Raw genomic sequence first — 55,053 nt, 5'->3', positions numbered from 1 at the left:
AGTGTTTCAAAAATCGCATAGCGCCATGGCAAGGACCGATCGCCCCGCGCAGCCAGGCGGGGCGATTGTGAGAAAATTCACATGTCGGTCAGTCGCCGATATGGACCCAGCGGGAGGGGTGCATGTTCAGGGCGTTGTCGTGCCAGCCGTCGAGTGCCGGGTCGACCAGGTTGCGCGAGGTATAGACGTAGATCGGTGTCAGCGGGTAGTCGGCCAGACCGATGCGCTCGGCGTGTTCCATCAACGCTTCGCGCTCGTCGGCGTCCTGGGTGACGTCGGACTCGGCCATCAGGGCGTCGTACTGGTCGTTCTGATAGTCGCCGTAGTTGTTGCTTTCGGCCGAGAGCAACTGCAGGAAGTTCTGGGCGTCGTCGTAGCTGGAGATCCAGGCCGCGCGGGCGACCTGGAAGTCGCCGGCCATCAGGTCCTCGTAGTGCACGCTGGCTTCGGTGTGGCGGAGTTCGGCCTCGACCCCCAGCGGTTTCCACATCGCGGCGATCGCCACGGCGATCTGACGGTGCTCGTCGCCGCTGTTGTAGCGCAGCGTGAGGTGCAGGGGATGATCGGGGTCGTAGCCGGCCTCCTTCATCAACTGCCGGGCGCGCGCCTGACGCTCGTCGATGGGCTGCTGCAGGCCGGGCTGCGGCTGCGGCTGGTAGTGGTCGGTACCGGTCGGCACCAGGGCGTAGGCGGGCTCCACGGCTCCCTCGAGCAACTGGTCGGCGATCACCTCGCGGCGGATCGCCAGGCTCAGGGCCTCACGGATGCGCGGGTCGGCCACCGGAGAGTCGTCGGCGAGATTGAAGACGTAATAGTAGGTGCCCAGCGAGGGCGCCAGGTGGGTGGCTTCGGGCAGGTTCTCCTCGAGCCAGGGGTAGCGCGCCGCCGGGTAGTCGCGCAGGATGTCGAGCTCGCCGGCGCGGAAGCGCTGGATGCCGGCCTGCTTGTCCTCCATGGGGTGGAAGTCGACGCCGTCCAGAGTGACCGCGTCGGCGTCGTGGTAGCGGGGGTTCTTGACGGTCTCGAGGGTGCTATTGGACACCCAGTCGACCGGCTTGAAGGCGCCGTTGACGACGATGTTGGCCGGTTTGCTCCAGGCATCGCCGTAGCGCTCGACGGCGTGCTCGGGCAGCGGGTAGCCGAACGGCAGCACCAGGGTCTTGAAGAAGTAGGCGGCGGGCTCTGCCAGCGTCAGGCGCAACGTCCGGCCGTCGTCCAGCGACTCGGCACCCAGGGCGTCGAGCGGCTTGTCCCCGCTGTTGATGGCGCGGGCATTGACCAGCGGATAGAGGCGGTGGGCGTAGTTCGAGGCGGTCGCCGGGTCGAGCTGATGGCGAAAGGCGAACACGAAATCGTCGGCGGTGACCGGCTCGCCGTCGGACCACTCGGCGTCGCGCAGGTGAAAGGTATAGACGGTGCCGTCGTCGGAGATCTCCCAGTCGCTGGCCATGCCCGGAATCATCCGGCCGTCGGCGTCGATCGCCACCAGGCCCTCGAAGATATCGCGCAGCACGTCTTCCTCCCAGACGCCGCCGGTGACCCGGGCCGGGCTCAGCGAGCTGGGCGAGCCGGAGATGCCGATGTTGAGTGTCTGGGCCTGGAGCGAGAGCGAGGTCATACTGGCCGCGACGGCGAGCGCGGTGGCAAGACGAGTCGGTGACATGGATGCGGTTTCCTTGGATGAGCGTCGATGCCCTCAACCTTAGCGTATCCGCGAAGGCGACACAGGCCCTGTCGCGAGGCGGGTCGTCGCCAGGCGCGTCGGGGGCGCGTCTGGGCTGCGTTATTCCCCTTTGCCGGCCGACGCGCCACGCCGCGGGGACCCGCCGTCTCCGCGGGGCAGGATGACGCCTCACGGCGGTTTGGCTACAATGTCGGCCCTTGATCGCCGCGCCCGGCGTGGCCGGCGACGTCTTCACGCGGCTTTCGCACGTCGAGAAGGATCACCATGCAAGAGATCAATCCGATCAACCATCTCATCAAGGACCTGTCCGAGCGGACAGACGTCCTGAGGGGGTATCTTTGACTATGCCGAGAAGAAGGATCGGCTAGAAGAGGTCACCCGCGAGCTCGAGAACCCCGACGTCTGGAATGATCCCGACTACGCCCAGAAGCTCGGCAAGGAGCGGGCCAGTCTCGAGCAGATCGTCGCCACCATCGACGAGCTCGACAAGGGGCTCGCCGACAATCGCGAGCTGCTCGAGCTGGCGGTGATGGAAGAGGACGACGCCACCGTCGACGAGGTCAACCGGGAGCTCGGTCAGCTCGAGACGGCGCTGGAGAAGCTCGAGTTCCGGCGCATGTTCTCCGGCGAGATGGACGAGAACAACGCCTATCTCGACATCCAGGCCGGTTCCGGCGGTACCGAGGCCCAGGACTGGGCCAACATGCTGCTGCGCATGTACCTGCGCTGGGCCGAGCATCACGGCTTCAAGGCCGAGATCACCGAGCTGTCCGGCGGTGAGGTGGCGGGCATCAAGTCGGCGACCATTCACGTGCAGGGCGAGTACGCCTTCGGCTGGCTGCGCACCGAGACCGGTGTGCACCGACTGGTGCGCAAGAGTCCGTTCGATTCCGGCGGGCGTCGTCACACCTCGTTCGCCTCGGTGTTCCTGTCGCCGGAGATCGACGACAGCTTCGAGGTCGAGATCAATCCGGCCGACCTGCGCGTCGACACCTACCGTTCCAGCGGCGCCGGCGGCCAGCACGTCAACACCACCGATTCCGCGGTGCGCATCACCCACGAGCCGTCGGGCATCGTGGTGTCGTGTCAGAGTCAGCGCAGTCAGCACGCCAACCGCGACTTCGCCATGAAGCAGCTCAAGGCGAAGCTGTGGGAACTGGAGATGCAGAAGCGCAACGCCGCCAAGCAGGAGGCGGAGGAGAGCAAGGCCGACATCGGCTGGGGTAGCCAGATCCGCTCCTACGTGCTCGACGACCAGCGCATCAAGGACCTGCGGACCGGGGTGCAGACCAGCAACTGCGAGAAGGTGCTGGACGGGGATCTGGATCAGTTCATTGTAGCCAGCCTCAAACAAGGCCTTTGAGCGACGCTATTGCGCTCGACGAGGCGGTGTTGCGGCGCTGCTCATCATGCTCATGGACAACCGCGTCCACTGCGCTGATTCGCATCGCCGCGCCTTGCCTCGTCGTCGCTCATGACGCGTCTCGACCTGGGTGGCACCTTCATCGCGCCACAATCGATAGCGACCTTCCATAGACAGGCATAACCATGGCGAACCAGGACAACCAAGCGGCCGTCGAGGGCCAGGACGAGAACCGCCTGATCGCGGAGCGGCGCGCCAAGCTGGCGGCGCGCCGCGAGCAGGCCGCCGAGCGCGGCACGAGTGTCTTCCCCAACGATTTCCGGCGCGACAGCGCCGCCGCCGAGCTGCAGGCGGAACTGGGCGAGAAGGACAAGGAGGCACTCGAGGCGCTGGATCGCCAGGCCGCGGTGGCCGGGCGGATCATGCGCAAGCGCGGGCCCTTCATCGTCATCCAGGACGTCTCCGGGCAGATCCAGCTCTACGTCGACAAGAAAGGGCTGCCGGCCGAGGTGCTCGACGACGTCAAGGGCTGGGACATCGGCGACATCGTCGCCGGGCGCGGCCCGGTCCACAAGTCCGGCAAGGGCGACCTGTACGTCAAGATGGACGATGCCCGGCTGCTGACCAAGAGCCTGCGGCCGCTGCCCGACAAGTTCCATGGCCTCACCGACCAGGAATCGCGCTATCGCCAGCGCTACGTCGACCTGATCATGAACGCCGACTCGCGGCGGGTGTTCGAGACCCGCGCCCGGGTGATCAGCGCCATGCGCCGGTTCTTCGAGGATCACGGCTTCATGGAGGTCGAGACGCCGATGCTGCAGCCGATCCCTGGCGGCGCCACGGCCCGGCCGTTCATCACCCACCACAATGCGCTGGACATCGACATGTACCTGCGCATCGCCCCCGAGCTCTATCTCAAGCGGCTGGTGGTGGGCGGCTTCGAGCGGGTCTTCGAGATCAACCGCAACTTCCGCAACGAGGGGCTGTCGACGCGGCACAACCCCGAGTTCACCATGATCGAGTTCTACCAGGCCTACGCGGACTACCATGACCTGATGGACCTCACCGAGGCCATGCTGCGCGAGGTCACCCAGCGCGTGCTCGGCACCACCACCGTGACCAACACCGTGCGCGATGCCGAGGGCGAGGTGCTGGAGAGCGTCGAGTACGATTTCGGCCAGCGGTTGCGCCGGCTGAGCGTGTTCGACGCCATTCTCGAGTACAACCCCGAGATCCGCGCCGAGGCACTGGCCGACGAGTCCGCCGCCCGCCAGATCGCCGAACGCCTGGACATCGACGTCAAGGATGGCTGGGGGCTGGGCAAGGTGCAGATCGAGATCTTCGAGAAGACCGTCGAACACCGTCTTCAGGAGCCGACCTTCATCACCGACTACCCGACCGAGGTCAGCCCGCTGGCACGGCGCAAGGATAGCGATCCCTTCGTCACCGACCGCTTCGAGTTCTTCGTCGGCGGGCGCGAGATCGCCAACGGCTTCTCGGAGCTCAACGACGCCGAGGATCAGGCCGAGCGTTTCGCCGCCCAGGCCGCCGAGAAGGACGCCGGCGATCTCGAGGCGATGTATTACGATGCCGACTACATTCGTGCGCTCGAGCACGGCCTGCCGCCCACCGCGGGCGAGGGCATCGGCATCGACCGGCTGGTGATGCTGCTCACCGACAGCGCCTCGATCCGCGACGTGCTGCTGTTCCCGGCCATGCGCCCCGCCGCGGACTGAAGGCGCGGCGCGGGGATTCGCTTTGCTCATGTACAACCTCGTACATTCCGCCAGCGACTCCCCGTGCGCCCTGGCGCTAGCTCGCCGCCTTCTGCGATGTCCGGCGGGTCGCTCGCTCCCGCCCGAGGCGGCTCGCTCGGGAAGTATTGGTAAGGGGCGCGCCGAACGCCCATAATGATCGGCGTTTTACTGGCGCGGCACATCCGTCGCGGCACCTTCGAGGAGAGTCCCGATGAAACTGCTCAACCGCTCCGCGCTGAGCGTCAAGCCCACCCAGGCGTTCGTGGACTGGGTCAACTCGCTGGAGCCGACCGTCGGCGAGGACGACCTGACGCTCGACGATGTCGACCGCGAGAGCACGGTGTACCTGATTCCCGAGATGGATACCCCGGAAGCGCTCCAGGCCTACGTGCGCGAGCGCTACATGGACATCCTCGAGAACGAGCTGCGGGCCTGGGAGGAAGACACGCGGCAGTGGCCGCAGACCCTGGACTGGCCGCTCTTCGAGCGCTTTCTCAACGTCGAGCACAGCTATCTGGCTTTGGATCTCGAGGACGAGGAGCCGATCGAGATCTCCGACATCGACGACGAACTGCTGATGGAAACCGACGAGGACTGATGCATCGGTGAGTGGTTCGCGACACCCCCACGCCTTTCTACCCCCTTCGTGCGCTGACGGTCGTCGGATTCGCCCGGCGTGCTGATGCGCCGCCTGTTCGAGACCCGGCCCGGCGATGACGGGTTGCCCGGCCCTCAGCGGCGCTGGGCGCTGCTGGTCATGGTGCTGGGCACGCTGATGGCGGTCTTCGACGGCGGCATCGTCAACATCGCCCTGCCCACGCTGGCCCGCGAGCTCGACATCAGCGGCTCCCGCGCGGTGTGGATCACCAATGTCTACCAGCTGGTCAGCGCCTCGTCGCTGCTGGCCTTCGCCGCCCTGAGCCGGCTCGTCGGGCGTCACCGGCTGTACATCGGCGGGCTGGCGGTGTTCACCCTGGCCTCGCTGGCCTGCGCGCTGTCGCGGGATTTCGCCTGGCTGGTGGGGTCGCGCGTGGTGCAGGGGCTGGGCGCGGCGGCGATGCTCTCCATCGGTCCGTCGATGTACCGGGTGATCTTCCCCGCGCGGCTGCTCGGCTCGGCGATCGGCGTCGGTGCTCTGGTGGTGGCGTTCGGCATCGCCTTCGGTCCGTCGCTGGGTGGCGGTATCCTCTATCTGGCCAGTTGGCCCTGGTTGTTCGCCATCAACGTGCCGATCGGCATTGCCGCCTTCCTGCTGGCGCTCAAGGCGTTGCCGCGGGAGGCCGCCGAAGCGGGGCGCTTCGACTGGCCCGGGGCGCTGCTGTCGGCGGCGATGGTGTCGAGCTTCGTGTTCGCCCTCGACAAGCTGGGCCATGGCGGTCTGCGCCTCGGTGCCCTGGCGCCGCTGGCGTTGAGTGTGGTCTGCCTGGTCGCCTTCGTCTGGCGCCAGCGGCGGGCCGTCACCCCGTTGGTGCCGCTGGTGATGTTCCGCGAGGTGCGCTTCAGCGTGGCGGCGATGATCTCGATGCTGGCGTTCATCGCCCAGGGGGCCTCGTTCGTCGGCCTGCCGTTTTTGTTCCAGACCGTGATGGGGCTCAGCCCGATCGCCTCGGCGGTCCTCTTCACCCCCTGGCCGCTGGCGCTGATGGTTACCGGGCCCTTCGCCGGGCGCCTGGCGGATCGCTTCAACCCCACGGCGATCTCCTCGCTGGGGCTGGCGCTGTTCCTGCTGGGGATGCTGTCGCTGGCGCTGCTGGGCGAGGCCGCCGCGACCGGCGACATCGTCTGGCGGGTGGCGCTGTGCGGCATCGGCTACGGCATCTTCCAGGCCCCCAACAACCGCGAGATGATCGGCAGCGTGCCGATGGCCTACAGCGCCAACGCCTCGGGTGTGCTGGCCTCGGTGCGCACCTTCGGTCAGGCGGTGGGTACCGCGCTGGTGGGGCTGGTCCTGGCGCTGTCGTTCGGCTCCCTGACCCTGGCGCTGTGGCTGGGGGTGGCCAGCGTCGCCCTGGGCCTGGGGCTGAGTCTATGGCGGATTCCGCTGGCACGCCGTAACTGATACGTCCGGTCGTCGCTTATCGCCGGTGGGCGCGAGACGTTACAATGATCGCCATCGATTCAGGAGGAATCTCCATGAGTGTTCAGGCACGCATCGAAGACAAGCTACGCGAACTCGAACCCGTGCATCTGGTCGTCGAGAACGAGAGTCACATGCACCATGTGCCACCCGATTCCGAGACGCACTTCAAGGTGACGCTGGTGTCGTCGCGTTTCGAGGGGCTGATGCCGGTGAAGCGCCATCAGCAGATCTATGCCGCGCTGGCCGAGGAGCTTTCCGGCCCCGTCCACGCCCTGGCGCTGCATCTCTACACGCCGGCGGAGTGGGAGGCCCGCGGCAACGCGCGTCCCGATTCGCCCAACTGCCGAGGTGGCGGTGGCCGCTGACGCCGGCTCGCGCGCGCTGGGCGAACCGCAGCGCGCCCAGTACCTCGAGGCCATGGGGCTGACGCCCTGGGTCAGCCGCTACCGGCTGCCCAACGCCCTGGAAACCCCCGAGTGCGACTGGCAAGCCCCGGCGGCCGAGCCGCAGACGCCGCCCGCCCAGCGCCTGCATGCCCTGCTCGACGCGCCGGCGACGCCGGCTTCCGACCCGGCCCCCGCCGAAACGGCGCCGCCGCGGCCTGCCCGGGCGCCGGTCAAGCGCGCCCGGGCCCTGCTCGGCGAGACCCCGGCCGACGACACCTCGCACGCCCCCGACACCCGGGAAGCGCCCGTCGCCACGGCGGCGCCTTCCGCCGAGCCCTCGCGGCAGGAGCCGCTGCGCTTCACCCTGCAGGTCGCCGCGCTCGATGGCCGCTGGCTGGTCGTGCAGCCGGGCGAGGCCGCGCCCGACGGCCAGGCACTGACGCTTTTCGCCAACCTGTTGCGGGCCGGCGGCATCGAACTGGCCGGCCCCCCCGACTTTCAGCACTTCCGCTGGCCACTGATGCCGGACATTCCCGCCGAAGCGCCACTGGAGGAGGCCCGCAATGGCCTGCGTGCCTTCATCGAGGGCCGTCGCCGGCGTGGCTGGAACCCTGAGCGGGTGCTGCTGTTCGGCGCCGACGAGACGCTCGCGCGGGTGCTCGACCTGGCGGACGATCGCAGCGGCCTGCTGGGCCTTCCGATCTGGCAGAGCGTGTCGCTGGCCGAGCTGAGCCGCTCGGCCAGCGCCAAGCGCGATCTCTGGCCACAGCTCGCCGAGTGGCGAGACGCCTGGCATCACCCCGGCGCCGAGCCGGCGAGTGACGCATGAGCGACGCCCTGAGACGCCTGACGCCCGACGACCTGGCGGCACTGGTCGCGTTGGAAAGCGCTGGGCAACCCCACCCGTGGCGCGAGGCGACGCTCGCCGCGGCGCTAGCGGATCCCGGCTACGAACTCTGGGGGGTGGTGGACGACGCGCAGACGCTGATCGGGTATGCGGCCCTCTCCCGCCTGCCGTTCGATGCCGAACTCCAGGCGATCACCGTCGCCCCGGCGGCGCGCCGTCGCGGTATCGCCAGCAGGTTGCTCGAGCGTGTGCTCGCGCGGGCCGCGGGCTGGGGCAGCGAACGGCTGTTGCTCGAGGTGCGCGAATCCAACCTGGCGGCGCGGAGCCTGTACGCGGCACTGGGCTTTGGGGTCGATGGGCGTCGCCGTGGCTATTACCCGCTGCCGGACGGCGGTAGCGAGGCGGCGGTGCTGATGTCGCGTGCGCTCTCACCCACCGCGGGCTGAGGCAGGCGTCGGCAGGGGCAGGGAGGTCGAGCGCCGCGGCGGGCGACGCTCGCAAGACGGGAAAACGCGGGCCGGGGCGGATCAGGAAAGGCTGGCGGTCTCGTTGCTCTCGAGTTCGCGGAACTTTTCCAGCAGGGCGCTCAGGCGCCGCTCCCACTCGTCGTGCTCCTGCTTGAGGCGGGCGTTCTCCTCGCGCAGTTCCTCGGCTTCCATCTTGAGCATCTCGAGCGACTCGACGGCGTTGGTGACCTTCTGTTCGAGCTGGTTGAAAAGTTCGCTGCTCATGCGTTTCTCCTGGTCGCTGCTTGCAGTGTCTGGGGCCTTGACAGGGGCCAGCGTACGCCGTGGCACGAGGCTCAGCAAGCGTCGCCCGGCGGCGACGCCAGGCGGTGATAGAGCCGGCCGCGGGTGTCGCCGGCGCGTACCTCGCGGTGCAGCGACCAGGCCCCCGGCAGGTTCGGTTCGAGCTCGCTCTCGTGCTCGACGTAGACCCAGGCCCCGGCGGCCAGCCAGCCGCCGCTTTCCAGGGCCGCACAGGTCGGTTCCAGATACCCCTGGCGAAACGGCGGGTCGAGGAAGACCAGCTCGAAGGGGGTCGCCGGGCCGGCGAGATAGGCTTGCGTGTCGCCGCCCACCACGCGGGCCTCGACCCCCAGCGTGACCACGTTGGCTTCCAGGGCGCGGGCCACCGCCGGCTGCGCCTCGACGAACACCGCCTGCGCCGCACCGCGTGACAGGGCCTCGAGACCCAGCGCACCGGTACCGGCGTAGAGATCCAGCACGCGCCGCCCGGCGAGCTCGAAGGCCAGCCAGTTGAACAGCGTTTCGCGGACGCGGTCGGGGGTGGGGCGTAACCCGGGACTGTCGGGCACGCTCAACAGGCGACGCTTGAAGCGCCCGCCGATGATGCGCAGCTTGCCGCCGCGCGGCGACGTGGCCCGGTCGGTGCGCCGCGGCGCGGGCTTGCGGGAACGATGACGACTCATGGTCGGCGGATTGTACGCGCGCCGTGTCCACAGTGGTAGCGGGCGGTGTTAGGATACCGGCATCGTTTTCCTTCCCGGTCAAGACTGCCCATGTTCGGTTTTTTCAAGCGCAAGAAGACACAGCAGGACCCCGCGGCGCGTGACGACGCGCGGGAGGCCTCGGTCGACGAGACCGAGGTCGAGGAGGCCGCCGAACGCGGCGAGTCCGACGCGGCCGAGGCGCCGGTTCACGAGGTCGACCCGCAGCGTGAGCCGGCGGCCGCCTATTCCCCTGACACGCTCGAGCAGACCGCGGCCCGTGAGGCCCTCGACGGTGATGTCGCCACCGGCGAGGCGCGCAGCGCACTCGACGAGACGCCGGCCGTCGCGCCTGGCGACCCGGCGGCGCCGGATGACGCCGAGGCCCCCGGGCGCGAAACCGAAACCGAAACCGTCGAGTCCGTCGAGGTCAGCGAACCCGCGCAGGCCAACGACGACGACGCGCCCGAGGCCGATCATGCCACCGCCGGTCGCGACAAGCCGCGCGGCGAGAAGAAGGGCTGGCTGGCGCGCATCCGTGCCGGGCTCGGCAAGACCCGCGCCAATCTCACCGAGGGCCTCGCCGATCTATTTCTGGGCAAGAAGCAGATCGACGACGACCTGATGGAGGACCTCGAGACCCAGTTGCTGATGGCCGACGTGGGCATCGAGGCCACCACCGAGATCATCGACAACCTCACCGAGCGCGTCTCGCGCAAGGAACTCAAGGACCCGCAGGCGCTGTTCCAGGCGTTGCAGGAGGAGTTGACCACCCTGCTCGCGCCGGTGACCACGCCGCTCGCCCTGCCGCCCAAGGGCGAAGGGCCGTTCGTGATCCTGATGGTCGGCGTCAACGGCGTGGGCAAGACCACCACCATCGGCAAGCTGACCCAGCGTTTCCAGAACGAGGGGCGCAGCGTGATGCTCGCCGCCGGCGACACCTTCCGCGCCGCGGCGGTGGAACAGCTCAAGGTATGGGGCGAGCGCAACCGGGTGCCGGTGATCGCCCAGCACACCGGCGCCGACAGCGCCTCGGTGATCTACGATGCCCTGGCCGCCGCCAAGGCGCGCGGCGTCGACGTGCTGATCGCCGATACCGCCGGACGGCTGCACAACAAGAGCCATCTGATGGAGGAGCTCAAGAAGGTCCAGCGGGTGATGGCCAAGCTCGATGCGCAGGCCCCGCACGAAGTGATGCTGGTGCTCGATGCCGGCACCGGCCAGAACGCGCTGTCCCAGGCGCAGACCTTCAACGAGGCGATCCCGGTCACCGGCATTACCCTGACCAAGCTCGACGGCACCGCCAAGGGCGGGATCATCTTCGCGCTGGCCAAGCAGCTGGCGACGCCGATCCGCTTCATCGGCGTCGGCGAGACGCTCGACGATCTGCGGCCCTTCGCCGCCGAGGACTTCGTGACGGCGCTGTTCGATCGCGACGCGTCGGCGGAATCGTGAGCGCATGATCGCCTTCGAGCACGTCGGCAAACGCTACGGCGGACGTTTCGAGGCGCTGGCCGACATCGACTTCCGGGTCGAGCGCGGCGAGATGCTGTTTCTCACCGGCCACTCCGGCGCCGGCAAGAGTTCGCTGCTGCGCCTGATCATGCGCCTGGAGCGGCCGTCGCGGGGGCGGCTGCTGATCGCCGGCTACGACATCGACCGGTTGCACATCAGCCAGGTGCCCTATTACCGCCGCCAGATCGGCGTGGTCTTCCAGGACCACCAGTTGCTCTTCGATCGCGACGTCTTCGCCAACGTCGCCCTGCCGCTGGAGATCCAGGGCTTCGAGCCCCGCGAGGCCGCTCGCCGGGTGCGCGCCGCGCTCGACAAGGTGGGCCTGCTCCATCGCGAGCGGGCGCTGCCCGTCGAGCTTTCCAGCGGCGAGCAGCAGCGCGTGGGGATCGCCCGGGCGGTGGTCAACAAGCCGCCGCTGCTGCTCGCCGACGAGCCCACCGGCAACCTCGATCCGCAGTTGTCCGCCGACATCATGCGGCTGTTCGAGGAGTTCAACCGCATCGGCACCACGGTGATGATCGCCAGTCACGACCTGGCGCTGATCGCGCGATTGCGCCATCGGGTGCTGCGCTTGCGCGAGGGGCGGCTGGTCAGCGACGAACAGGTCAGCGACGGAGGAGCGCCATGAGCCCGCCACCCACGCCCCAGGGGGCGCGGCGCCGCGGGGCACGCAGCCAGCGTACCGGGCTCGACAGCCGCGCGCGTGCCTGGTTGCGTCATCACCGCGCCATGCTCGGCGACAGTGCCCGGCGCCTGCTTCGCCAGCCGGTCGCCAGCCTGCTGACGATGCTCGCCATCGGCATCGCGCTGATCCTGCCCACCGGCCTGTGGCTGGCGCTGTCCGGCGCCAGCGGGGTGGGCCAGCGGCTGCAGGAGAGCGCCACGCTGACGGTCTATCTGGCGCCCGCGGTGAGCGAACGCCAGGCCATGACGATCGCCGATACCCTGCGCCAGCATCCCGAGGTCGCCGGCGCGCGGCTGATCACCGCCGCCGAGGGCATGGCGGAATTCCAGCAGGCGCTGGGGCTCGACGATGCCCTGGCCGAACTCGACGACAACCCCCTGCCGGCCAGCGTGGTGATCACGCCGACCGATACCGCGCCGGCGGCGGTGCGCGATCTCGGCGAGCAACTCGACGCTGTCGACGGCGTCGACGAGGTGCGCGTCGATCTGGCCTGGCTGGAGCGTCTGCGGCGTCTGGCGGAACTCGGCCGGCGCCTGACGCTGGCGCTGGGCGTGCTGTTCGGTCTGGGAGCGCTGCTGGTGGTCGGCAACACCATTCGCCTGTCGGTGGAGAGCCGGCGTCGCGAGATCGAGGTGGTGACGCTGATCGGCGCGACCCATGCCTTCGTGCGGCGCCCCTTCCTCTACAGCGGTGCCTGGTACGGGCTGGGCGGCGGGGTGGTGGCCTGGCTGCTGCTGGCCGTCGGCGGACAGTGGCTGGCCGGGCCGATACGCGCCCTGGCGGCGAGCTACGGGGCCCAGTTCAGTCTGCCCCATCTGGGGGTCGGGGGCTCGGCAGTGCTGCTGGTTTCGAGTACACTATTGGGCTGGCTGGGCGGTTGGGTTGCCGTGCACCGGCATCTCGCCGAAACCCGTCCGCGCTAGCGCTAGATCAACAAGATGCTTCCCCGGCCGCGAGAGGCTTGCACGAAAGTTGAACTTCTCTCTACGCTTAGTGTCCGAGGTACGGGACAAGACGGTTAGGTCACTAACCGATTCCGGGAGAGCCCGGGAGGCTCCCCTTTCAAGGGCAACATGGAGACATCCTGCATGAGCACCAGTCTTCAGCCTATTGGCCATCTGTCACCCGGCCATGACCTGAACGGCTACATTCAGGCAGTCAACGGGATTCCGGTCCTGACCGCCGACGAAGAGCGCGAACTCGCCTTCCGTCTGCACGACGAGAACGATCTCGAGGCGGCGCGTCGTCTGGTCATGGCCCATCTGCGTTTCGTGGTCCACATCGCCCGCAGCTATTCCGGTTACGGGCTGCCGCAGGCCGACCTCATCCAGGAGGGTAACGTCGGCCTGATGAAGGCGGTCAAGCGCTTCGACCCCAACCAGGGCGTGCGCCTGGTGTCGTTTGCCGTGCACTGGATCAAGGCCGAGATTCACGAATACGTGCTGCGCAACTGGCGGATCGTCAAGGTCGCCACCACCAAGGCCCAGCGCAAGCTGTTCTTCAACCTGCGCAGCGCCAAGAAGCGCCTCGCCTGGCTGAACACCGACGAGGTCGATGCCATCGCCAAGGACCTCGACGTCAAGCCCGAGGTGGTGCGCGAGATGGAAGGGCGACTGTCCGCCTTCGATGCCGGCTTCGACGCCTCGCCCAGCGAGGAAGAGGACCAGGGCTATCAGGCGCCGGCCCACTATCTCGACGATGCCAGCTACGATCCGGCGACCCAGCTCGAGGACAGCGACTGGGAGGCGGATTCCACCCGTCGCCTCCAGGATGCGCTGGCCAGCCTCGACGAACGCTCCCAGGACATCCTCCAGCGCCGCTGGCTGGCCGAGAGCAAGGCCACCCTGCACGAGCTGGCCGATGTCTACGGTGTCTCCGCCGAGCGGATTCGCCAGCTCGAGAAGAACGCCATGAAGAAGATCCGTCAGCAGCTCGGCGAGTCGCTGGTCGCCTGACCCCGACGCGTCCCGATTCTCCGGTTGCCCGACGACGAATGCCCGGCCATGAGCCGGGCATTTTCGTGGGCGTGCGGTTCGCTCAGGCCCGGCTGGCCTGGGGCACGGGGATCATCAGCTCGTGCGACAGCCGCTGCCAGTGCTCTTCCCAGTTGTCGGTGGGGCGGCGCCGGAAGTCGCTGCGCACGTACTGACCGATGCGTCCCTCGGCGTAGGCCAGCAGCAGGTTGGCGGCCGAGGAGACCGGCAGCGTCGGGCGCAGCCCCTCGTGGAGCTCGGCCTCGCGCAATACCTGCTTGAGCTGGGTCTCGAGACGCTCGAAGAGCTGCCCCATGCGCACGCGCAGCCGCGCGGTCTCGCCGGTCAGGGCGTCGCCGTTGAGCAGCCGGCACAGACCGGGGTTCTTTTCCGCGAAGCCCAGCAGCAGCATCAGGATGTGCCGACAGCGGGGCAGCGCCTCGGGCGTTTCGTCGAGTATCCGGCGGATGCGCTCGAACAGCGAGGCCTCGATGAACTCGATGAGACCTTCGAACATGCGCGCCTTGCTGGGGAAGTGGCGATACAGCGCCGCCTCGGAGACACCGACCTGACGGGCCAGCGACGCCGTGGTGATGCGCTTGCCACTGTCCTCCTCGAGCATCAGCGCCAGCGCCTGGAGGATCTGCTCCCGGCGACTTTGCTTGGTGGTTGCCTGCGTCATGAGTTCTTCTAATAGTTTGGTTTTTTGCCAATCGTACTGGCGGGCCTGCTCCGGGGCAAACCGGAGTCAGGCTTTTTACGCATTAATCTAATCATTGGCGGATCGGCGACGCCGATCGGCGCGACGCTCAGGTCTCGGGCGGGGCCAGGTTGGAGATCAGCGTGCCGACCCCCGCATTGGTGAAGATCTCGAGCAGCGTGGCGTGGGGGACGCGGCCGTCGATGATGTGCGAGCTGACCACGCCGCCCTTGACGGCTTCCAGCGCGCAGCGAATCTTGGGCAGCATGCCGCCGTGGATGGTGCCGTCGGCGATCAGGGCGTCGACCTGCTGGGTGGTCAGGCCGGTGAGCACCTCGCCGTCGGCGTTCATCAACCCGGCGACGTTGGTCAGCAGCATCAGTTTTTCGGCCTGGAGCGCCTCGGCGACCTTGCCGGCCACCAGATCGGCGTTGATGTTGTAGCTGCGCCCCTCGCCATCGACGCCGATCGGCGCGATCACCGGGATGAAATCCCGGGCGGTGAGCATCTCGATCAGGTCGGTGGAGATGTGCTCGACCTCGCCGACGTGACCGATGTCGATGATCTCGGTGGCGGTCATCTCCGGCGTGCGGTGCTCGACCTTGAGCTGCCGGGCGCGGATCTGGCCGCCGTCCTTGCCGGTCAGGCCGATCGCCTTGCCGCCGCACTGGTTGATCAGGTTGACGATGCCCTTGTTGACCAGCCCGCCGAGAACCATCTCGACGACGTCCATGGTCGCGGCATCGGTGACGCGCATGCCGCCGACGAAGCGCGACTCGATCTTGAGCTTGTCGAGCAGTTCGCCGATCTGCGGCCCGCCACCGTGCACCACCACCGGATTGATGCCGACCTCCTTCATCAGCACCATGTCGCGGGCGAAGGAGTCGACCAGGGTGTCCTCGGTCATGGCGTTGCCGCCGTACTTGACCACCACGGTCTTGCCGGAGAAGCGCTGGATATAGGGCAGCGCCTCGGAGAGCACCTCGACCACGAGGCGGGGGTCGCGGGATTGTTCGCTCATTGGCGATCGGTCTCCTCAGTCTGAAACGGGGCGCCGGCCCGAAAGCCGGCGACCGGTGAGCGCCTAGAAAGGCAGTTCGGCGTCGGGGGCGACCTGCTTCAGGGCATCGCGGAAGCGCCCCTGGACGCGTTCGAGGGCCTCCTGGGTCTTGCCCTCGAAGCGCAGTACCAGCACCGGGGTGGTGTTGGAGGCGCGGCACAGGCCCCAGCCGTCGGGGTAGTCGACGCGGATGCCGTCGAGGGTGGTCTTGACGCCCTCGTCGCCGAAGTCGCCCTCGCGGGCCAGCTTGTCGACGATGGCGAACTTGTTGTCGTCGGTGACCTTGACGTTGAGTTCGGGGGTGCCGAGATCCTGCGGGAAGCGCGCGAAGAAGGTATCGGCGTCGTCCTGCTGCTTGGCGAGGATCTCCAGCAGCCGCGCGGCACCGTAGAGGCCGTCGTCGAAACCGTACCAACGCTCCTTGAAGAAGATATGGCCGCTCATCTCGCCGGCCAGCTGGGCGCCGGTCTCCTTCATGCGCGCCTTGATCAGCGAATGGCCGGTGCGCCACATCTCCGGCTCGCCGCCGGCGTCGTCGATCACCTTGGCGAGATTGCCGGTGCACTTGACGTCGAAGATCACCTTGGCGCCCGGGTTGCGCTCGAGCATGTCCTCGGCGAAGGCCATCATCAGCCGGTCGGGATAGATCACCTCGCCCTTGGGCGTGACCACGCCGAGACGGTCGCCGTCGCCATCGAAGGCCAGGCCGATGTCGGCGTGGGTTTCCTTGACGGTGCGGATCACGTCCTGGAGGTTCTCGAGCTTGCCCGGGTCGGGATGGTGATTGGGGAAGTCGCCGTCGATCTCGTCGAACAGCGTCACGGTCTCGGCGCCGAGGCGCTCGATGAGCTTGGGTCCCAGCTCGCCGGCCACGCCGTTGCCGCAGTCGACCACTGCCTTGATCGGCCCTTCGAGGGTCACGTCGCCGACGATACGATCCAGGTAGGCATCGCGAACGTCCTGTTCGCTGACCTGGCCGTCGCCCGTGGCGAAATCGTCGTCGGCGATGCGCTGGTAGAGCGCGGTGATCGCATCGCCGGACAGCGTCTCGCCGCCCAGCACGATCTTGAAGCCGTTGTAGTCGGGGGGGTTGTGGCTGCCGGTGACCACCACCCCGGAACGGGTGCCCTCGAGGGTGTTGGTGGCGAAGTAGAGCACCGGGGTGGGCACCATGCCGATGTCGATCACGTCGCGGCCGGCGGCGGTCAGCCCCTTCATCAGCGCGGCCTGCAGGCGCGGCCCGGAATGCCGCCCGTCGCGGGCGACGATCACCGTGGATTCGCCGCGCGCGGCGGCCTCGCTGCCGATCGCCCGGCCGATCAGTTCGACACTGGCCTCGGTGAGGGTGTCGTCGACGGTGCCGCGGATATCGTAGGCGCGGAAGATGGACGGGGTTATCTCGCTCATGGGTCCCTCCTTGGTCATGGGATGAAGCGGTGGGGGTGGCTATCTGGCTACCTAACCACCCAGTCTAGTCGGGCAGTGCCGGCGACACTGCGACGTGTCAGTGCCGGCCCGAGTGGCCGAAGCCGCCTTCGCCGCGCTGACTGGCGGCGAAATCGTCGACGACGTCGACGTCGGCCTGCACCACGGGAACGAGCACGAACTGGGCCAGACGCTCGCCGGGTTCGAGGACGAAGGGCTCGCGACCGCGGTTCCAGACCGAGATCATCAGCTCGCCCTGGTAGTCGGAATCGATCAGTCCGACCAGATTGCCCAGCACGATGCCGTGCTTGTGGCCCAGGCCCGAGCGCGGCAGCACCATGCCGGCGAGCCCCGGGTCGGCGATGTGCACGGCCAGGCCGGTGCGCACCAGCTCGCTGTCGCCGGGGGCCAGCGTCAGCGGTTCGTCGAGCAGCGCGCGCAGGTCCATGCCGGCGCTGCCGGTGGTGGCATAGTGCGGCAGCGGATGGGCGTGGACGCGTTCGTCGAGAATCTTCACGGCCAGCTTGGGCCGGGTGGCGTCGATCGCCGGGGGCGAGGTGTCGTTCATCGGGAGTCCTGTCGGGACGGATCGGGAGAGGTGGAAGATTGGGTGGCGCGGGCGCGAAAGCGCACCAGCACCTGTTCGATCACCGCCGCGGCGAGATCCTGCTTGGTTTGCGCCGGCAGCTCCAGGCGGCCCGGCTCGCGAGCGTCATTGCGCCACAGCACCAGCGCGGCGTTGCGATCCGAGCCGAAGCCCAGTCCGGCGCGCGAGACATCGTTGGCGACGATCATGTCGAGGTTCTTGCGTGCGAGCTTGTCGCGGGCATAGGCCTCCAGATCCCGGGTCTCGGCGGCGAAGCCGACCACGAAGGGCCGCGTGGCCTCGGCGGCGATGGTGGCGATGATGTCGGGATTCTCGACCAGCGTCAGGGTCGGCGCGTCTTGGTTGTCGACCTTCTTGATCTTGTGCTCGGCGGCACGCGCGACCCGGTAGTCGGAGACCGCCGCGCAGCCGATGAAGACATCGCTGTCGACGACGGCCTCGCGGGCGGCGGCGAGCATCTCCTCGGCCGAGACGACATCGATGCGCTCGACGCCGGGCGGGGTTGGCAACGATACCGGCCCGCTGATCAGGCGTACCCGCGCGCCGCGCGCCGCGGCGGCGGCGGCCAGGGCATAGCCCATCTTGCCCGAACTGTGGTTCGAGAGATAACGCACCGGATCGATCGCCTCGCGGGTCGGGCCGGCGGTGATCGTCAGGGTCAGCCCGGCCGCGTCGGCACCGCCGGATACCGGGTCGGGGGGCGCGGCATCGGGCGCCGTGACAGGCGCGGCATCGGGCGCCATGCCAGGCGCGTCGTCGGGCGCCGCCAGGAGCCGTTCGACGATCGCTTCGGGCTCGAGCATGCGCCCGGCGCCGACATCGCCACAGGCCTGGTCGCCGCTGTCGGGGCCCAGCAGCCGCCAGCCGTAGCCTTCGAGGCGGCGGGCGTTGTCGCGGGTCGCCGGGTGCGCCCACATTGCCTGGTTCATCGCCGGCGCCATCAGGCATTCGGCGCCGGTGGCCAGACACAGGGTGGTGAGCAGGTCGTCGGCGTGGCCATGGGCGAGACGGGCCATCAGATCGGCGGTGGCCGGGGCGATCAGCACCAGCTCGGCCCAGCGGGCCAGCTCGATGTGGCCCATGCCGGCTTCCGCCTCGGGATCGAGCAGCGAGGTGCGCACCGCCTCACCGGTCAGCGCCTGGAAGGTCATCGGCGCGATGAAGGCCTGGGCGCCCTCGGTCATCACCACCCGAACGTCGGCGCCCGCCTTCTTGAGCAGGCGGGCGAGCACGGCGCTCTTGTAGGCGGCGATACCGGCGCTGACGCCGAGCAGGATGCGTTTTCCGGACAAGGAGACGCGGCGGGACATGGCCATTCACCCCGGGGAAATAATCGCCAACTCTACCATTTTGCGTCGTGTTTTGGGTAACCGCGGCGTCAGCCCAGACGGCGTACCGCCGCCTCCACGCCGCGCAGCTCGGCGAGCCCCTTGAGCCGGCCGATCAGCGGATAACCGGGGCGGGTCTCGCGGCTCAGGTCGTCGAGCAGATGGTGGCCGTGGTCGGGGCGCAGGGGTAGCCGCGGCCCACCGTCGCGTTCGCGGCGTCGCTCCTCGTCGACCAGCGCCTTGACCACGCCGACCATGTCCACGTCGCCGTCGAGATGGGCCGCCTCGTGGAAGCTCCGGGGATCGGCCTCGCGCTGGGTGGCGCGCAGGTGCGCGAAATAGATGCGTTCGGCGAAGCGCTCGCCCATCGCCACCAGGTCGGTCGCCGCGCTGACCCCGTAGGAGCCGGTGCAGAAGGTCAGCCCGTTGGCCGGGCTGGGCGCGGCATCGAGGAGCCACTGGACGTCGTCGGGCGTCGAGACCACCCGCGGCAGGCCCAGCAGCGGCCGGGGCGGGTCATCGGGGTGGATTGCCAGGCGGATGCCGACCTCCTCGGCCACCGGCACCACGGCCCGCAGGAAGGCGCCCAGATTGGTGCGCAGGCGCTCGGCGTTGATCTCGGCGTAGCCGGCGATGACCTCGCGAAACCGCGCCAGGGTATAGTGTTCCTCGGCCCCGGGCAGCCCGGCGATGACGGTGTCGATCAGCCGCTGGCGAGCACCGTCGTCGAGGGTGTCGAGATAGCGCCGGGCGGTATCGCGCTCGGTGGCGTCGTAGTCGGCCTCGGCGCCGGGGCGTTCGAGCAGATAGAGGTCGAAGGCGGCGAAGGCGGTCTGATCGAAGCGCAGCGCCGTGCCACCGGTGGGCAGCGGCCAGGCGAGGTCGGTGCGTGTCCAGTCGAGCACCGGCATGAAGTTGTAGCAGACCACGTCGATGCCGCAGGCCGCGAGGTTGCGCAGCGTCTGCTGGTAGTTGGCGATGTAGGTATCCCAGGCACCGCTGGCCTTCTTGATGGCCTCGTGAACCGGCACGCTCTCGACCACCGACCAGGTCAGGCCCGCGTCCTCGATCAGGCGCTTTCTCTCGGCGATCGCCTCGCGCGGCCAGGTCTCGCCGTTGGGGATCTCGTGCAGCGCGGTGACGATGCCGGTGGCCCCGGTCTGGCGGATGTCGTCGAGGGTGATCGGATCGTCGGGCCCGAACCAGCGCCAGGTGTGTTCCATGATCGTCTCCTATCGTGTCGGGGCGTCGAGAGCGGCCAGGGCCGCCTCGGCGCCGCGCTCGGTCAGCGTGCGGTAGGCGTCGAGCACCGCGCCGGAAAAGCGCGCGTCATCGGCCAGCTCGCGCGGGAAGATGGCGTCGAGAGCGAGGAAGGCCGCGACCAGCGCGGCCGGTTCACTGTGTTCGGCGTGCAGCGTGGCGAAGGTCCCGGCCAGCGGGTCGTCGACCGGATGGCTTGCGCCCGCCAGGTCGCTGCCCGCGGTGTAACGGATCCACGCCGCCACGCCGAGCGCCGTGCAGGTGATGTCGCCGCCGGCATCGAGCCGGGTCCGGGCGCCGGCGAGCCAGCGCTGGGGCAGCTTCTGCGAGCCGTCCATGGCGATCTGTTGCAGCCGATGGCGCAGGCTGTCGTTGGCGAAGCGCGCGAGCAGGCTCGCCGCGTAGGCGTCGAGGTCGGTGCCCGCCGGCATGGTCAGCGTCGGCGCAGCCTCGTTACCCATGTAGCGGTCGAGGAGGGCGACGAATTCGCGCCGGGCCACGGCGTCGCTGACGGTCTCGATGCCCGCCAGCGCACCCAGGTAGGCGAGCAGCGAGTGACTGCCGTTGAGCATGCGTAGTTTCATGGTCTCGAAGGGAGCGACATCGGCGACCATCTGCACGCCGTCGTGCTCCCAGTCGGGGCGGCCCTGGGGAAAATCGTCCTCGATCACCCACTGGCTGAAGGCCTCGCAGACTACTGCCGCCGGATCGTCGACACCCAAGGTTTCGAGGCGCGCGAAATCGTCGTCGGTCATCGCCGGGACGATGCGATCGACCATGCTGCAGGGAAAGGCGACGGACTCGGCGATCCACTCGGCGAGTTGGTCGTCACGCTGGCGCGCCAGCTCGATCACCGCGCGGCGAACGCGCTTGCCGTTATCCGGCATGTTGTCGCAGCTGAGCACCGTGAAGGGCGGGGTGCCGGCGGCATGGCGCCGGGCCAGCGCCTCGACGAGCATGCCCGGCGCGCTGTGCGGCGCATCGGGCGCGGCGATGTCGTGGGCGATCGTCGGGGCCTCGACGAGCAGGCGGCCGTCGGCGGGACTCAGGTGGTAGCCCTTCTCGGTGACGGTCAGGGTGACGATGCGCACGCCCGGCTCGCTCATGCGCGTCAGCAGCGTCTCGAGGTCGTCGCCGTCGGGGCCGGCGTAGAGCGTCTCGCCGATCGCGGCGACCTCGCGCAGCGTGACGTGCTCGCGGTCGGTGTACTCGGCGACGTGGTAGCGCTGGTCGCGCTGGCGCATCAGCTCGACGAGCCGGCGGTTGGAGCGGATGTTGGCGCTGACGATGCCCCAGTCGCCGCCGCCGTGGCGGGTCAGGTTGCGCTCGACGTAGATCGCCTGGTGGGCGCGATGAAAGGCGCCCAGACCGAGGTGGACGATGCCTGTTCCGGAGCATGAATGGCGGCTGTCTACCACATGGGTTTCCATAGGTTGGCTCTGTCGCGACGTGGTCACCAGTGCCAGAGCGTGCCGTCTTCCAGACGGTTGACCGGCAGGCTGGCGCGTTCGTAGGGGTACTTGGCGGCGAGTTCCTCGTCGATGTCGACGCCGTGCCCCGGGGATTCGCCGACCAGGAAGTGGCCGTCCTCGAAGCGGTAGTCGTGGGTGAACACCGCGTCGGTCTCGTCGGTGTGCGGCATGTGCTCCTGAATGCCGAAGTTGGGCACCCAGGTATCGAAGTGGATCGCCGCGCCCAGGCATACTGGGGAGAGATCCGTCGGCCCGTGGAAGCCGGTGCGCACGTGATACAGCGACGCCAGATCGGCGACGCGACGCATCGCGGTAATGCCGCCGCCGTGGGTGAGCGGCATGCGGATGTAGTCGATCCACTGGTTCTGGATCATCTCGCGGCAGTCGTGGATCGAGTTGAACACCTCGCCGATCGCGAGTGGGGTGGTAGTGTGCTCGCGGATCAGCCGCAGGCTCTCCTGGTTCTCGGCCGGCACGCAGTCCTCCAGCCAGAACAGGTGGTAAGGCTCGACCGCCTTGCCCAGCCGCGCCGCCTCGATCGGTGTCAAGCGGTGGTGGACGTCGTGCAGCACGTGAAGGTCGTCGCCGAAGCGCTCGCGCACCGCGGCGAACAGCCTGGGCACGTGGTTGAGGTACTTCTCGGTGCTCCAGACGTGCTCGGCGGGCAGCGCCGAGTCGGCCGGCTCGTAGCGCTCGCCGGGCTTCTTGGCGACCCCGTAGATGGTCTCGATGCCTGGTACCCCGGCCTGGACGCGTACCGCCCGATAGCCGAGTTCGACATGACGGGCGACCTCCGCGAGACAGTCGTCGATCGTCTGGCCGGTGCAGTGGGCGTAGGTCATCACCCGCTCGCGGCTCCTGCCGCCGAGCAGTTGATAGAGCGGCATGCCTGCGGCCTTGGCCTTGATGTCCCACAATGCCATGTCGACGGCGGCGATGGCGGTCATGGTCACCGGGCCGCGCCGCCAGTAGGCGCCGCGGTAGAGGTATTGCCAGGTGTCCTCGATGCGGCTGGCGTCGCGGCCGATCAACGCCGGTACGACGTGCTCGTCGAGGTAGGCGGCCACCGCCATCTCGCGGCCGTTCAGGGTGGCATCGCCGATGCCGTAGGTGCCGGAATCGGTGACGATCTTGAGCGTCACGAAGTTGCGCCCGGGGCAGGTGACGATGGTGTAGGCGTCGCGGATTTCCATGAAATATCCAATGGTTTGTGAGCGAAGCGGTGTGTTCCGTTGAAGCTCAGCGTGTGAAGAGATAACGCTGGACGTTGTCGTAGCAAACCGCTCGCACGAGCTCGCCGATACGATCCAGGTCGTTGGGTAACTCACCGCTTGTCATTTGCCGCCCAAGCAAATTGCAGAAGATGCGCCGGAAGTAGTCGTGACGCGAGAAGGACAACAAACTGCGCGAATCGGTGAGCATGCCGACGAAGTGACGCAACAGGCTGAACTGCATCTGGGTGGTCAATTGGCGCTCGATGCCGTCGCGCTGGTCGTTGAACCACCAAGCGGCCCCGAACTGCACCTTGCCGGGAATACCGTCGCTCTGGAAACTGCCGGCCAGGCTGGCGAGCATCTCGTTGTCGCGCGGATTGAGGTTGTACATCACCGTGCGCGGTAGGTTGCGGTTACGGTCGAGTGTATCGAGCAACGCTGCCAGGGGTTCGCCATAAGTGGCGTCGCCGATGGCATCGAAACCGCTGTTGGCGCCGATCTCGTCCAGTCCGCGCTGACTAACGCTGCGTGCCGCACCCAGGTGCAGTTGCATTACCCAGCCACGGCGGGCGTACTCACGGCCCAGCCAAAGTAGTACGGCGGTGGTGTAACCGGCGCATTCCTCGGCGTCGAGACGTTGCCCGGCACGTCGGCGCTCGAGTAGCCGATCGAGAGTGGCTGTCGACGGCGGGACCACGAACGCGGGCTTTTCCAGACTGTGATCCGAGAGGCAGCAGCCGGCCGCGGCAAAGTGCTCGAGGCGCTGATGGAGTGCTGCCAGCAAATCATCGAAGCGATGAATCATTATTCCGCTGGCTGCGGAAAGCTTGTCGAGATAGTCGAGGAACCCATCCTGCTCGATCTTGAGCACGTTGTCGGGGCGGAAAGTGGGAAGCATCTGTACATTGGCGTCGCTTGCTGCATGGCGGCGATGCAGGTCGAGGCTGTCGCAAGGGTCGTCGGTGGTACAAATGGTGCGCACATCAAAACTATCGAGTATGCCTTGTGCATGCAGTTCGGGGTGCGCCAGACGCTCTTGGCTTCGTGTCCATATCTCCTCGGCGGTAGCAGGAGACAAAAGGGTGTTCTCGATACCCAGCGGGTGGCGCAGCTCTAGGTGCGTCCAGTGGTATAGCGGGTTCCCTAGACAATCGGGAACGGTTTCGGCCCAGGCCTGGAAGCGCTCACGAGAAGATACGTCGCCGGTGATTCGTCGTTCATCGATGCCGGCGCAGCGCATCGCGCGCCATTTATAGTGGTCGCCTTTGAGCCAGAGTTCGGTCAAGTCGTCAAAGCGCCGATTGCTAGCGATCTCCTCGGGGCTGAGGTGCGAATGGTAGTCGCAGATCGGCATGGTTGCGGCATGCTCGTGATAGAGCCGCCGCGAGACCTCGCTCTCCAGCAGGAAGTTGGGCCCCATGAAGTCGATCTTGTCGTTGAAGCGGGTCATGGCGTCATCCCATCAGATAGTTGGGCAGGAAAAGCACGATATTGGGGAAGAATATGATGCCCAGCACCACGACGAAGACGGCCAGGGCGAAGGGCAGCAACTCGCGACTGTAGGTGGTGAAGGGGCAGCGCAGGATACCGCACACGGTGTACATCGAGATGCCTACCGGGGGCGTCATGCCTCCGAAGGTCACCAGCGTCATCATCAGCAGACCGAAGTGTACTGGGTCGATGCCGGCAGCCTTGACCACGGGCACTAGGATCGGTGCCAGCAGCATCACTACTACGGTGGCTTCTAGCAGCATGCCTAGCAGCACCAGCAGAACGGCCAGGGTGAGCAACAGTGTGGTCTTGTCGGCGAACAGCCCGAGGGTGAACTGCGCGAGCGTCTGCGGCACGCGCTCGAAGGAGACCACGTAGCCGATGATGCCCGAGAACATGATGATCAGCATGATCATGCCGATGTCGCGCACGCTGGCGCGCATCGCCTCGAGCACCTCAGTCAGGCCCATCTCGCGGTGGATGAAGCAGCCGACGATCAGCGCGTAGACCACCGCGAACGCACCGGCCTCTGAGGGTGTGAACAGGCCGTAGCGAATCCCCACCAGCAGCCACAGCGGGAAGAGCAGCGCCCAGATGCTGCTGCGTGCCGCACTGAGCACTTCGCCGAGCCTGGGCAGGTTGTCGCGCACCGGGGTGTAGCCGCGGCGTTTGGCGACCAACCAGGTGGTGATCATCAGCGACACCATCAACAGCATCCCCGGTACCACGCCGGCGATGAACAGCCGGCCGATCGAGACCTCGCCGAGGTAGCCGTAGAGAATCAGGCCGATGCTGGGGGGGATGGTCGCGGTGATCAGGCCGCCGATCGCTAGCACTGCGCCGGAGAAGCCCGGCGTATACCCTTCCTGAACCATGCCCTTGCCGAGAACCCGGGCCTGCATGGCGGCGTCGGCCACTGCCGATCCGGACACGCCACCCATCAGGGTGCTGAGCACCAGGCTGGCCTGGGCCAGGCCGCCGCTCATCCAGCCGGCCAAGAGAGTCGACAGACGCAGCAGGCGTGGCGTGATGCCGCTGGCGTTCATCAGGTGGCCGATGAAGATGAACAACGGTACGGCGAGCAAGGGAAACGACTGCGAGGCCGAGACGATGCGCTGCACGCCGATGTTGGTCGGCAGAAAGGTATCCGGCAACAGGAAGAAACTGAAACCGGCAATACCGATGGCGAAGGCGACCGGCATGCCGATGGCCATCAGCAGCAGTCCCAGGCAAAGCAGCAGGGCAGTGGTCATAGCGTTTCCTCCACGGCGTCGCCGCTTTCGAACAAGCCGTCGAGACCCCGGGCGACCAGTGCGCGCAGTAGCGATATCAGCATCAGGATCGCGCCGACGGGCAGCGCCAGGGTGACATAGCCGTAACTCAGCCCAGCAATACCTAGCGGTCGTTGCCAGTTCGACAGTGCCAGCGGGAAACCGTAATAAGCCAGTAAGACGAGCAGCCCAATCATCAATGTGAGAGATAGGGCAGTCAGCACTCTATTGAGACGTCGTGGTAGGCGTTCGGTCAGTGCATCAATACGCACCTGACCACCATGTCGCAGGGTAATGTCGGCTCCCAGCACGGCCGTCCAGATGAACAGGAACTGGGACAGTTCTGCACCGCCGGCGAAAGGGTGCCCGATCGCCCGCATCGAGGCGCTGGCGAAGATGGCCAGCGACGTGCAGCCCAGCAACAGGATGGCGAGAGACTCCTCCAGCGTGTCGAACCAGCGCCACATATGCATAATCCTTGAGCCGATGACTCGTCGAAGAAGAACGTGGGCGGGGCGGCAAGGCCGACCCGCCGAGGAAGTTACTGCGCGCCTTGGAGCAACTGATCACGGTACTGGTCGTAGCCGAGTTCCTCGTAGACGGCCTTGACACGCTCGCGGAATGGTTGTGTGTCGATGTCGTTGAAAGTGACACCTTCGCTCTCCATCTTTTGGCGCACGTCGTCGAGGGCGTCGACCGTCGCTTTGCTGGCCTCGTCACCGGCCTTCTCGAGTTCTTCGTCGAGAATGGTGCGCAGCTCCTCGGGCAGCGACTGATACCACTGGTCCGAGGTGGCGATGCCGGTCATCAGTTGGATGTGATGCGTCAGCGCCACGTTGCTGATCACTTCCTGCAGGCGCTGGCCATCGGCCGCGGTCAGTTGGGCCTCGGCACCGTCGATCGAGCCGAGTTGCAGCGCCGAATAGACTTCCGACCAGGGTAGTGGGGTAGGTGTGGCACCCATCGCCTCGATGGTCTTCAGCCAGATCGGCGAATTGATGGTGCGGATACGCACTCCCTCGAGATCTGCCGGCTTGTTGATCGGTTTCTGGGTCAGCATCTCGCGCGAGCCCTGGAACCAGTTGTAGTCGAGCAGGCGGAGGCCGCTGTTGGCGGCCAATTCGTCGACCCACTTCTGATAAAGCGTCGACTGGGTGATTGTCTTGTACTGGTTGTAGTCATCGACCAGATAGGGGGCGCTCAGGATGCCGAGTTCCGGCTGGTACTCGGAGAGTCGGCCAGCATCGATGAGGATGCCGATGTTGGCCCCGCTGCGGATCTGTTCGACGACATCCTCGCCGGAGCCCAGTTGGCTGTTGGGAAAGACGTTGACGGTAAGCTCGCCGTCGCTGCGCTTCTCGATACGCTGTTTGGCGTGCTCCATTGCCTGGACCATGGGGTCCTGGCTGCTGAGCGCAGATGACAAGTTGAGTTCATAGTCGGCCAGCGCGAACTGGCTAGTAAAAGCTAGGGCCAGTGCCGGTAATAGGGGCACGAATTTCATGGAAGCCTCCTGGCGTGTCTGTTGTGGTTGTTTAAGGGAGCCGCAGGATGCGGCCATGGGGAACGTTCACAGGCTATTTCCCGAAAGCGCCAGTCATCGGCGATTGGGTGCGGCGGCCTCGAACAGTTCGGGAAAGCGCTCGACCAGTGTCGGTAGCGAACTGAGGATCTCGCGCAAGTGTTCCGTCACGGCACGTTCGGCGGCGTCGGCGTCACGCGCGACGATGGCGTCGAGGATGCGGGTGTGCTGGTCGATCAGCTTGGTGATGGGGGTGGCGTCCGGCACGCTCAGGTAGCGCACCCGGTCGAGTTGTGCCTTGACCTCCTGGGTCACCCGCCAGGCGGCATCGTGGCCGGTGCCCAGCGCCAGGGTGCGGTGGAAGGCTTCGTCGAGCCGGTAGAAGCGGTCGTGATCCTGGGGCTCGACGCAGCGCTGCTGACGCGCGATGAGCTCGTGCAGTTCGTCGTGGACTGCCGAATCGAGTCCCTGGTCGGCGGCGTCGCGGGCCACGGCGATCTCGATCGCCTCGCGCACGAAGCGGGCCTCCATGACGGCCGCCTGCGAGATGGGCACGACGTAGGTGCCGCGCTGCGGGCGCACCTCCACGAGCCCGGCCTCCGAGAGCCGGATGAAGGCCTCGCGAACCGGCTGGCGGCTGACCGCGAAGGTCTCGGCGATCTCCTTCTCCGACAGCGCCTGACCCGGGGCCAGCGTCATGCGGATGATCGACTGGCGCAGGACCGCATGGAGGCGCTGGCGAACGTTGCCCTCGGGCTGTTCCTCCCAGAGTGCGATCAGCGATGGCGTCATGTTAAACCCCTGCCTCGATTCGTTGTATGACTAGTATGGTAGTCGGGTCAGAACAGCTTGCGATGCAACTTTGGTCGAGCGACCGGGTTGCCGGGGTGACCGGGCGGGCGTGTATTCAGGTTCGCTGATAGACTGAGCTACGAGCTACGAGCTACGAGCTACGAGCTACGAGCTACGAGCTACGAGCTACGAGCTACGAGCTACGAGCTACGAGCTACGAGCTACGAGCTACGAGCTACGAGCCGCCGTGATCGCCAATGCCAACCAAGGGTCTGTCCATGTCATTGCCACTGCTTCGCCCGTCGCGTCACCTGTCCCGCTCCCGGCAACTGGCCGGCCTGGCCCTGACGGGCCTGCTGCTGACCGGTTGCGCCAGCCAGTCGGCCACACCGACGTCGAACCCGGCCTACTCCCAGCGCGATCTCAATGAGCAACTGGTGATGGCCACCGCCTGGATGCAGAGCGCCGCGGAATATCGGGCGCTCAGCTATCAGGCCTTCAACGTCGCCCGCGACCGGCTCGATGCGATCCTCGACGAGGACGACGGCAATCGTCCGCTGGCGGTGGTGGTGGACTGTGACGAGACGGTGATCGACAACAGTGCCTTCGAGGCCTACCTGGTGGGACGCGATGCCGCCTACGACAGCGAACGCTGGCATCGCTGGATGGAAGACCGCCAGGCCAAGGCGATGCCCGGCGCGCTCGACTTCCTGACCTATGCCGACGAGCAGGGCGTCGATATCTACTACATCACTAACCGCGACGCCGACGCCCTCGAGGCGACCCGCGACAACCTCGAGGCGCTGGGCTTTCCCCAGGCGGACGACGATCACCTGATGCTGCGCACCGACACCTCCGACAAGCAGCCGCGCCGTGACGCGGTCCTCGCCGATCATCGCGTGGCGCTCTACATGGGCGACAACCTGTCCGATTTCGAAAGCCAGTTCGACAGCGACGACCCCGCCGAGCGCCGCGCTCTGGCCACAGCGCGCCAGGCCCGCTTCGGACGGCACTTCATCCTGCTGCCCAACCCCGCCTACGGCGCCTGGGAAGGCGCGATCTACGGCGGCGACTGGGGCCTGTCTCCCGCGCAGAAGGACAAGGCGCGCAAGGCGGCGCTCGAGCCCTGGCAGCCCACCGGGACGCCCTGAAGCGGCGCGGCCGGGATGGGGATTCGCGACTGGCCCGAGGGCGAGCGCCCCCGCGAGAAGCTGCTGGGGCTGGGGCCGCAGGCGCTCAGCGACGCCGAGCTGCTGGCGATCTTCCTGCGGGTCGGCGTCAAGGGGCGTTCGGCCGTGGATCTGGCACGTGATCTGCTGGGCGCCTTCGGCGGCCTGCGGCCGCTGCTCGAGGCCGACCGCGAGCGCTTCTGTGCCGAGCACGGCCTGGGCGAGGCCAAGTACGTCCAGTTGCAGGCGGTGCTCGAGCTCTCGCGGCGCCATCTTGCCAGTCAGCTCGAGCGCGGCGGCGCCTTGACCTCGCCGTCGCTGGTGCGGGCCTATCTCGCCTCGCAGTTGCGCCATCTCGGCCACGAGGAGTTCGCCGCGCTGTTTCTGGATACCCAGCACCGGGTGATTCGCTTCGAGTCGCTGTTCCGCGGTACGCTGGACGGCGCCTCGGTCTACCCGCGCGAGGTCGCCCGGCGCGCCCTGGAACTGGGGGCCGGCGCGATCATCTTCGCGCACAACCATCCGTCCGGCGTGGCCGAGCCCAGCGACGCCGACCGCCGCATCACCGAGCGACTCAAGGAGGCGCTGGCGCTGTTCGAGATCCGCGTGCTCGACCATTTCGTGGTCGGCGACGGCGAGGTGGTGTCGTTCGCCGAACGGGGCTGGTTGTAGGCCCGAAAAGTGGCTGCGCTCGGTCATGCGGCGTTAAAAATCAGCTCAAAATGCTCATTTACAGCTCGTAAACTCCGCTTTTTCGCTGATTTTTGCCTTGCCTGACCTTCGCTCGCCGACTTTTCGAGAGGCTCTGGTCATGTAGGGTGGCCTATCCGGCTCTTGGCGCATGATTTGCCGTGGCGCCTCCTGCGAATGTAGCTTGCCGCAACGGACGGCTTCTGGTATAAAGTACGCCCTTTGACTTCCTTGGGTTAATTAAGGGGCGGAAGGCGGTTACCTGCCATTCTCTCTTCCCGGTTTGCCCGACAGGTTTTGAACAACTCGCCCAGCGGTTGGAGGCTCTCATGTCCAAAGTATGTCAGGTTACCGGCAAGCGTCCGGTGACTGGTAACAACGTATCCCACTCCCAGCGCAAGACGCGCCGTCGTTTCGTGCCCAATCTGCACACCCACCGTTTCTGGGTGGAGTCCGAGAAGCGCTTCGTCAAGCTGCGCGTCTCCTCCAAGGGTATGCGGATCATCGACAAGAAGGGCATCGAAGAGGTGCTGTCAGACATTCGCAAGCGCGGTGAGCGCATCTAAGGCGTTCTTACATTAGGGAGTAGCGATCATGCGTGACAAGATCAAGTTGGTGTCCAGCGCCGGTACCGGCCACTTCTACACCACCAACAAGAACAAGCGGAACACCCCGGACAAGCTCGAATTCAAGAAGTACGATCCGGTGGTCCGCAAGCACGTGATGTACAAGGAAGCCAAGATCAAGTAACGATGCGTCGATAAATGACGGTACCCGCCGATCGCCCCTGGGCGTGGCGTGGCCCGTCGATTTATCGATGGCTTCGGGGCTTGATGCTTCCACCGCAGGCGTGTCGCCTGCCGAGAAAGACCCGGCCTGGCCGGGTTTTTTCGTCTCTGCTCGTCCCGTGTGATTCGCTCTCTCCTCGCTCGTGTCGGAGTCCTGCATGCCCGAGTTGCCCGAAGTCGAGACCACCCGCCGCGGCGTCGCCCCCTACCTAGAGGGCGGCGAGATCCGTGAGGTGATCGTCCGCGAGCGGCGCCTGCGCACGCCGGTGCCGGTGGATTTCGAGGATCACCTGATCGGGCGGCGGATCGGCGAGCTGCGCCGTCGCGCCAAGTACCTGATCGTGCCCACCGGCGAGCGCACGCTGCTCTGGCATCTGGGCATGTCGGGCAGCCTGCGCATCGCCCGGGTCGGCGACCCGCCGAAGAAACACGACCACGTCGACCTGGTGGTCGATGACGGCGCCATCCTGCGCTATCACGATCCGCGCCGCTTCGGCTTCGTCGACTGGCTGGCCGGCGACGTCGCCAGCGATCCGCGCCTGGCCAGGCTGGGGCCGGAGCCGTTGTCGCCGGATTTCGACGGCGAGCGGCTGTACCGGCTGTCGCGGGGACGGCGTCTGGCGGTCAAGCCGTTTCTGATGGACAACGCCGTGGTGGTCGGTGTGGGCAACATCTACGCCGCCGAGGCGCTGTTCCTGGCCGGCATCGACCCGCGTCGCGCCGCCGGGCGCATCGGCCGCGAGCGCTACGACCGGCTGGCCGAGGCGGTCCGCGAGGTGCTCGCCGCGGCGATCAGTCAGGGCGGCACCACGCTGCGCGATTTCGTCAGCGGTGTCGGCGAGCCGGGCTATTTCTCCCAGCGACTCAACGTCTACGGCCGGGCCGGCGAGCCTTGCCGGCGCTGCGGCGGCGAGCTGCGCCAGATCACCCTGGGGCAGCGGGCGAGCGTGTTCTGCCCACGCTGCCAGACCTGAGTAACAACGCAAATGCCTGCGCAGGCAAATCGCTGCGTTGCGCGGTGCTCGAAATCCTCACCTATAACTCATAGGCTCCGGTTTCTGTGCTCCGTGCGCCTTGCGCTTTACACTGCTCGGCGATTTGTTCAGCGTTTCTCCGCGCATGAGAACCTGCGGACTTTTCTCGGTGGTCTGCAAGCGCGTTAAAATGCCTTCATTAGTGATGACCTGAACCGGAGTTCCCGTGACCGAACGCCTGCGCCTGAAGAAGAACGCCGATCGCCGCCTCAAGGCCGGTCATCTGTGGCTCTATTCCAACGAGATCGACACCCAGGCGACGCCCCTCAAGGGCGTCGAGCCGGGCAGCCAGGCCATCATCGAGGCGGCCAGCGGCAAGCCCATGGGCATCGCCTACGTCAATCCGCACTCGCTGATCTGTGCGCGTATCGTCTCGCGCGACGTCAACGTGCGCCTCGACCGCTCGCTGCTGGTGCATCGCTTCAACCAGGCGCTGGCGCTGCGCGAGCGGCTGTTCGACAAGCCCTACTATCGGCTGGTGCATGGCGAGGGCGACCTGCTGCCCGGCCTGGTCGTCGACCGCTACGACGACGTGCTGGTGGCCCAGCTCAATACGCTGGGCATGGAGCGGATCGGCGACGAGGTGATCGCCGCTCTCGACAAGGTGTTCTCGCCCCGGGCCATCGTCTTCAAGAACGATACCTCGGGACGCCGTCTGGAGCAGCTCGACGCCCAGGTCGAGGTCGTCCACGGCGAGCTGCCCGAGACGGTGCTGCTCGAGGAAAACGGGGTGCGCTTCGAGGCGCCGGTGCTGGCCGGGCAGAAGACCGGCTGGTTCTTCGATCACCGCGCCAACCGTGCCTGGCTCAATGCCCTGGTGCCCGGCAAGCGAGTCCTCGATCTGTTCAGCTACGTCGGCGGCTGGGGCGTCCAGGCGGCGGCCCACGGGGCCAGCGAGGTGCTCTGCGTGGACCGTTCCGCCGAGGCGCTGGAACGGGTCGCCGCGAACGCCGAGCTCAATGACGTCGCCGAGCGGGTGGCGGTCGGCGAGGCCGATGCCTTCGAGGCGATGGCGGCACTCAAGGCCGACGGCGAGCAGTTCGACGTGGTGATCCTCGATCCGCCGGCGTTCATCAAGCGGCGCAAGGACATCCCCAACGGCGAGCGCGCCTACGCCCGGCTCAATCGCGAGGCGATGCGCCTGCTGGGGCGCGATGGGCTGCTGCTCTCCGCTTCCTGCTCCATGCACATGACCACCGAGCGGCTGATCGATTGCGTGCGCGGCGCCGTGCGTCACCAGGACCGCCACGGCCAGTTGATCTATCAGGGTGGCCAGGGGCCCGATCACCCGGTTCATCCGTCGATCCCCGAGACCGCCTATCTCAAGGCGCTGGGCCTGCGGGTATTCCGCGACTGACGGCATGACGACCGGGGCTTGCGTGCGGGTCTTCGCCGATACCAATGCGCTGCGGGTCAGCCACGTCTACAACGTGCTCGTCGGCGCGGGGATCGACTGCGAGCTGCGCAACATGATCCTCGGCGGCGCCGCCGGCGAGCTGCCGCCCGGCGAGTGCGAACCCGCCGTCTGGGTCGCCGCCGCCGATCATGCCCGGGCCCGGGCACTGGTCGACGAGGCCCTCGATGGCCCGCCCCGGCCGCGCCAGGCCTGGGCCTGTCCGGCGTGTGGCGAGGCCCTGGACGGGGTCTTCGACACCTGCTGGCGCTGCGGCACCTTGCGGCGTGATTGAGCGACGCGCCGCAGCGCCTTGATATATCGAGAGTCCGTGCAGGAGCCGAGCATGAACTGGGATCTGCCGACGCCGTTCGTCATCGAGCATGTCGTCGACGAGTCGGCCATCGACCATTACGGCCACGTCAACAACGCCGAGTATCTGCGCTGGATCGAGCAGGCCAGCTGGATGCATTCCCGGCGACTCGGGCTGACGCTCGACGACTATCGAACCCTCGACCGCGGCATGGTGGTGCACCGCCACGAGCTGGATTACCTGGCGCCGGCGCACGTCGGCGAGCGGTTGCGGCTCGCCACCTGGATCGTCGACTGCGACCGGCGCCTGACCCTCACCCGCCGCTTCCAACTGATCCGCGTGACCGACGGGGTCACGCTGCTGCGTGCCCGCACGCGCTTCGCCTGTGTCGAGCTTTCCAGTGGCCGGGCGCGGCGCATGCCGCCGAGTTTCGTGGCGGCCTACGGCGACGCCTGCCTGGCCGCCGAGGCGCCGGACTGATCCCCGGCCGGATGGGGCTCAGCCATCCAGCTCCGCTAGCGGATTGGCACGGGCCCCGTGGCCGGCCTCGCGCCCGGCGGGCAGGCGGCCGGGGGCGACGATCGGCAGAAAGCGGGCCAGGGTCGCCCGGCTGGCGGGGCGGGTGAGCAGCGAGACCGCCACGAACAGAGGGAGGTCGATCATCAGCCCCCAGGCCCCGGCGTGAATGCCCAGTGGATTCGGCCACACCACGGTGAACAGCGTGGTCACCAGGAAGCCGGCGGCCAGCCCGCAGAGCACGCCGCTGCGGGTGGCGCGAGGCCACAGGAAGATACCGATGAAGGCCGGCAGCATCTGCGCGGCGAAACCCAGCCCGACCAGCAGGATCATGATCAGGTTGCCGGGCTCGCGCATGGCCAGCGGCCCCACGATCAGCAGCATGATCGGGAAGATCAGGTAGCGGGCGAGCTGGGCGGTGCGCTGCTCGGAGAGCCCCAGCAGGGGGCGGATCACGTCGCGGGTCCAGGTCAGCGCGGTGCCGTGGATGTAAGGCTCGCAGGAGGACATCGCCGCCGCCAGCGTGCCGGCGCCGAGCAGCCCGACCAGTACCGGCGGCATCTGCTGGAAGGCGAGCTGCAGCGCCACGGTGTCGGGACGCGCCAGGTTCGGCAGGGTGAAGATACCGATGAAGCCGACCACCACCATCGGCAGGATCACCAGATAGTAGGTCGGCAGCCAGGTGGCGCTGCGGCGAATGCTGCGGGCCGAGTCGGCGCTCATCCACTGCAGCCAGACCGGTTGCTGGAAGGAGAACATCGAGACGATGATCGACGATGTCCAGAAGGCGAAGCTCATGTCGCCGAGGCCGCCCGGCAGGGTCAGGAAGTCGGGATGGCTGGCCTGGACGCGCTCGAAGACGCCGCCGAACCACCATTGTCCGGTCAGGTCGTGGGTCGCCCACAGCCCGATCGCCCAGGCAACCACCAGCATCAGCCCGCCCTGGAAGGCATTGGTGACCCCGATGGCGCGCTGACCGCTGATGAACAGATAGCTCGCGATCGCGCCCAGCACCAGCCAGACGTCGAGATCGAACGGCAGGCGGCCCGCGCTCATGACATCGAGGATGTAGGCAGCGCCGATGGTCTGCAGGATGGCGTAGGCCAGCGCGCCGATCGACATCACCAGCGCGGTGAGCGCGCCGAGCAGGGGACTCTCGAAGCGCTCGGCGACGGCCTGGGCCTGGGTCACGTGGCCCAGCCGGGCGCCGAAGGCCCATACCCGGGGCCCGCAGTACCAGGCGATCAGCGCCAGATAGCTCAGGTAGATCACCACGTAGAAGACCGGCACGCCCTTGCTCCACGCCCAGCCCGGCGCGCCCATGAAGGTATAGGCGCTGATGCTGCCGGCGCCCATCAGCAGGTACATGACCAGCGGGCCCATGCTGCGCCCGGCCACCCCCCATTGCTCGAGGGAGTCCATGCGCTGGCCCGCGCGGGCGCGAACCCCCAGCACCACGGCGATCGCCACGTAAGCCAGGGTCATCGACAGCGGCAGCACGCTGTTCATCGCTCGGCCTCCTCGGTGTCGTGAGCCCGGACGATCGCCTCGGGCAGCGGCGACAGGCGGTTGCCGATCAGCATCACCGCGCTGGAGGCGAGCACGAGCAGGCAGGCCCAGGCCGCCACGGCGGGGATGCCGAGCACCAGTCGGGCCTGGTTGGCGATCAGTACCACCGGCCACAGTCCGCCGGCGATGACGACCAGGAACAGCGTCAGCGTCAGGCGGCCGCGGGCCGTCGTGGGGAGTATGGGGCGATGCATGTCGATCGGCTCCTGTGTCGGTGGGGATGGCGGGATCACTGGCCCGGGGGGCATGGCCAGCGGTCGATCGGCCCGCGCCAGCGTTCGAAGGCGTGTGCCAGTTGCAGCACCCGGCGGTCCTCGAAGCGCGGGCCGATCAACTGGATCGCCAGTGGCAGGCCATCGTGACTGAAGCCGCCATTGATCGACAGTGCCGGCTGCTCCCCCATGTTCCAGGGCAGGGTGAAGCCGAGGTGCTCGAAGGGGTATTCGGGGTCGTTGGACGGGTGGCCGTACTCCGCCGGAAAGCTGTAGAGCGGCGCGGTCGGCGAGACAATGGCGTCGGCGCATCATAGCCGGGGCCTGGGTGGTGATGAAGGCCCCGGGGATCGAGCGGTTGGCGAATGACGGCATCGTCACGGGTGGTTCGATTTCCTGTTCGATTGGGTTTTTCGGTATTTCTTTTTGTTTGAAAAGCGCGTTACAGAGACTTTTGGTCTTTTTATCTCCTTGGTTCACGACTTTATTGTTGCCGTGCTGTAATCCGCTGGATCCTTCAACGACAATCAACGATCGAGGACAGAGACCATGCGCATCGGCGTTCCCAAGGAGATCAAGAACCACGAGTATCGTGTCGCGTTGACCCCGACCGGCGTTCGCGAGCTGGTCGAGCGTGGCCATCGGGTCACGGTCCAGACCGGCGCCGGCGAGGGCTCGGGCTTTCCCGACAGCGCCTACGAGACGGTCGGCGCGACACTGGAATCCGACGTCGATGCTCTGTGGGAGGCGGCCGAGCTGATCGTCAAGGTCAAGGAGCCGCAGAGCGAGGAGGTCGCGCGCCTCAAGCCGGGCCATACGCTGTTCACCTATCTGCACCTGGCCGCCGAGGAGACCCTGACCAAGGGGCTGCTGGATGCCGGGGCGACCTGCATCGCTTACGAGACCATCACCGATGCCCAGGGTGGCCTGCCGCTGCTGGCGCCGATGAGCCGGGTCGCCGGGCGCATGGCGGTGCAGGCCGGGGCCCACAGCCTGGAGAAGGCGCAGGGCGGTTCCGGGGTGCTGCTGCCGGGGGTGCCGGGCGTGGCGCCCGCCAAGGTCACGGTGATCGGCGGCGGCGTGGTCGGCGAGAACGCCGCGCGCATGGCGCTGGGCCTGGGGGCCGAGGTCACCGTGCTCGACAAGTCGCTGACGCGGCTCGAGGCGCTCGATCATCGCTATCAGGGGCGGCTGCACACCGTCTACTCCACCGCCGATGCGCTCGAGGCGGCGATCCGCGAGTCGGACCTGATCATCGGCGCGGTGCTGGTGCCGGGTGCCGCGGCGCCCAAGCTGATCACCCGCAAGCAGCTCGCCGACATGCAGCCCGGCAGCGTGCTGGTCGATGTCGCCATCGACCAGGGCGGCTGTTTCGAGACCAGCAAGGCGACCACCCACGCCGAGCCCACCTACGTGGTCGATGGCGTGGTGCACTACTGCGTGGCCAACATGCCCGGCGCGGTGGCACGCACCTCGACCCAGGCGCTGACCAACGCCACCATGCCGTTCGTCATCGCCCTGGCCGACAAGGGCTGGAAGCAGGCGCTGGCCGACGACCCGCACTTCCTCCCCGGGCTCAACGTCCACGACGGCAAGCTGACCTATCGGGCGGTGGCCGAGGCCTTCGGCCTCGAGAGCGTCGACCCGGCCAGCCTGCTGGGCCAGTAATACGCCGGACGGCGACTGCCGCCTGGCAGGGCCGCCGCTGACGGGGCCGCGAGGGAGCCCGTCAGCGTCGCCCCGCCCCGCGGGCCGCTCTCTGGCCCCGGGGCGTCAGTGGGCGAGTCGCCTTGCCCGGCGGCGGCGTTGTACACTGGGCGCATTTGCACTGAGCGATTCGCCTATCCCATGGAAAAGACCCGCGTTCTCACCGGCATCACCACCACCGGTACCCCTCACCTCGGCAACTACGTCGGCGCCATCAAGCCGGCCATCGCCGAGAGCCAGAATCCCGACGTCCAGTCCTTCTACTTCCTCGCCGACCTGCACGCGCTGATCAAGTGCCAGGATCCCAAGCGCATCCAGCAGTCGCGCCTGGAGATCGCCGCCACCTGGCTGGCGCTGGGGCTGGACACCGACAATGCGATCTTCTATCGCCAGTCGGACATCCCCGAGATCCCCGAACTGACCTGGATGCTCTCCTGCGTCTGCGCCAAGGGCCTGATGAACCGCGCGCATGCCTACAAGGCGGCGGTCGCGGAAAACGAGGAGGCCGGGGTCGCCGATCCCGACCGCGGCGTGACCATGGGGCTGTTCGGCTATCCGGTACTGATGGCCGCCGACATCCTGATGTTCAACGCCAACAAGGTCCCGGTGGGGCGCGACCAGATCCAGCACATCGAGATGGCCCGCGACATGGCCGGGCGTTTCAATCATCTCTACAAGGGCCAGTACTTCACGCTGCCCGAGGCGGCGGTGGACGAGAAGGTCGAGGTCCTCGGCGGGCTCGACGGGCGCAAGATGTCCAAGAGCTACAACAACACCATCCCGTTGTTCGTTTCCGAGAAGAAGCTGCTCAAGCTGGTGCGCAAGATCAAGACCAACTCCCTGGAGCCGGGCGAGCCCAAGGACCCCGACGACAGCACGCTGTTCCAGATCTATGCGGCCTTCGCCAGCGCCGAGGAGAGCGCGGCGATGCGTCAGCGCTACGCCGAAGGGATCGGCTGGGGTGACGCCAAGAACGAGCTGTTCGAGTACCTCAATGCCCAGTTGCGCGAGCCGCGCGAGCGCTACCAGGCCTTGATGGAGGATCCCGGCCACATCGAGGACGTGCTCAAGAAGGGGGCCGAACGGGCCCGCGCCGAAGCCGCGCCGCTGATGGACAAGCTGCGTCACGCGGCGGGGCTGGGGCGTTTCGTCTGATCGGCGCTTCCCAAGCTTTCCCCGACGCCCGGCTCTGGCCGGGCGTCGGCGTTTCCGGGGGTCAGGAGGCGCCGCGCACCCCCAGCGCCTCGGCCAGTTCCGGGGCGAACTCGGCGCCGTGGGGCACCTCGATCGAGGAGGGGGCCAGGGCCTCGCCGATCGGCTCGGCGCGGCCGCCCAGGCACCCCTGGAGGAAGGCCTCGACCACGGCGTTGAAGGCGATGGCGTTGACCGGCCGAGCGAAGCCGTGGCCCTCGTCGGGGAACAGCACGTAAGTGACCGGGATGCCGTTGGCCTCCATCGCCGCGACGATCTGGTCGCTCTCCGCCTGCTTGACCCGCGGGTCGTTGGCGCCCTGACCGATCAGCAGCGGCCGGCGGATGGCGTCGGCACGGGACAGCGGCGACCGGGCCTCGAGCCAGGCGCGGCCGGCCTCGGTCTCGGGGTCGGCCATGCGCCGGTAGAGCTGGCGTTTGCCGGCCTCCCAGTAGGCCGGCATGCTCGCCAGCAGGGTCTGCAGGTTGGAGGGGCCGACGATGTCCACGCCGCAGGCGAAGCGCTCGGGGGTGAACGTCAGCCCCACCAGCGCGGCGTAACCGCCGTAGGAGCCGCCCATGATGGCGACGCGCTCGGGATCGGCGACGCCGGCGTCGACCGCCCAGTCGACGGCGTCGAGCAGGTCGTCGTGCATCGCCGCCGCCCATTCGCCGTCACCGGCGCTGATGAACGCCTTGCCGAAGCCGGTCGAGCCGCGATAGTTGACCGACAGCACGGCATAGCCGCGGTTGGCCAACCAGTGGTGGAAGGTCTCGCTGCCGTAGCTGTCGCGGGCCCAGGGGCCGCCGTGGACCAGCAGCACCATGGGCAGGGGCGAGGCGGGCTTGCTGAAGCCCTCGGCATCGCTGCCGCGGGGCAGGGTGAGATAGGAGACCAGCGTCTTGCCGTCGCGGGCGGTGATCTCCAGCGGGGTCATGCCAGCGAGCTCGACGCCCTCGAGTTCCGGGCGGCCGACGTAGAGGCGGGTCAGCCGGCGTTTCTCGCGATCGTAGAGCCAGGCGGCGGGTGGCGCGGTGACCGGGTCGTTGGTCACCGTCCACAGGCGATCGTCGTCGGTGCGCGAGGTGACGTCGATGTCGCCCTTGAGTTCGCGGTCGAGAAAGGCAAGATCGTCGGCGATGGCACCGTCCAGGGCGTGCCAGGCGTTGCGCAGGTAGTCCACCGCCCAGGCCTGGACCTTGCCGCTGTGCGGATCGCGCAGCAGGTCGGTGATGTCGGCCCTGGGCGAATGGGCGAGCAGCCGGATCTCGCCGCTGGTCCAGTCCTGGGCGGTCAGCGCTGCGGTGTCGCGGCCCCGGCCGTCGATCCAGTAGAGGGTCTCGCCATCGCGGGTGAAGCCGACCGGGCCGGTGTTGGCGCTGTCCTCGAAGCCGATGTCGGCGAAGGGGGTGGTCTCGATGCCCTCCCGGGCGACGCGGTGATAGCTCAGGCCACCGTCCTCGCGGGGCTTGATCGCCAGCCGCAGCGCCAGACGTTCGTCGGCGATGAAGCCCGCGTAGCCGTCGTTCTCCAGTATCCGCTCGAGCCCGCCGCTCGCCAGATCGAGTCGGTAGACATCGTGCCAGCGCGGGTCGCGGCGGTTGAGGCCGACCAGGATATGGCCGGTCACCTCACGGCTGATGGCGATGACCTGGACCTGGATGCCCTCGAACGGCGTCAGCAGGCGTTCCGCGCCGCCATCGACCGTCACGCCGAACAGCCGGAAGTTCTCGTCGCCGCCGGTGTCGTTGACGTAGAGCAGTTGCCGGCTGTCCGGCGACCAGAAGTAGCGCAGGATGGGGCGCGTGCGTTCGTCGGTGAGTGGCCGGGCCTGTGCCGGATCGTCGACGGGGGCGACCCACAGGTTGAGCACGCCCTCGCGGGGAGCGATCCACGCCAGCCACTGGCCGTCCGGGCTCAAGCGCCCCTGGATCCGCGCGGGATTGCCGAACAGCCGCTCGCGCTCGATCAGCGGCGGCGGCGTGTCGCCGCCACCGGTATCGTCGCCGTCAGCAGGGCTCATGGCCCGGGGGGCGGATGCCGTCGTCCAGTGCATGGCCTCGTACTCCTTTTCTCGGGTGTCGTTGCGCGGGCCTGATTCGCCGGCCTTGGCGCGGATGAGCGGGTGGTTGCATAGCCATCCCCCAGCCTATCACTCGTCAGGAGCCGGCGCCGTGGCCTCGTCGAGACGGGCGAAGGAAGCCGGCTCGCTGGCGGCATCGAGCGCCGGTCGGGCCTTCGGGGCGGCCCGGTCGGCTCGTGCGTGTTATCTTTACCGTCAGGCCCGGTGCTCGTCCCGTGTGAGTTTGCAACGAACGTCACCGCAGACGGGGCAGCCCTTCCTTCACCAACCTCGAGTCGAGACATGAGCGAATCCAAGCGCCCCCTCTATACGCCCTACGCCGGCCCCTCCCTGCTGGAAATGCCGCTGCTCAACAAGGGCAGCGCCTTCACCCTGAAAGAGCGTATCGATTTCAACCTGATCGGGCTGCTGCCGCAGAACGTCGAGACCATCGAGGAGCAGGCGGAGCGCGCCTACCGCCAGTATCGGCTCTGCAACACCGATCTCGACAAGCACATCTACCTGCGCGCGATCCAGGACGACAACGAGACGCTGTTCTTCCGCCTGCTCGAGGAGCACCTCGAGGAGATGCTGCCGATCATCTATACGCCGACCGTGGGCGAGGCGTGTGAAGAGTTCTCCAACATCTATCGCAACCATCGCGGGATCTTCGTCGCCTATCCCGATCGCGAGCACATGGACGATATCCTGCGTAGTGCCACCAAGGACCGGGTCAAGGTGATCGTGGTCACCGACGGCGAGCGTATCCTGGGACTCGGTGACCAGGGCATCGGCGGCATGGGCATCCCCATCGGCAAGCTGTCGCTGTATACCGCCTGCGGCGGCATCAGCCCGGCCTACACCCTGCCGATCATGCTCGACGTGGGAACCAACAACCAGCAACTGCTCGACGACCCGATGTACATGGGCTGGCGCCACGAACGCGTCACCGGCGAGGAGTACGACGACTTCATCGCGATGTTCATGGAGGCGGTCAAGCGGCGCTGGCCGAACGCCCTGGTGCAGTTCGAGGACTTCGCCCAGACCAACGCCATGCCGCTGCTCGAGCGCTATCGTGACGAGCTGTGCTGCTTCAACGACGATATCCAGGGCACTGCCGCGGTGTGCGTGGGCACGCTGCTGGCGGCCTGCAAGTCGCGCTCCGCCAGGCTCGGCGACCAGCGCGTGGCCTTCGTCGGCGCCGGCTCGGCGGGCTGTGGCATCGCCGAGCAGATCATCGTCGCCATGCAGGCCGAAGGGCTCGACGAGGCCGAGGCCCGGCGGCGGGTCTACATGGTCGACCGCAACGGCCTGCTGACCACGGACATGGAGGGGCTCTACGACTTCCAGCAGCGCCTCGCCCATGATCCCGCCGAACTCGAAGACTGGCCCGATCGGCAGTTGATGGACGTGATCAAGAATGCCCGGCCGACGATCCTGATCGGTGTCTCGGGGCAGAAGGGCCTGTTCAGCGAGGCGATCATCCGCACGCTCCACGAGAATTGCCCCAACCCCGTGGTGATGCCGCTCTCCAACCCCACCTCACGGGTCGAGGCGACGCCGCAGGACATCCTCGAATGGACCGACGGTCAGGCGCTGGTCTCCACCGGGAGCCCCTTCCCGCCGGTGACCATCGGCGATCGCGAGGTAGCCATCGCGCAGTGCAACAACGCCTACATCTTCCCGGGGGTGGGGCTGGGCGTGGTCGCCGCCAACGCCTCGCGGGTCACCGACGGCATGCTGATGGCGGCCTCCAACGCCCTGGCCGACGGGGCGCCGATCGTCCAGCAGGGCGAAGGGGCGCTGCTGCCCGCTCTCAGGGACATCCGCGAGATCAGCAAGTCGATCGCCTTCGACGTCGCCAAGCAGGCCCAGAGGGAGGGCGTGGCGCTGTCGTCTTCCGACGAGGTGTTGTGGGAGGCGATCGAGCGCAACTTCTGGTATCCGCGCTATCGCCGCTACCGTCGTCGTGCGTTCTGAGCGCTTTATCCAAAAAGCGGGTCATGCCATGACGTGAAAACGCCCTGCTAGCGAGGCAGGGCGTTTGCGTTGGGGGCGAGTGTCGGCCGGGGCGTGCCCCGGCCTTGGCTCACTGAAGCATGTTGCGCAGCACGAAGTGCAGGATGCCGCCGTGACGGTAGTATTCCATCTCGTTGGCGGTATCGATGCGGCACTTGGCGTCGAGGGTCTTCTCGCCCTTGTCGGAGGCAATGGTTACCTTGACGCTGCCGCCCGGCTCGAGGTCGCCGAGCCCCTCGATGGAGAAGGTCTCGTCGCCGGTGAGTCCCAGCGACTTGCGATCCTCGCCCTCGGGGAACTGCAGCGGCAGCACACCCATGCCGATCAGGTTGGAGCGGTGGATGCGCTCGTAGGACTCGGCGATCACCGCGCGCACGCCCAGCAGCCGGGTGCCCTTGGCGGCCCAGTCGCGTGACGAGCCGGTGCCGTACTCCTTGCCGGCGACCACCACCAGCGGGGTGTCGTCCTCGACGTACTTCATCGCCGCGTCGTAGATCGCCATCTGCTCGCCGGAGGGCACGTGGCGGGTGTAGCCGCCCTCGACATCGTCGAGCATCTCGTTACGGATGCGTACGTTGGCGAAGGTGCCGCGCATCATCACCTCGTGGTTGCCGCGCCGCGAGCCGTAGGAGTTGAAGTCCTTCACCGCGACGCCGTGCTCCTGGAGGTAGCGTCCGGCGGGGCTGTCGGGCTTGATCGCGCCGGCCGGCGAGATGTGGTCGGTGGTCACCGAGTCGCCGAGCATCGCCAGCACCCGGGCATTCTTGACGTCCTCGACCGGCTCGGGCTCCTTGCCCATGCCCTCGAAGAACGGCGGATGCTGGATGTAGGTGGAGTCCTTCGACCACTCGTAGACCTTGCTCTCGGGCACGTCGATGGAGCGCCAGGTCTCGTCGCCGTCGAACACCTCGGCGTATTCCTTGCGGAACATGTCGGTGCGCACCTGCTCGACCGCCTTGGCGATCTCGTCCTGCGACGGCCAGATGTCCTTGAGATAGACCGGCTTGCCGTCCTTGCCGGTGCCCAGCGGCTCCTTGGAAAGATCGAGGCGCACGTTGCCGGCCAGGGCGTAGGCCACCACCAGGGGCGGCGAGGCCAGCCAGTTGGTCTTGACCAGCGGATGCACGCGACCCTCGAAGTTGCGGTTACCGGAGAGCACCGAGGCCACGGTGAGGTCGCCGTCGTTGACCGCCTTCTCGATCGGCTCGGGCAGCGGCCCGGAGTTGCCGATACAGGTGGTGCAGCCGTAACCCACCAGGTTGAAGCCGAGTTCGTTGAGGTCGTCCTGCACGTTGCCGGCCGCCAGGTAGTCGGTCACCACCTTGGAGCCCGGCGCCAGCGAGGTCTTGACCCAGGGCTTGGTGGACAGGCCCTTGGCCACGGCATTGCGCGCCAGCAGGCCGGCGGCGAGCATCACGCTGGGGTTGGAGGTATTGGTGCAGGAGGTGATGGCGGCGATCACCACGGCCCCCGGATTGAGCTTGAAGGACTCGCCGTCGAACTCGACGTCCTGGCTGTCGCTGTGCTCGAAGTGACGGTGGCGATCGTGGAGCTCGACGTCGTCCACCGCGTGGCCGCCTTCGGACTGCCACTTGCCCTGCTCCTCGGGAGGCGCGTCCGGTGCGTCGCCGTTCATCAGCTTCTCGAAGGTGGCCTTCATGTCGGTCAGCGCGACGCGGTCCTGCGGACGCTTGGGCCCGGCCAGGCTGGCCTCGACGTCACCCATGTCGAGTTCGAGGGTATCGGTGTAGACCGGCTCGTGGCCCGGCTCGCGCCACATGCCCTGGGCCTTGGCATAGGCTTCGACCAGTGCGATCTGCGCCTCGTCACGGCCGGTGAGGCGCATGTAGTCCAGGGTCTGTTCGTCGACCGGGAAGAAACCGCAGGTGGCGCCGTATTCGGGGGCCATGTTGGCGATCGTCGCGCGGTCGGCGACCGGCATGTCCTTGAGGCCGTCGCCGTAGAACTCGACGAACTTGCCGACCACGCCCTTCTGGCGGAGCATCTGGGTCACCGTCAGCACCAGGTCGGTGGCGGTGATGCCTTCGCGCAGCTTGCCGGTGATCTTGAAGCCGATCACCTCGGGAATCAGCATCGACACCGGCTGGCCGAGCATCGCCGCCTCTGCCTCGATGCCGCCGACGCCCCAGCCGAGCACGCCCAGGCCGTTGATCATGGTGGTGTGCGAGTCGGTGCCCACCAGGGTGTCGGGGTAGGCGAAGGTCTTGCCGTCTTCCTCCTTGGTCCAGACCGCCTTGCCCAGGTACTCGAGGTTGACCTGGTGGCAGATGCCGGTGCCCGGCGGTACCACGCGGAAGTTGTCGAAGGCCTGTTGCCCCCAGCGCAGGAACTCGTAGCGCTCGCGGTTGCGCTCCATCTCGATGGCGACGTTGTCCTTGAACGCCGAGGGGTCGCCGAAGTGGTCGACCATCACCGAGTGGTCGATGACCAGATCGACCGGCGACAGCGGATTGATACGGGCCGGATCCTCGCCGAGCTTGGCCACGGCGTCGCGCATCGAGGCCAGATCGACCACCCCGGGCACACCGGTGAAGTCCTGCATCAGCACGCGCGCCGGGCGGTAGCCGATCTCGCGGGTCGAACGGGCCTCCTTCTGCCAGTCCACCAGCGCCTGCATGTCCTCGCGCGAGACGCTCTCGTCGTCGGCGAAGCGCAACTGGTTCTCGAGCAGCACCTTGAGCGTGAAGGGCAGGCGCGTCACGTCGCCCAGTGCCCTGGCCGCCTCGGGCAGGCTGTAGTAGTGATAGGTGGTGCCCCCGGCCTCGAGGGTACTCAGGGTCTTCGGCGTTTCGTCAGCGCTCATGGACTCCTCCTTATGCCTTGCATGGGCGTGGCTCGGGCGGTGCGGCGGACGTTCTCGTCGGTTGTCGGCGGCCGTCTTCATTGGCTGCCCGAGCGTCAGGTTCCCGGACTGGCTACGATACTACGCCAAGGGTGGTGATTGTCGACACTTCCATTGTAATCACGCCCTGTGACATGGACATGATAGGCGGTGAATTCAACCGGCGGCCATGTCGAATGGCCGCGCGGGCCGCGGCCGGGAAATTCGGCTACGCTGTGATCGTGTGTCCTGCGCCCCTTGAAAGCCCGTCCGGCGGGCCCCACATCGTGAACAGTCGCCGGGCCGGTCGCGGAGTCGGTCATGAACGAAGAAATGCTGGTCTCCTATCCGACTCACTGCCCCTACTGCGGGGCCGCCTTCGATCTGCTGGTCGACGCAAGCCAGGGCAGTCACGTCACCTGGGAGGATTGCCCGCGCTGTTGCGCACCGATGCAGGTCGGCGTCGAGGTGTCCGTCCTGGCGGACGAGATCGAACAGGTGACGGTGGCCCGCGACGACGACATCGTCTAGCGACCGTTCGTCTTCGCGGGCTGTCATGAATACGTCGCGATAGCCAGGCCCTATGCCGGTCATTGGGCTTATCAAATTGGCAGAATCGAGGGGCAACCTTAGTCTGTCACTGAAATTTTTCCTCGCAACGATCCCTTACCCATCATTCCAAGGAGCGTTACATGAGCGTACTGGTTGGACGTCAGGCACCGGATTTCGAAGCGGCAGCGGTACTCGGCGACGGTTCCATCGTCGAAGACTTCAAGCTCTCCGACAGCAACGGCAAGCTGCGCGTGCTGTTCTTCTGGCCGCTGGACTTCACCTTCGTCTGCCCGTCCGAGATCATCGCCCACGACAACCGCCTGGCGCAGTTCAAGGAACTGGGTGTGGAAGTCATCGGTGCCTCCATCGATTCCCAGTTCACCCACTACGCCTGGCGCAAGACCTCGCCGGACGCCGGTGGTATCGGTGAAGTCGGCTTCCCGGTGGTCGCCGACGTCAAGCACGAGATCGTGCAGGCCTACGGCATCGAGCATCCGGAAGCGGGCGTCGCGCTGCGCGCCTCCTTCCTGATCGACGAGGACGGTGTCGTTCAGCACCAGACCGTCAACAACCTGCCGCTGGGTCGCAACGTCGACGAGATGCTGCGCATGGTCAAGGCGCTCAAGCATCACCAGCAGCACGGCGAAGTCTGCCCGGCCGGGTGGGACGAAGGCCAGGAAGGCATGAAGGACACCGCGGAAGGCGTCGCCAAGTACCTCGGCGCGCACTCCACGGAGCTGTAAAGCCTCCGCGACGTCACGGGGCGGCCTGCGGGCCGCCCTTCGTCGTCCGGGACGGGCAAAACGCGGTAGACTGCGATCTGCATTCGACGGGGTGACCGGTGTCGAGTCCAGATCACAGCCCACCCCGATACTTCAACGGCTGGTGTCGTCTCCGACGGCGCCCTTGCGGGAGAGGACTTTTTTCATGAGCGAAGCGCGTCATCAGCGACTGATCATCCTGGGGTCCGGCCCGGCGGGCTATACCGCCGCCGTCTATGCGGCACGTGCCAACCTCGAGCCGCTGCTGATCACCGGCATGGAGGCGGGCGGTCAGCTGACCACCACCACCGACGTCGACAACTGGCCGGGCGACGATACCGGTGTGCAGGGCCCCGAGCTGATGGAGCGCATGCGTCGCCACGCCGAGCGTTTCGACACCGAGGTGGTGTTCGACCACATCGACGAGGTCGAGTTGCGCAACCGCCCGTTCACCCTCAAGGGCAGCAACGGCATCTACACCTGCGATGCGCTGATCATCGCCACCGGGGCCAGCGCGCGCTACCTGGGCCTGGCTTCCGAGCAGCGGTTCATGGGCCAGGGCGTGTCGGCCTGCGCGACCTGCGACGGCTTCTTCTATCGCAATCAGGACGTGGTGGTGGTCGGCGGCGGCAATACCGCCGTGGAAGAGGCGCTGTACCTGTCCAACATCGCCTCCTCGGTGACCCTGGTGCATCGCCGCGACAGCCTGCGCGCCGAGAAGATCCTCCAGGACAAGCTGTTCGAGAAGGTCGACAACGGCAACATCCGCGTCGAGTGGAACCAGACCCTCGACGAGGTGCTCGGTGACGACACCGGCGTCACCGGCGTGCGACTGCGCTCCACCCAGGACGACGGCACCCGCGAACTCAAGGCTCCGGGGGTGTTCATCGCCATCGGCCACACGCCCAACACCGGCATCTTCTCAGGGCAGCTGGACATGGCCGACGGTTACATCAAGGTGCGCTCGGGGCTCGAGGGCAACGCCACCGCGACCAGCGTGCCGGGCGTGTTCGCCGCCGGCGACGTCATGGACCACGTCTATCGTCAGGCGATCACCTCGGCGGGCAGCGGCTGCATGGCCGCGCTGGATGCCGAGCGCTACCTCGACGATCTGCCCTGAAGGGCCGTCGGTCACGCCGCTAGATCATCGCAACGGCGCCCCTCGTGGGCGCCGTCGGCGTTTTCGTGGTTCGATGCTCGCGCTTTCCGGAGCTGCTCAGTAGTGCGGCGGACGCTCGTCTGCTGCCTCGGGACCGGAGTCTAGGGCCTGCAGGGCCTGATGCTGTTCGCGCAGGCGTTGCTGCATCAGGTCGTTGACCCGCTCGAGCTGGGCCAGCCGACGCTCCTGACCGGCCACCGCCCGGTCGAGCGTATCCAGCCAGTCTTCCTGATGGGCCAGGCGGCTCTCGATGCCCTCGAGCCTGGCTTCCAGGCGGGTAAGCGCGTCATTTTCGATCATGCTAGAATCGCTGCCCTGTGTGTTGCCGTTCATCGCGACACCTTGAATGTGTGTGATATCGCCCGTCGCCGTCGTGCGCGGGCCGTTTCCGGTTACAACAAGAGAATCCGAGGTCCATGAATCGAAAGGTATTGCTACGTTGTAGTCTCATCAGTCTCCTGCTTGCCGCCCCCGCTCCGCTGTTGATTGCCCTGTTTGCCTCGCTGGCCGATGGCGCCCTGACCGGTGCCCTCGAAGAGGCGCTGGCACTCGATGGCATCGAGCGCGTCTACGTGGCCAGTTCGGTCGCCGTGTTCGTGATCCTGCTGGTCGCCACGATCGCCGTTAACATTCTCACCCCGCAACTGGCCAACCTGGCGGAGATCGAGAACGACGACCGTGAAACGGGCGAGGTCAAGTGGTTCAACGTCAACAAGGGGTATGGCTTCATCACCCGCGACAACGGCGAGGACGTCTTCGTGCACTTCCGGGCCATCCGCGGCAAGGGGCACCGCACCCTCGCCGAAGGCCAGAAGGTGCGCTATCACGTCGTCAAGAACGAGCGCGGGCTCCAGGCCGACGACGTCACCGTGATCACCTGACGCCGGGCATCGCCCCGTATCGACCCCATCGCCCCGGCCTCGGCCGGGGCGATGTCGTTGGGCGCCGGTTCACTGGCTGTCGCCATGGTCGGGGCGTTCGTCCACACCGGCCCGGGCCTCGGCCTCGACGAACACCCGCTTGACGGTGTCGACCTCGGCCTTGATGCGGCGATCGAGCTCGGCGATGGAGCCTTCGATGCGTTCGGCGGGCGTGCCGCGGGCGAAGCGAATGCTGATCGTGGCAAGGATGAAGTCCGGCCCCATGTGCATGGTCAGCACCTCGTTGACCGCCTCGACGCCGTCGGCCTCGCCGGCGAGCCGGCGAATCGCCTCGACGACCGAGCGATTGGCGCTCTCGCCGATCAGCAGCCCCTTGGTCTCGACCGCCAGCCAGATCGCCGTGCCACCGAGAATCAGGCCGATGACGATCGAGGCGATGCCGTCGAAGACCGGGTTGCCCGTCCACTCGCTGAGCCACACGCCCGCCAGGGCGGCGAGCAGGCCGAGCAGGGCGGCGGAATCCTCGAACACCACCACGAACATCGCCGGATCCTTGCCGCGGCGCACCGCCTGGACGTAGCTCCACTTGCCCTTGGTCTTGCGGAACTCGTTGAGGGCGAAGGCCCAGGAGGCCCCCTCGAAGAGGATCCCCAACCCCAGCACGATGTAGTTGATCAGCGGCGACTCCATCGGCTTGGGATGGAGCACGTGGCGTATGCCTTCGTACAGCGAGACCCCGGCGCCCACCGCGAAGATCAGCAGCGCGACCACGAAGCTCCAGAAGTAGACCTCCTTGCCGTGGCCGAAGGGGAACTGCTCGCTGGGCGGTCGGCTGGCGCGTTTCAGACCCAGCAGCAGCAGGACCTGGTTGCCGGTGTCGACCACCGAATGGATGCCCTCGGAGAGCATCGCCGAACTGCCGGTGAAGGCCGCAGCCACGAACTTGGTGACCGCGATCAGCAGATTGCCGCCCATTGCGGCATAGATGACCGGTTTGGATTCCGCCATGATCGTTCGTCCCTGAGTGGCGTGTGAAGGCTCGACTGGCAGTCTGAATTACTGGCCCGAGTCCGGCCAGGTGATGGCGCCTTCCCGACCGTCGGCGCGGACCTGCCAGAAACGATCGGGGTCGTCGCCCGGCTGCCAGCCGCCCAGCGAGCAACGTACCTCGCAGCCCAGCGCCCGGGCCGCGTCGCGGGCGCAATCGATGTCGCGCGGCCAGGGGGTGGCGTCACTGTCGAACCACAGGCTGGCGTAGCCGTCGGCGGCGTTCTCGACCAGCATGACGGGGATCGTGCGTGCCTGGCAATGGCCGTCGCTGCGCCATTGACGCTTGCCGCGGCGCTGGAGCGGCGGCGCGTCGAGGCGACTGCCCAGCCACTCGTCGAGGGCGGTGATGTCCGCCTCGGCCAGGTAGATCTCGATGTCGGGATAACGTTCCATGGCAACCTCAGGTGAGCAGGCGGGTGACGATCGCTTCGTAGATGCGGCTCAGATCGTCGAGATCCGTCGCCCGGACCCGCTCGTCGACCTTGTGGATGGTGGCGTTGAGCGGACCCAGTTCGACCACCTGACAGCCCAGCCGTGCGATGAAGCGGCCGTCCGAGGTACCGCCGGCGGTGGACAGCTCGGGCGGGCGGCCGGTGACGGCCTCGACGCCGGCCACGGTGGCGTCGATCAGTTCCCCCCGGTCGGTGAGGAAGGGCTCGCCGTTGAGCGTCCAGTCTAGCCGGTAGTCGAGGCCGTGGGCATCGAGGAGCGCCTCGGTGCGCTGGCGCAGTGCCTCGTGGGTGACCTCGGTCGAGTAGCGGAAGTTGAACACCACTTCCAGCTCGCCGGGAATCACGTTGGTCGCCCCGGTGCCGGCGCGCACGTTGGAGATCTGGAAACTGGTCGCCGGGAAGAAGGTGTTGCCGTCGTCCCAGTGCTCGCGGCACAGGGCGTCGAGCGCCGGCGCCGCCTCGTGGATCGGGTTGCGCGCCATGTGCGGATAGGCGACATGGCCCTGCACGCCGTGGACGTGCAGCACGCCGCCCAGCGAGCCGCGCCGGCCGTTCTTGAGGGTGTCGCCGAGCCGCTCGCTGGAGGAGGGTTCGCCGACGATGCAGTAGTCGAGACGCTCGTGGGTCTCGAGCAGGTGCTCGACCACCGCGCGGGTGCCGTCGACCGCCGGGCCTTCCTCGTCGGAAGTGATCAGGAAGGCCAGCCGCCCGGGATGCTCGGGGTGGGCGGCGACGAAGCGTTCCACGGCGGTGACCATCGCCGCCAGGCTGCCCTTCATGTCGGCGGCGCCGCGGCCGCACAACTCGCCGTCATCGTTGATGCAGGGCTCGAACGGCGGGGTCTGCCATTGCGACGAGGGGCCGCTGGGCACCACGTCGGTGTGTCCGGCGAAGGCCAGCACGGGGCCGTGGTGGCCGCGCACCGCCCAGAAGTTCTCGACGTCGCCGAACGGCAGCCGCTGGATGCGAAAGCCCAGCCGCTCGAGGCGCGCGATCATCAGGTCCTGACAGCCGGCGTCGTCGGGGGTCACCGAGGCGCGGCGCATCAGCGCGATGGCCAGCTCGAGGGTCGGCGAATGGGCGGGCGTGGACACGTCGGTATCGGACGAAGACATGAAGGTTCCTGAGGCTGAAAAGCAGGGCGCCCGCGGGGCGGGCGCCGTGGGTCAATCGTTGGCGTGCAGCGCGTCGTTCAGCGCGATGGCGCTTTTGTTGGTGAGGCACTCGATACGCCCGTTGAGCGAATTGCGACGCAGCAGCAGGTCGCTCTGGTTGGCCAGCTCGCGTGCCGCCACGGTACGCACTTCCTGGCCGCGGTCGTCGAGCATCACCACCTTGGCGCCGGCGGTGACGTAGAGCCCGGCCTCGACGGTGCAGCGATCGCCCAGCGGAATGCCGATCCCGGCGTTGGCGCCGATCAGGCAGCCCTCGCCGACCTTGATCACCATGTTGCCGCCGCCGGAGAGCGTGCCCATGGTCGAGCAGCCGCCGCCCAGGTCGGAGCCCTTGCCGACCATCACCCCGGCGGAGATGCGCCCCTCGACCATGCCCGGCCCTTCGGTGCCGGCGTTGAAGTTGACGAAGCCCTCGTGCATCACCGTGGTGCCCTCGCCGAGATGAGCGCCGAGGCGCACGCGGGCGGTATCGCCGATGCGCACGCCCCTGGGCACCACGTAGTCGGTCATCTTGGGAAACTTGTCGACGCAGTCCACCGACAGCGCGCGACCCGCCAGGCGGGCGCGCAGGCGCCGGGCCGGCAGTTCCTCGACGTCGATCGGGCCCTCGCTGGTCCAGGCGACATTGCGCAGCAGGCCGAACATGCCGGTGAGGTCGACGCCGTGCGGCTTGACCAGACGGTGCGACAGCAGGTGCAGCTTGAGATAGACCTCGGGCACGCTCTGCGGCGGCTGGTCGACCTCGAGGAAGGTGGCGACCAGCGGACGATGGCTGGCGGCCAGCGCCGCGGCGAGTTCGGCCTGCTCGGTGTCGCCGGCGGCCTTCAGGGCCTCGGCCAGGGCGTCGCAGTGCTCGGGCAGAAAGCTCACCGCGGCGTTGCCGGCGGGGGCGTCGAGCGCCTGGCGGGCGGCGTCGACCAGCGCGGCGTCGGGGGCGAACAGCGGCGTCGGATAGTAGACGTCCAGCCAGTCGCCTTGGGTGTTCTGGTTGCCGATCCCGAGGGCGAAACTCAGCATGTGGGGGTCTCCTGAAAAGGGAAGTGGAAAGGGGCGGTCAGTCCAGGCTGGCGTAATCGTCGCGCGCTCGGCCGACGATCAGCGTCTCGCCGGTGTCGAGCAGCGGGCGCTTGAGCAGCGTCGGGTGTGCCAGGATCAGCGCCCGGGCGCGCTCGGCGTCGTCCCGGGCGGCCTGGCGCTCGGTCTCGTCGAGCCCGCGCCAGGTGGTGCTGCGGGTATTGAGCAGCGTCTCGAGGCCGGTGAGGTCGATGAAACGTGCCAGCGTCCCGGCGTCGAGGCCGTCCTCGCGCAGGTCGTGATAGCGGTAGGCGATGCCGCGGGCATCGAGTGCCTTGCGCGCCTTGCGGCAGGTGTCGCAGCTCTTGATGCCGTAGAGCGTGTTCATGGTCGATTTCCGTTCAATAGCGGCGTTCGATGAAGGCGCGGATGCGCCGCGCGGCCTCGGCGGTGGCAGCGGCCTCGGCGACCAGGGCCAGGCGCACCCGCCCCGCGCCGGGGTTGCCGTTCGCGCCGTCCCGGGACATGTAGCGCCCGGGCAGCACGCTGACGTGTTCCGCGGCGAACAGCTCGCGGGTGAAGGCCTCGTCGTCGCCGCCCGGCACCGCCGGCCACAGGTAGAAGCTCGCCCGAGGCGCGGCGAAGTCCATCACCGGGGCGAGAATCTCGGTCACCGCGGCGAATTTCTCGCGGTAGGCGTCGCGATTGGCGCGCACGTGGATCTCGTCGTTCCAGGCGACGATCGAGGCCTTCTGCACGTGCAGCGGCATGGCGCAGCCGTGGTAGGTGCGAAAGCGCTTGAACGGTTCGATCAGCGCGGCGTCGCCGGCGACGAAACCCGAGCGCAACCCCGGCAGGTTGGAGCGCTTGGACAGCGAATGAAAGACGATGCAGCGCCGATAGTCGTCGCGTCCCAGCCGCGCGCAGGCCTCGAGCAGCCCCGGTGGCGGTGCGGCCTCGTCGAGGTAGAGTTCCGAGTAGCACTCGTCGGAGGCGACGATGAAATCGTGCTCGTCGGCCAGACGGATGAGGGTCTCGAATTCCTCGAGCGGCGTCACCGCGCCGGTGGGGTTGCCCGGCGAGCAGACGAAGGCCACCTGGACCTCGCGCCAGACCTCGGCCGGCACGGCGTCGAGGTCGGGACGAAAGGCGTTGTCGGCGTTGCAGTCGAGATACAGCGGCTCGCCGCCGGCGAGCAGCGCCGCGCCCTCGTAGATCTGGTAGAAGGGGTTGGGCATCGCCACCTTTGCCGGGCGGCGGCGGTCGACGGCGGCCTGGACGAAGGCGAAGATCGCCTCGCGGGTGCCGTTGACCGGCAGCACGTGGCGCGCCGGATCGAGGCTGCCCGGGGCGAGGCCGAAACGCCGCGTCGCCCAGCCGGCGAGGGTCTCGCGCAGCTCGGGCAGGCCGGCGGTGGCCGGGTAGCGGGCGACGTCGCCCTCGTGGCGGGCGAGCGCCTCGAGCACCGCGGCGGGTGGGGCGTGCTGCGGCTCGCCGATGGTCAGCGCAATGGGCGATCGGTCGGCGGGGCGGACCCCGGCCTTGAGCGCGGCGAGCTTCTCGAAGGGGTAGGGCTTGAGGGCGTCTAGATCGGGGTTCATGAGGTGCCAGCGGCCCGTCTAGCGGGCATCGTGTCGTTATGAGTGCCGTGCGGCGCGAAGCCCTCGATTATAGGGAAGCCGTGGGGCCCCCTCAAATGCCGGGAATGTTTCCGGGACCTGGCTGCACTCGCCGCCTGTCCGGGCAAGTTCATGCCCGGGGCGTCACACGTCGAGGGTCTCGCACAGGCGCTGGCGCAACTGGGTCTGGCGTTCGGGGTCGGTGAGCGGCTCGCCGTTCTTGTCGGTGATGAAGAAGACGTCCTCGACGCGCTCGCCCAGGGTGGCGATCTTGGCCGCCGACAGGGCGATGTGCTGCTCCATGAAGATCCGTCCGACGCGGGCCAGCAGCCCCGGGCGGTCGGGGGCGATCAGCTCGAGCATGGTACGCGCGTTGGCCGGGTCCTGCTCGATCAGCACCTGGGTGGGCACGCGGAAGTGCTTGAGCTGGCGCGGCGTGTGGCGGCTGACGATCTGCGGGTAGTCGTCGGGATCGTCGAGCTCCTCGATCAGATGGTGACGGATGCGCTCGAGCCGGGCGGGTTCGCGGATCGGTTCGTCGTCGTCGTCGAGGACGATGAAGGTGTTGAGCGTCCAGTCGTTGCTCGAGGTGGCGATGCGCGCGTCGTGGATCGACAGGTCGAGCTGGTCGAGCGCCGCGGCGGTGGCGGCGAACAGATCGTCCACCGAGCGGGTGTGGATGAACACCTTGGTGCCGCCCTCGCTGGTGTCCTCGGCGGGGGCACTGACCAGGATCATGGGCAGCGGCGAGCCGGCGTGGGCGAGGATGCCCTGGGTGTGCCAGACGATCTCGCTGGGCGTGTACTGGACGAAGTAGTCGTCGCCGAGGGTGTCCCAGAGTGTCTCGACCTCGGCCTCGTCGGCGCCCAGGGTGCGCAGCAGGGCGAGCGCCTCGGTGCGGGTCTCGCGGATCCAGTCGTCGCGGTCGATGGGGTTCTCCAGGCCGCGGCGCAAAGCGCGCTTGGTCTCGCTGTGCAACTGGCGCAGCAGCGCCGCCCGCCAG

At 67.5% G+C, this 55,053-nt stretch carries 55 protein-coding genes; 26 read left to right on the top strand and 29 right to left on the bottom strand.

All coding sequences use genetic code 11. The annotated features are described in order from the left end of the window. Positions 1 to 88 precede the first annotated feature (88 nt). Complete coding sequence (locus tag D0901_RS12830; RefSeq protein WP_129140698.1) at positions 89 to 1,663, bottom strand: peptide ABC transporter substrate-binding protein; 1,575 nt, start codon at positions 1,661 to 1,663, stop codon at positions 89 to 91. Between the two features lie 285 nt (positions 1,664 to 1,948). Here D0901_RS12830 and prfB point away from each other — a divergent pair. The 7 genes from prfB to rimI all read left to right on the top strand — a co-directional run bounded on the left by prfB (position 1,949) and on the right by rimI (position 8,563). Next, positions 1,949 to 3,047, top strand: a protein-coding gene (gene prfB / locus D0901_RS12825; RefSeq protein ID WP_129140697.1) for a peptide chain release factor 2 whose coding sequence is annotated in 2 segments (ribosomal slippage) — positions 1,949 to 2,023 and positions 2,025 to 3,047 — 1,098 coding nt in all. Because the reading frame shifts where the segments join, the coding sequence is not laid out codon by codon here. Between the two features lie 185 nt (positions 3,048 to 3,232). Then, a complete protein-coding gene (gene lysS / locus D0901_RS12820; RefSeq protein ID WP_129140696.1) occupies positions 3,233 to 4,783 on the top strand; it encodes a lysine--tRNA ligase in 1,551 nt (516 codons plus the stop codon). A gap of 232 nt (positions 4,784 to 5,015) precedes the next feature. Further along, positions 5,016 to 5,402, top strand: coding sequence for a hypothetical protein (locus D0901_RS12815; protein ID WP_129140695.1), 387 nt, complete (start codon positions 5,016 to 5,018; stop codon positions 5,400 to 5,402). Between the two features lie 84 nt (positions 5,403 to 5,486). Beyond that, a complete protein-coding gene (locus D0901_RS12810; protein ID WP_129140720.1) occupies positions 5,487 to 6,863 on the top strand; it encodes an MFS transporter in 1,377 nt (458 codons plus the stop codon). Positions 6,864 to 6,937: 74 nt separating this feature from the next. Next, a complete protein-coding gene (locus tag D0901_RS12805; RefSeq protein WP_129140694.1) occupies positions 6,938 to 7,249 on the top strand; it encodes a BolA family protein in 312 nt (103 codons plus the stop codon). Beyond that, positions 7,239 to 8,099, top strand: a complete 861-nt coding sequence (locus D0901_RS12800; protein WP_129140693.1) for a hypothetical protein — start codon at positions 7,239 to 7,241, stop codon at positions 8,097 to 8,099. The genes D0901_RS12805 and D0901_RS12800 overlap by 11 nt, the downstream gene beginning before the upstream one ends. After that, positions 8,096 to 8,563 carry a ribosomal protein S18-alanine N-acetyltransferase gene (gene rimI / locus D0901_RS12795; protein ID WP_129140692.1) on the top strand — a complete coding sequence of 156 codons (468 nt, stop codon included), beginning with the start codon at positions 8,096 to 8,098 and terminating at the stop codon, positions 8,561 to 8,563. Before D0901_RS12800 ends, rimI begins: the two co-directional genes overlap by 4 nt. An 81-nt stretch (positions 8,564 to 8,644) precedes the next feature. Here the strand turns inward: rimI and zapB are convergent, their stop codons facing one another. Together zapB and rsmD are read right to left on the bottom strand one after the other, a co-directional pair. After that, positions 8,645 to 8,848, bottom strand: a complete 204-nt coding sequence (gene zapB / locus D0901_RS12790) for a cell division protein ZapB (RefSeq protein ID WP_129140691.1) — start codon at positions 8,846 to 8,848, stop codon at positions 8,645 to 8,647. Between the two features lie 71 nt (positions 8,849 to 8,919). Further along, positions 8,920 to 9,549, bottom strand: a complete 630-nt coding sequence (gene rsmD / locus D0901_RS12785; RefSeq protein ID WP_129140690.1) for a 16S rRNA (guanine(966)-N(2))-methyltransferase RsmD — start codon at positions 9,547 to 9,549, stop codon at positions 8,920 to 8,922. 90 nt (positions 9,550 to 9,639) lie between these two features. Between rsmD and ftsY the strand changes: the two genes are divergently transcribed. From ftsY to rpoH, 4 genes are all read left to right on the top strand, one after another. After that, positions 9,640 to 11,022 carry a signal recognition particle-docking protein FtsY gene (gene ftsY / locus D0901_RS12780; protein WP_129140689.1) on the top strand — a complete coding sequence of 461 codons (1,383 nt, stop codon included), beginning with the start codon at positions 9,640 to 9,642 and terminating at the stop codon, positions 11,020 to 11,022. A gap of 4 nt (positions 11,023 to 11,026) precedes the next feature. After that, the gene (ftsE, locus tag D0901_RS12775; protein ID WP_129140688.1) at positions 11,027 to 11,710 is read left to right on the top strand and encodes a cell division ATP-binding protein FtsE; all 684 of its coding nucleotides are present in this window, start codon (positions 11,027 to 11,029) and stop codon (positions 11,708 to 11,710) included. Beyond that, complete coding sequence (gene ftsX / locus D0901_RS12770; RefSeq protein ID WP_129140687.1) at positions 11,707 to 12,690, top strand: permease-like cell division protein FtsX; 984 nt, start codon at positions 11,707 to 11,709, stop codon at positions 12,688 to 12,690. The genes ftsE and ftsX overlap by 4 nt, the downstream gene beginning before the upstream one ends. Positions 12,691 to 12,855: 165 nt before the next feature. Then, the gene (rpoH, locus tag D0901_RS12765; protein ID WP_129140686.1) at positions 12,856 to 13,722 is read left to right on the top strand and encodes an RNA polymerase sigma factor RpoH; all 867 of its coding nucleotides are present in this window, start codon (positions 12,856 to 12,858) and stop codon (positions 13,720 to 13,722) included. An 82-nt stretch (positions 13,723 to 13,804) separates the two neighbouring features. Here the strand turns inward: rpoH and slmA are convergent, their stop codons facing one another. From slmA to D0901_RS12700, 13 genes are all read right to left on the bottom strand, one after another. Continuing rightward, complete coding sequence (slmA, locus tag D0901_RS12760; RefSeq protein WP_129140685.1) at positions 13,805 to 14,422, bottom strand: nucleoid occlusion factor SlmA; 618 nt, start codon at positions 14,420 to 14,422, stop codon at positions 13,805 to 13,807. 127 nt (positions 14,423 to 14,549) lie between these two features. Further along, positions 14,550 to 15,461, bottom strand: a complete 912-nt coding sequence (argB, locus tag D0901_RS12755; RefSeq protein ID WP_129140684.1) for an acetylglutamate kinase — start codon at positions 15,459 to 15,461, stop codon at positions 14,550 to 14,552. A 63-nt stretch (positions 15,462 to 15,524) separates the two neighbouring features. After that, on the bottom strand, positions 15,525 to 16,907 hold the full coding sequence (locus D0901_RS12750; protein ID WP_129140683.1) for a phosphomannomutase/phosphoglucomutase: 1,383 nt from the start codon (positions 16,905 to 16,907) through the stop codon (positions 15,525 to 15,527). Positions 16,908 to 17,004: 97 nt separating this feature from the next. Continuing rightward, positions 17,005 to 17,493 (bottom strand): dUTP diphosphatase, encoded by a 489-nt coding sequence (gene dut / locus D0901_RS12745; protein WP_129140682.1) that lies wholly within the window; start codon positions 17,491 to 17,493, stop codon positions 17,005 to 17,007. Next, positions 17,490 to 18,848 carry a bifunctional phosphopantothenoylcysteine decarboxylase/phosphopantothenate--cysteine ligase CoaBC gene (gene coaBC / locus D0901_RS12740; RefSeq protein ID WP_129140681.1) on the bottom strand — a complete coding sequence of 453 codons (1,359 nt, stop codon included), beginning with the start codon at positions 18,846 to 18,848 and terminating at the stop codon, positions 17,490 to 17,492. The genes dut and coaBC overlap by 4 nt, the downstream gene beginning before the upstream one ends. Before the next feature lie 62 nt (positions 18,849 to 18,910). After that, a complete protein-coding gene (uxuA, locus tag D0901_RS12735; protein WP_129140680.1) occupies positions 18,911 to 20,083 on the bottom strand; it encodes a mannonate dehydratase in 1,173 nt (390 codons plus the stop codon). 9 nt (positions 20,084 to 20,092) lie between these two features. Next, the gene (locus D0901_RS12730) at positions 20,093 to 21,550 is read right to left on the bottom strand and encodes a mannitol dehydrogenase family protein (RefSeq protein WP_129140679.1); all 1,458 of its coding nucleotides are present in this window, start codon (positions 21,548 to 21,550) and stop codon (positions 20,093 to 20,095) included. Between the two features lie 23 nt (positions 21,551 to 21,573). Beyond that, on the bottom strand, positions 21,574 to 22,785 hold the full coding sequence (manD, locus tag D0901_RS12725; RefSeq protein ID WP_129140678.1) for a D-mannonate dehydratase ManD: 1,212 nt from the start codon (positions 22,783 to 22,785) through the stop codon (positions 21,574 to 21,576). A gap of 46 nt (positions 22,786 to 22,831) precedes the next feature. Beyond that, complete coding sequence (gene uxaC / locus D0901_RS12720; RefSeq protein WP_129140677.1) at positions 22,832 to 24,256, bottom strand: glucuronate isomerase; 1,425 nt, start codon at positions 24,254 to 24,256, stop codon at positions 22,832 to 22,834. A gap of 4 nt (positions 24,257 to 24,260) precedes the next feature. After that, positions 24,261 to 25,550 carry a TRAP transporter large permease gene (locus tag D0901_RS12715; protein WP_129140676.1) on the bottom strand — a complete coding sequence of 430 codons (1,290 nt, stop codon included), beginning with the start codon at positions 25,548 to 25,550 and terminating at the stop codon, positions 24,261 to 24,263. After that, a complete protein-coding gene (locus tag D0901_RS12710; RefSeq protein WP_129140675.1) occupies positions 25,547 to 26,035 on the bottom strand; it encodes a TRAP transporter small permease in 489 nt (162 codons plus the stop codon). The genes D0901_RS12715 and D0901_RS12710 overlap by 4 nt, the downstream gene beginning before the upstream one ends. Positions 26,036 to 26,109: 74 nt before the next feature. Continuing rightward, positions 26,110 to 27,072, bottom strand: coding sequence for a C4-dicarboxylate TRAP transporter substrate-binding protein (locus tag D0901_RS12705; protein ID WP_129140674.1), 963 nt, complete (start codon positions 27,070 to 27,072; stop codon positions 26,110 to 26,112). 93 nt (positions 27,073 to 27,165) lie between these two features. Next, complete coding sequence (locus tag D0901_RS12700) at positions 27,166 to 27,882, bottom strand: GntR family transcriptional regulator (protein WP_129140673.1); 717 nt, start codon at positions 27,880 to 27,882, stop codon at positions 27,166 to 27,168. Positions 27,883 to 28,160: 278 nt separating this feature from the next. Here D0901_RS12700 and D0901_RS12695 point away from each other — a divergent pair, with 278 nt between their 5' ends. The 8 genes from D0901_RS12695 (at position 28,161) to D0901_RS12660 (ending at position 33,749) form a co-directional block, all read left to right on the top strand. Further along, a complete protein-coding gene (locus tag D0901_RS12695) occupies positions 28,161 to 29,033 on the top strand; it encodes a 5'-nucleotidase, lipoprotein e(P4) family (RefSeq protein ID WP_129140672.1) in 873 nt (290 codons plus the stop codon). 15 nt (positions 29,034 to 29,048) lie between these two features. Continuing rightward, the gene (gene radC, locus D0901_RS12690; protein WP_129140671.1) at positions 29,049 to 29,723 is read left to right on the top strand and encodes a RadC family protein; all 675 of its coding nucleotides are present in this window, start codon (positions 29,049 to 29,051) and stop codon (positions 29,721 to 29,723) included. A 347-nt stretch (positions 29,724 to 30,070) separates the two neighbouring features. After that, the gene (rpmB, locus tag D0901_RS12685; protein WP_129140670.1) at positions 30,071 to 30,307 is read left to right on the top strand and encodes a 50S ribosomal protein L28; all 237 of its coding nucleotides are present in this window, start codon (positions 30,071 to 30,073) and stop codon (positions 30,305 to 30,307) included. Between the two features lie 28 nt (positions 30,308 to 30,335). Next, a complete protein-coding gene (rpmG, locus tag D0901_RS12680; RefSeq protein WP_129140669.1) occupies positions 30,336 to 30,491 on the top strand; it encodes a 50S ribosomal protein L33 in 156 nt (51 codons plus the stop codon). 196 nt (positions 30,492 to 30,687) lie between these two features. Further along, positions 30,688 to 31,503 carry a bifunctional DNA-formamidopyrimidine glycosylase/DNA-(apurinic or apyrimidinic site) lyase gene (mutM, locus tag D0901_RS12675; protein WP_129140668.1) on the top strand — a complete coding sequence of 272 codons (816 nt, stop codon included), beginning with the start codon at positions 30,688 to 30,690 and terminating at the stop codon, positions 31,501 to 31,503. A gap of 226 nt (positions 31,504 to 31,729) precedes the next feature. Beyond that, on the top strand, positions 31,730 to 32,920 hold the full coding sequence (locus tag D0901_RS12670; protein WP_129140667.1) for a class I SAM-dependent rRNA methyltransferase: 1,191 nt from the start codon (positions 31,730 to 31,732) through the stop codon (positions 32,918 to 32,920). Positions 32,921 to 32,924: 4 nt separating this feature from the next. After that, positions 32,925 to 33,251, top strand: coding sequence for a putative signal transducing protein (locus D0901_RS12665; protein WP_129140666.1), 327 nt, complete (start codon positions 32,925 to 32,927; stop codon positions 33,249 to 33,251). Positions 33,252 to 33,302: 51 nt separating this feature from the next. After that, the gene (locus D0901_RS12660; RefSeq protein ID WP_129140665.1) at positions 33,303 to 33,749 is read left to right on the top strand and encodes an acyl-CoA thioesterase; all 447 of its coding nucleotides are present in this window, start codon (positions 33,303 to 33,305) and stop codon (positions 33,747 to 33,749) included. An 18-nt stretch (positions 33,750 to 33,767) separates the two neighbouring features. Here D0901_RS12660 and D0901_RS12655 read toward each other — a convergent pair whose 3' ends face one another. The 3 genes from D0901_RS12655 to D0901_RS12645 are packed head-to-tail and all read right to left on the bottom strand — an operon-like array spanning position 33,768 to position 35,865. Beyond that, positions 33,768 to 35,294: a sodium:solute symporter family protein gene (locus D0901_RS12655; RefSeq protein ID WP_129140664.1), complete on the bottom strand. Its 1,527-nt coding sequence runs from the start codon at positions 35,292 to 35,294 to the stop codon at positions 33,768 to 33,770. Further along, the gene (locus tag D0901_RS12650; protein ID WP_129140663.1) at positions 35,291 to 35,548 is read right to left on the bottom strand and encodes a hypothetical protein; all 258 of its coding nucleotides are present in this window, start codon (positions 35,546 to 35,548) and stop codon (positions 35,291 to 35,293) included. Before D0901_RS12650 ends, D0901_RS12655 begins: the two co-directional genes overlap by 4 nt. A gap of 35 nt (positions 35,549 to 35,583) precedes the next feature. After that, entirely contained in the window at positions 35,584 to 35,865 is a 282-nt protein-coding gene (locus D0901_RS12645) for an amidase family protein (protein ID WP_129140662.1), read from the bottom strand. A 250-nt stretch (positions 35,866 to 36,115) separates the two neighbouring features. Between D0901_RS12645 and ald the strand changes: the two genes are divergently transcribed. Both ald and D0901_RS12635 read left to right on the top strand, forming a co-directional pair. Continuing rightward, positions 36,116 to 37,234, top strand: coding sequence for an alanine dehydrogenase (ald, locus tag D0901_RS12640; protein ID WP_129140661.1), 1,119 nt, complete (start codon positions 36,116 to 36,118; stop codon positions 37,232 to 37,234). Positions 37,235 to 37,414: 180 nt separating this feature from the next. Beyond that, a complete protein-coding gene (locus D0901_RS12635; RefSeq protein WP_129140660.1) occupies positions 37,415 to 38,428 on the top strand; it encodes a tryptophan--tRNA ligase in 1,014 nt (337 codons plus the stop codon). Between the two features lie 61 nt (positions 38,429 to 38,489). Here D0901_RS12635 and D0901_RS12630 read toward each other — a convergent pair whose 3' ends face one another. After that, a complete protein-coding gene (locus D0901_RS12630; protein ID WP_233440420.1) occupies positions 38,490 to 40,520 on the bottom strand; it encodes a S9 family peptidase in 2,031 nt (676 codons plus the stop codon). Positions 40,521 to 40,829: 309 nt separating this feature from the next. Here D0901_RS12630 and D0901_RS12625 point away from each other — a divergent pair, with 309 nt between their 5' ends. After that, the gene (locus D0901_RS12625; RefSeq protein ID WP_129140659.1) at positions 40,830 to 42,506 is read left to right on the top strand and encodes an NAD-dependent malic enzyme; all 1,677 of its coding nucleotides are present in this window, start codon (positions 40,830 to 40,832) and stop codon (positions 42,504 to 42,506) included. A 109-nt stretch (positions 42,507 to 42,615) separates the two neighbouring features. Here the strand turns inward: D0901_RS12625 and acnA are convergent, their stop codons facing one another. Beyond that, a complete protein-coding gene (gene acnA / locus D0901_RS12620; RefSeq protein WP_129140658.1) occupies positions 42,616 to 45,369 on the bottom strand; it encodes an aconitate hydratase AcnA in 2,754 nt (917 codons plus the stop codon). A 339-nt stretch (positions 45,370 to 45,708) separates the two neighbouring features. On the opposite strand from acnA, the gene D0901_RS12615 reads away from it, so the two are divergent. The 3 genes from D0901_RS12615 (at position 45,709) to trxB (ending at position 47,820) form a co-directional block, all read left to right on the top strand. Then, entirely contained in the window at positions 45,709 to 45,918 is a 210-nt protein-coding gene (locus tag D0901_RS12615) for a zinc ribbon domain-containing protein (protein WP_129140657.1), read from the top strand. 161 nt (positions 45,919 to 46,079) lie between these two features. Further along, on the top strand, positions 46,080 to 46,682 hold the full coding sequence (locus D0901_RS12610) for a peroxiredoxin (protein ID WP_129140656.1): 603 nt from the start codon (positions 46,080 to 46,082) through the stop codon (positions 46,680 to 46,682). Between the two features lie 184 nt (positions 46,683 to 46,866). After that, positions 46,867 to 47,820: a thioredoxin-disulfide reductase gene (gene trxB / locus D0901_RS12605; protein WP_129140655.1), complete on the top strand. Its 954-nt coding sequence runs from the start codon at positions 46,867 to 46,869 to the stop codon at positions 47,818 to 47,820. Positions 47,821 to 47,916: 96 nt separating this feature from the next. Here the strand turns inward: trxB and D0901_RS12600 are convergent, their stop codons facing one another. Further along, on the bottom strand, positions 47,917 to 48,192 hold the full coding sequence (locus D0901_RS12600) for a SlyX family protein (RefSeq protein WP_129140654.1): 276 nt from the start codon (positions 48,190 to 48,192) through the stop codon (positions 47,917 to 47,919). 83 nt (positions 48,193 to 48,275) lie between these two features. Here D0901_RS12600 and D0901_RS21405 point away from each other — a divergent pair, with 83 nt between their 5' ends. Continuing rightward, on the top strand, positions 48,276 to 48,740 hold the full coding sequence (locus D0901_RS21405; protein WP_129140653.1) for a cold-shock protein: 465 nt from the start codon (positions 48,276 to 48,278) through the stop codon (positions 48,738 to 48,740). Between the two features lie 69 nt (positions 48,741 to 48,809). Here D0901_RS21405 and D0901_RS12590 read toward each other — a convergent pair whose 3' ends face one another. The 7 genes from D0901_RS12590 to D0901_RS12560 all read right to left on the bottom strand — a co-directional run. After that, on the bottom strand, positions 48,810 to 49,748 hold the full coding sequence (locus D0901_RS12590; protein WP_224418108.1) for a cation diffusion facilitator family transporter: 939 nt from the start codon (positions 49,746 to 49,748) through the stop codon (positions 48,810 to 48,812). 48 nt (positions 49,749 to 49,796) lie between these two features. Continuing rightward, a complete protein-coding gene (locus D0901_RS12585; RefSeq protein WP_129140651.1) occupies positions 49,797 to 50,183 on the bottom strand; it encodes a hypothetical protein in 387 nt (128 codons plus the stop codon). A 7-nt stretch (positions 50,184 to 50,190) separates the two neighbouring features. After that, positions 50,191 to 51,357: a succinyl-diaminopimelate desuccinylase gene (gene dapE / locus D0901_RS12580; RefSeq protein ID WP_129140650.1), complete on the bottom strand. Its 1,167-nt coding sequence runs from the start codon at positions 51,355 to 51,357 to the stop codon at positions 50,191 to 50,193. A 51-nt stretch (positions 51,358 to 51,408) separates the two neighbouring features. Continuing rightward, complete coding sequence (gene dapD, locus D0901_RS12575) at positions 51,409 to 52,434, bottom strand: 2,3,4,5-tetrahydropyridine-2,6-dicarboxylate N-succinyltransferase (protein WP_129140649.1); 1,026 nt, start codon at positions 52,432 to 52,434, stop codon at positions 51,409 to 51,411. A 37-nt stretch (positions 52,435 to 52,471) separates the two neighbouring features. Continuing rightward, positions 52,472 to 52,819 (bottom strand): ArsC family reductase, encoded by a 348-nt coding sequence (locus D0901_RS12570; protein WP_129140648.1) that lies wholly within the window; start codon positions 52,817 to 52,819, stop codon positions 52,472 to 52,474. 13 nt (positions 52,820 to 52,832) lie between these two features. Next, on the bottom strand, positions 52,833 to 54,032 hold the full coding sequence (gene dapC / locus D0901_RS12565; protein WP_129140647.1) for a succinyldiaminopimelate transaminase: 1,200 nt from the start codon (positions 54,030 to 54,032) through the stop codon (positions 52,833 to 52,835). 162 nt (positions 54,033 to 54,194) lie between these two features. Next, positions 54,195 to 55,053: ACT domain-containing protein (locus tag D0901_RS12560; protein ID WP_129140646.1), on the bottom strand; the 859-nt coding region annotated here is incomplete at its 5' end.

Origin of the sequence: Modicisalibacter coralii, assembly GCF_004117855.1 — a bacterium.
Classification (GTDB): Bacteria; Pseudomonadota; Gammaproteobacteria; order Pseudomonadales; family Halomonadaceae; genus Modicisalibacter; species Modicisalibacter coralii.
The sequence above is the reverse complement of the archived record's forward strand: the minus strand, read 5'-3'. Positions and strand labels throughout refer to the sequence as shown.

What these genes read in the sequence shown, in the direction of transcription:
- D0901_RS12830 (WP_129140698.1), bottom strand. Translation starts at nt 1,663, where the DNA reads ATGTCACCGACTCGTCTTGCCACCGCGCTCGCCGTCGCGGCCAGTATG.
- lysS (WP_129140696.1), top strand. Translation starts at nt 3,233, where the DNA reads ATGGCGAACCAGGACAACCAAGCGGCCGTCGAGGGCCAGGACGAGAAC.
- D0901_RS12815 (WP_129140695.1), top strand. Translation starts at nt 5,016, where the DNA reads ATGAAACTGCTCAACCGCTCCGCGCTGAGCGTCAAGCCCACCCAGGCG.
- D0901_RS12810 (WP_129140720.1), top strand. Translation starts at nt 5,487, where the DNA reads ATGCGCCGCCTGTTCGAGACCCGGCCCGGCGATGACGGGTTGCCCGGC.
- D0901_RS12805 (WP_129140694.1), top strand. Translation starts at nt 6,938, where the DNA reads ATGAGTGTTCAGGCACGCATCGAAGACAAGCTACGCGAACTCGAACCC.
- rimI (WP_129140692.1), top strand. Translation starts at nt 8,096, where the DNA reads ATGAGCGACGCCCTGAGACGCCTGACGCCCGACGACCTGGCGGCACTG.
- zapB (WP_129140691.1), bottom strand. Translation starts at nt 8,848, where the DNA reads ATGAGCAGCGAACTTTTCAACCAGCTCGAACAGAAGGTCACCAACGCC.
- rsmD (WP_129140690.1), bottom strand. Translation starts at nt 9,549, where the DNA reads ATGAGTCGTCATCGTTCCCGCAAGCCCGCGCCGCGGCGCACCGACCGG.
- ftsY (WP_129140689.1), top strand. Translation starts at nt 9,640, where the DNA reads ATGTTCGGTTTTTTCAAGCGCAAGAAGACACAGCAGGACCCCGCGGCG.
- ftsE (WP_129140688.1), top strand. Translation starts at nt 11,027, where the DNA reads ATGATCGCCTTCGAGCACGTCGGCAAACGCTACGGCGGACGTTTCGAG.
- ftsX (WP_129140687.1), top strand. Translation starts at nt 11,707, where the DNA reads ATGAGCCCGCCACCCACGCCCCAGGGGGCGCGGCGCCGCGGGGCACGC.
- rpoH (WP_129140686.1), top strand. Translation starts at nt 12,856, where the DNA reads ATGAGCACCAGTCTTCAGCCTATTGGCCATCTGTCACCCGGCCATGAC.
- slmA (WP_129140685.1), bottom strand. Translation starts at nt 14,422, where the DNA reads ATGACGCAGGCAACCACCAAGCAAAGTCGCCGGGAGCAGATCCTCCAG.
- argB (WP_129140684.1), bottom strand. Translation starts at nt 15,461, where the DNA reads ATGAGCGAACAATCCCGCGACCCCCGCCTCGTGGTCGAGGTGCTCTCC.
- D0901_RS12750 (WP_129140683.1), bottom strand. Translation starts at nt 16,907, where the DNA reads ATGAGCGAGATAACCCCGTCCATCTTCCGCGCCTACGATATCCGCGGC.
- dut (WP_129140682.1), bottom strand. Translation starts at nt 17,493, where the DNA reads ATGAACGACACCTCGCCCCCGGCGATCGACGCCACCCGGCCCAAGCTG.
- coaBC (WP_129140681.1), bottom strand. Translation starts at nt 18,848, where the DNA reads ATGGCCATGTCCCGCCGCGTCTCCTTGTCCGGAAAACGCATCCTGCTC.
- uxuA (WP_129140680.1), bottom strand. Translation starts at nt 20,083, where the DNA reads ATGGAACACACCTGGCGCTGGTTCGGGCCCGACGATCCGATCACCCTC.
- D0901_RS12730 (WP_129140679.1), bottom strand. Translation starts at nt 21,550, where the DNA reads ATGGAAACCCATGTGGTAGACAGCCGCCATTCATGCTCCGGAACAGGC.
- manD (WP_129140678.1), bottom strand. Translation starts at nt 22,785, where the DNA reads ATGGAAATCCGCGACGCCTACACCATCGTCACCTGCCCCGGGCGCAAC.
- uxaC (WP_129140677.1), bottom strand. Translation starts at nt 24,256, where the DNA reads ATGACCCGCTTCAACGACAAGATCGACTTCATGGGGCCCAACTTCCTG.
- D0901_RS12715 (WP_129140676.1), bottom strand. Translation starts at nt 25,550, where the DNA reads ATGACCACTGCCCTGCTGCTTTGCCTGGGACTGCTGCTGATGGCCATC.
- D0901_RS12710 (WP_129140675.1), bottom strand. Translation starts at nt 26,035, where the DNA reads ATGTGGCGCTGGTTCGACACGCTGGAGGAGTCTCTCGCCATCCTGTTG.
- D0901_RS12705 (WP_129140674.1), bottom strand. Translation starts at nt 27,072, where the DNA reads ATGAAATTCGTGCCCCTATTACCGGCACTGGCCCTAGCTTTTACTAGC.
- D0901_RS12700 (WP_129140673.1), bottom strand. Translation starts at nt 27,882, where the DNA reads ATGACGCCATCGCTGATCGCACTCTGGGAGGAACAGCCCGAGGGCAAC.
- D0901_RS12695 (WP_129140672.1), top strand. Translation starts at nt 28,161, where the DNA reads ATGTCATTGCCACTGCTTCGCCCGTCGCGTCACCTGTCCCGCTCCCGG.
- radC (WP_129140671.1), top strand. Translation starts at nt 29,049, where the DNA reads ATGGGGATTCGCGACTGGCCCGAGGGCGAGCGCCCCCGCGAGAAGCTG.
- rpmB (WP_129140670.1), top strand. Translation starts at nt 30,071, where the DNA reads ATGTCCAAAGTATGTCAGGTTACCGGCAAGCGTCCGGTGACTGGTAAC.
- rpmG (WP_129140669.1), top strand. Translation starts at nt 30,336, where the DNA reads ATGCGTGACAAGATCAAGTTGGTGTCCAGCGCCGGTACCGGCCACTTC.
- mutM (WP_129140668.1), top strand. Translation starts at nt 30,688, where the DNA reads ATGCCCGAGTTGCCCGAAGTCGAGACCACCCGCCGCGGCGTCGCCCCC.
- D0901_RS12665 (WP_129140666.1), top strand. Translation starts at nt 32,925, where the DNA reads ATGACGACCGGGGCTTGCGTGCGGGTCTTCGCCGATACCAATGCGCTG.
- D0901_RS12660 (WP_129140665.1), top strand. Translation starts at nt 33,303, where the DNA reads ATGAACTGGGATCTGCCGACGCCGTTCGTCATCGAGCATGTCGTCGAC.
- D0901_RS12655 (WP_129140664.1), bottom strand. Translation starts at nt 35,294, where the DNA reads ATGAACAGCGTGCTGCCGCTGTCGATGACCCTGGCTTACGTGGCGATC.
- D0901_RS12650 (WP_129140663.1), bottom strand. Translation starts at nt 35,548, where the DNA reads ATGCATCGCCCCATACTCCCCACGACGGCCCGCGGCCGCCTGACGCTG.
- ald (WP_129140661.1), top strand. Translation starts at nt 36,116, where the DNA reads ATGCGCATCGGCGTTCCCAAGGAGATCAAGAACCACGAGTATCGTGTC.
- D0901_RS12635 (WP_129140660.1), top strand. Translation starts at nt 37,415, where the DNA reads ATGGAAAAGACCCGCGTTCTCACCGGCATCACCACCACCGGTACCCCT.
- D0901_RS12630 (WP_233440420.1), bottom strand. Translation starts at nt 40,520, where the DNA reads ATGCACTGGACGACGGCATCCGCCCCCCGGGCCATGAGCCCTGCTGAC.
- D0901_RS12625 (WP_129140659.1), top strand. Translation starts at nt 40,830, where the DNA reads ATGAGCGAATCCAAGCGCCCCCTCTATACGCCCTACGCCGGCCCCTCC.
- acnA (WP_129140658.1), bottom strand. Translation starts at nt 45,369, where the DNA reads ATGAGCGCTGACGAAACGCCGAAGACCCTGAGTACCCTCGAGGCCGGG.
- D0901_RS12615 (WP_129140657.1), top strand. Translation starts at nt 45,709, where the DNA reads ATGAACGAAGAAATGCTGGTCTCCTATCCGACTCACTGCCCCTACTGC.
- D0901_RS12610 (WP_129140656.1), top strand. Translation starts at nt 46,080, where the DNA reads ATGAGCGTACTGGTTGGACGTCAGGCACCGGATTTCGAAGCGGCAGCG.
- trxB (WP_129140655.1), top strand. Translation starts at nt 46,867, where the DNA reads ATGAGCGAAGCGCGTCATCAGCGACTGATCATCCTGGGGTCCGGCCCG.
- D0901_RS12600 (WP_129140654.1), bottom strand. Translation starts at nt 48,192, where the DNA reads ATGAACGGCAACACACAGGGCAGCGATTCTAGCATGATCGAAAATGAC.
- D0901_RS21405 (WP_129140653.1), top strand. Translation starts at nt 48,276, where the DNA reads ATGAATCGAAAGGTATTGCTACGTTGTAGTCTCATCAGTCTCCTGCTT.
- D0901_RS12590 (WP_224418108.1), bottom strand. Translation starts at nt 49,748, where the DNA reads ATGGCGGAATCCAAACCGGTCATCTATGCCGCAATGGGCGGCAATCTG.
- D0901_RS12585 (WP_129140651.1), bottom strand. Translation starts at nt 50,183, where the DNA reads ATGGAACGTTATCCCGACATCGAGATCTACCTGGCCGAGGCGGACATC.
- dapE (WP_129140650.1), bottom strand. Translation starts at nt 51,357, where the DNA reads ATGTCTTCGTCCGATACCGACGTGTCCACGCCCGCCCATTCGCCGACC.
- dapD (WP_129140649.1), bottom strand. Translation starts at nt 52,434, where the DNA reads ATGCTGAGTTTCGCCCTCGGGATCGGCAACCAGAACACCCAAGGCGAC.
- D0901_RS12570 (WP_129140648.1), bottom strand. Translation starts at nt 52,819, where the DNA reads ATGAACACGCTCTACGGCATCAAGAGCTGCGACACCTGCCGCAAGGCG.
- dapC (WP_129140647.1), bottom strand. Translation starts at nt 54,032, where the DNA reads ATGAACCCCGATCTAGACGCCCTCAAGCCCTACCCCTTCGAGAAGCTC.